The following is a 55785-nucleotide window of genomic DNA, read 5'->3' as shown; positions in this document are numbered from 1 at the left end:
CTGGTCCCACGACTGACGGCGGGGACGCCCCCGAGCGGCGCAGCCGGCTGCCGGCGCAGCCGGCTGCCGGCGCAACCGGGTGTCGACGCCGGCCCGGTTGCGCCGGGCGCCGCCGCGGGCGCTGTGGTTGACTGTCGTACCGGGAACGGATGAGGGAGGCCCGAGGTGCAGGTGCCGGCTGTGCTGGGCGAGCCGATCCGATTCGTGCTGAACTGGGGCCGGCGCTACTCGCTCTGGGTCTTCAACTTCGGCCTCGCCTGCTGCGCCATCGAGTTCATCGCCACCAGCATGAGCCGGCACGACTTCATGCGCCTCGGGGTGATCCCGTTCGCGCACGGTCCCCGGCAGGCCGACCTCATGGTGGTGTCGGGCACGGTCACCGACAAGATGGCCCCCGCCATCAAGCGGCTCTACGACCAGATGCCGGAGCCGAAGTATGTGATCTCCTTCGGCGCCTGCTCGAACTGCGGCGGGCCGTACTGGGACTCGTACTCGGTGACCAAGGGTGTTGACCAGCTCATCCCGGTCGACGTGTACGTCCCGGGCTGCCCGCCCCGGCCGGAGGCGCTGCTGCACGGCATCCTGCGGCTGCAGGAGAAGATCGCCGCCGAGGAGGCCGGCGTCGGCGGGGTCCCCCGCCCGGACGCCCTCGCCGCACCGGCCGACGCCCCCGCCCCCCGCTCCGCCGAGTCGCTGACCGCCCCGCCGGTCCGCCCGCCCGACCCGTCCTGAGCCCGTTCCGAGCCGTCCTCCCGCTCCCTGCTGACCCGCTCCCTGCTGGGGCGTCCCCAGTTCAGGCGGTGAGGTCCAGGACCACCTTGATCTTCCCTGCGCCGACCTCGTACGCGGCGGCGAAGTCGGACATCGGTATCCGGTGGGTGATCAGGGAGTCCAGCCACGAGTGGTCGGCCTGGGCCAGCGTCGCCGCGGCCTGTTTCCAGTGCCGGCGGTTGGCGTTGACCGACCCGATGACCACGTTGTTCTCCAACACGAGCGTGCGGTTCAACGCCCCGGCGTCGAAGTCGATGGTCCGACCACCGCTGGACACACCGGTCAGGCAGACGATGCCGGTCGGGCCGACCTTGCACATCGAGTCCAGTACCACCGTCGGGTTGCCGGTGCACTCCACCAGCACATCCGGCTGGAGGTCCACCTCGTTGACCGACCCGGTGTGGTAGTTGGCGCCGAGCGCCCGGACCAGGTCCGGCTTCGGCCCTGTCGTGTTTCGGTCCAGTACGTGCACGCTCAGTCCACGTTGGGTGGCGAACAGCGCGGCGAGCAGGCCGATCGGCCCGGCTCCGGTGACCAGGACGTTCCGTGGGTCCCACCGGGCACGGTGGCCGACCCGCTCGATCTGCTCCCACGCCTTGGCGACCACGCTGGCTGGTTCCAGCAGCACCCCCACCTGGGCGAGGGCGGCATCGAGCGGCACGGCGAAGCGCGGCTGCACCCGCCACCGGTCCCGCGCGAAGCCGGGAAGCCCTTTGATGCCGTGCTCGGTGTATAACCCGTTGCGGCACATGTCCCACTCGTCCACGGCGCAGTTCCGGCAGGGCACCGGGTCGGGATGCCGTACGACCGCGGCCACCAGGTCCCCGCGGCGCAGGGTGCCGGTCGGGTCCGCCAGCACCCGGCCCAGCGACTCGTGCCCGATAACCAGCCGCTCCTGGTCGGGGGGCGCCTCGCCGTACTGGCCGGCGATGATCTCCTGATCGGTGCCGCAGATCCCCACCGCCAGCGCCTCGACCAGGATCGCGCCCTCCGCGCCGGCCGGCTCGGGCCACTCCTCGACCAGGCGGAGCGAGCCGGGGACCTGGGGAGAGACCGTCACCGCGCGCACGATCCCAATCTTCGCCGAGGGCGGCGGGCGCTGGCGCCGATTGTCACCGCGGACCCCCGGTCGGGCCACACCGGCCGGCGGAGCCCCGGTCGAGCCACCGGCCGCCCGCCCACGCGGTGGAGAATGGCCCCCGCTGGGCAACGCACACCGACCCCAGCGGTCATAGGATCGGCGGCATGACTCTGGACGAGGTAGGCCAGCGGATGGCCGCGTTGCTCGCCCCGGTTGAGGTCACCACCTCGGTCTCCGGCGGTCAGGCGTACGCCCGTGCCACCGTTGACGTGCCCGCGGAGAGCTGGACCGACGCGCTGCGCGCGGCCCGGGACGACGCTGAACTGGCCTGTGACTTCTTCGACTGGCTCTCCGCGGTGGACGAGTTGGCCGCCGGGTTCGACGTGGTGGTGCACCTCTGGTCCAGTACGCGTCGGCATGGGCTGCTGCTGCGTACCCGGCTGCCCCGCACGGCGCCAGAGGTCGCCTCGGTGGTCGACATCTACCCGGGTGCGGCCTGGCACGAGCGCGAGACACACGAGATGTTCGGCATCGATTTCGTCAACCACGTCGACCTCAAGCCGCTGCTGCTGCCCCCGGAGTTCGAGGGGCATCCGCTGCGTAAGGAGTTCGTCCTCGCCTCCCGGGTGGCCAAACCCTGGCCGGGGGCGAAGGAGCCGGGCGAGTCCAAGGCCGGGGGCGGTCGCCGGCCGATGCGCCCGCCGGGCGTGCCGGCGCCGGGGGAGTGGGGCCCGGCGCCGACTCCCCCCGAGAACGGGGGGACGGTCTGATGCCGCTCTGGGTGGAGTTGCTGCTTCGGGTCGGCGCGGTGCTGGTCGCCTTCCTCACCCTGCCGCTGCTGGTGGGCCAGGCTGAGCACAAGATCATGGCGCACATGCAGGGCCGGCTGGGCCCGATGTACGCCGGCGCCTTCCACGGCTGGGCGCAACTGATCGCGGACGGCGTGAAGTTCGTCCAGAAGGAAGAGATCACCCCCAACGGGGCGGACCGCCCGGTGTTCCGGCTCGCCCCGGTGGTGGCCCTGGTGCCTTACCTGCTGGTGCTGCTGGTGATCCCACTCGGGCCGGGTGACCTGGTCGGGCAACCGCTGGACATCGGGCTCTTCTTCGTACTCGCCGTGGTCGGGGTCGGTGTGGTCGCCGTGCTGATGTCGGCGTGGGCCTCCGCCAACAAGTACAGCCTCCTCGGCGGTCTGCGCGCCGCGGCTCAGCTGCTCGGCTACGAGTTGCCGTTCGTGCTCGCCGCCGCGTCGGTGGCGATGGCGGCCGGCACCCTGAGCCTGCCGGGCATCGTCGAGGCGTGGCAGCCCTGGTGGCTGATCTGGCAGGCCCCCGCGATGATCGTCTTCTTCGTGGCGGGGCTCGCCGAGATCCGGCGGCCGCCGTTCGACATGCCGATCGCCGACTCGGAGCTGGTGTTCGGCTACCTGACCGAGTACACCGGCCTGCGCTTCGCGTTCTTCCTGCTCGCCGAGTACGTGGGGGTCGTGGTGATCGCCGCGCTCACCACCGTGCTGTTCCTCGGCGGCTGGCAGGGGCCGTTCGCCGACGCGCAGCTCGGCTGGCTCTGGACCCTACTCAAGGTCGGCGCGGTCAGCTTCGTGATCATTTGGTTCCGGGTCAGCTACCCACGCCTGCGTGCGGATCAGCTCCAACGGCTCTGTTGGCTGGTGCTGGTCCCCGTGTCGCTGGCCCAGCTCGTCCTGACCGTCACCGTCCGCATCGCCCTGTAGCGCGTGCCGTTCCTTACCGTTACCGACAAGCTCGGCTACCTGTACGGCATCGGCGCGTACGTGCTCTGGGGCTTCTTCCCGCTCTACATGAGACTGCTGCGGCCGGCGGACCCGCTGGAGATCCTGGCCCACCGGATCGTCTGGTCCGTGGTCTTCGTCGCGCTGGTGCTGGCAGCGATGCGCAACCGCAGCTTCCTGCGAGCGCTGCTGCGCAGACCGCGGGCCCTGGCCGCGCTCGGCGTCGCCGCCGCACTGGTCGCCCTCAACTGGGGCACCTACATCTACGGGGTCAACTCCGAGCGGGTGGTGGAGACCTCCCTCGGATACTTCGTCAACCCGCTCGTCGTGGTGCTACTCGGAGTCTTCGTACTGCGGGAGCGGCTGCGCCCCGCGCAGTGGGCGGCACTGGGCGTGGGCGGGGCGGCGGTCGTGGTGCTGACCGTCGACTACGGTCGCCCACCGTACCTGGCGCTGGTCCTCTCGTTCACTTTCGCCGGGTACGGACTGGTCAAGAAGCGCCTCGGCCTACCCGCCGCCGAGGGGCTCTTCGTGGAGTCGGCGGTCCTCGCCCTACCCGCGCTTGCGTACCTGGCGTGGCTGGTTGGCACCGGCGGGGCCGCGTTCGGGGCGGTGTCGGCGGGACACACCGCCCTGTTGGTTTCAGCCGGAGCGGCAACCGCGATTCCCCTGCTGATGTTTGCTGGTGCGGCCAACCGGCTGCCGTTCACCAGCCTCGGGATGCTTCAGTATCTCGCCCCGATTCTCCAATTTGGCTGCGGCGTCATCATCTTCCGCGAGCCCATGCCTCCCGCTCGCCTGGCGGGCTTCGCCCTGGTCTGGCTCGCGCTCGCCGTCTTCACCGTCGATGCCGTCCGCGCCGCCCGTCGCCTCCCCCCACAGCCTGCGGAAGGAGCTTTGCCTGCGGTTCGATCCGGGACGAGTACTGCACCGTCCCTGCGTCGCTAACCCTATCGACGGTCACCATTGAAGCGGCTCCCGTCGGTAGAACAACTGCCCGGTGGGACCGCCGTCTGGCAGCGTCGCCAGCCAAGCGAAGGTGTCGGCAGCCTCGTCCGGAGTCTGCTCTGCCTTCCCGTAGGCCATTCGGGTGGCAACCTTGCCTGGTGAGGCGGCGTTCACCAGGATGTTCGCCGTTCGCAGCTCCGCGGCCAGGATGCAGGTCAAGGCGTTCAGCCCGGTTTTGGAGATTCGGTAGGCCACGCTGCCAGAATTCATCTGCCCAAAGGTGCTCATATGGGTAGTGACGTTTACGATGCGGCCATACCCGAGTTTGCGCATTTCGGGGATGGCGGCTGTGCAGCAACGCCAGGCTCCCATCAGGTTGGCATCAATGGTTGCGCGAACCTTCTCCATGTCTGCCGCACTTGCTTGCTGGCCTCGGTCGATGGCTATGGCGGCATTGTTTACCAGCACGTCCAGCCGACCATAAGTGACTCCAGTATCTGCCATCACCCGGACGACGCTCGCCGGGTCGGTCACGTCGAGTTGGTGCGACGAAACCGACAGCCCGTCCTCACGAAGCTTCGCCGCAGCCTGTTCGGCAGCCTGTTCACTTCGGGCCGTCAGCACCGCATGTAAGCCCTGCTTGGCCAGTCGCCGCGCGATCGCGTAGCCGAGTCCTCGGTTGGCTCCCGTAACGACCGCTACGCGCTTCCCACCGTTGTTCATCCGACTATGTGATCAAACCGTGGAGCTGATCGTCCAGAGCTCCCACGGCCGGGTGTCGATACTTCTTGATCTTAGTGTGGATGCCAGCAAGGCGCTTCCGGTTGCGGACAGACCGGGCGCCGGCGACGTCAGGGGCTGCCCGACTCACTAGCTCACAGGCGTGTTCCACGTCGCCTAGCCCAAGCGCGCTGTCCGCTCGCCAGATGAGGTATGTCGCTCGGTCGCGGCGACATTCTATTGACTGCACAGCAAGCGACTGGGCTAGCCAGTCGTCCGCTGCCTTGTGCTGTTCTAATGCCAGATAACTTCCGGCGACCTGGGCGCAGTACTCTGCCCGGTCAAAGTAACTCGCCCATCCGGGGGTTACCTCATCGTCGGCCCTGCCCATGTTCCGCTCAGCCACGCTAAGTAACCGTTCGCAGTCTCGAACCTCGTCGCGAACGGCATGGGTGCGTGCCTGCCGGACAGCCAGCATGGCCAAAACGCGGGCCGGTGCGGACTTTGCTCCTTCGCGCGCCGCTTGCGCGAGAGACAGCGCCTCGTCGGCGCGATCGTTGTCCATCCGTTGCAGGCTCATGCATTTGAGAATGTTGGCACCAGCTGCTCGATCGTTCGCAGTGTGAGCAGCACGTAGTGCGGCTATCCAATACCTCTCGGCCGCTGCATGATAGCCACTGTCAAAGCTGGTCCACCCTGCGATGCGACCTAGCTCCGCGGCGACTGAAAAGACGCGCTGGCCTAGGTGCTCCGTGTACGCGCCTTTTGTCAGCAAATCGGTCACCAGCCGTAGCTCCGCGTCTACAAGGTTGCGAATGTGCCCTCCGCCAAGCACAGCGTCCATCTGGCGAAGGGCGGGCAGGCGCTGTTCCAGGCAGGTCACAAGCTCCGCGTCAATGTGCCCGCCGCGGAGGACAGAAGCCAACTGGGGCGGGTCGATGCTGAGCCACTGATCGGCTAGGACGGCGGCACCCCCGACGCCGAGTACCAGAAACCCGCGTCGATCTAGCACGGCACTACCCGCCGTCTCGTCCATAGCTTGGACGCAATTTTCAGCCGACCATGGAGCATCTATTTTGACCCTTTCGCCGATAGGGAGCCAGTGTGGCCAGCCCAGGGTGTGCACTGCTTCGACCGAGACCCCAAGCTCCGCGGCCAAGGCGAGCTGTGAAGCCGAATCAGGTACCACCCCCCAGTGTTCCCACCGCCACGCCTTCTCTCTTCGAGCGGCACTGTTGCCCACGCGGGTGGCGATGACATGAGCCAGGTCTTGATAGGTCCATCCATGCTCCTGCCGAACGTAGCTTAGGGGGTGAATGAGCGGCGAGCGTTGGCCGCCGGGTTGACGTGCTGCCATCTCGGCCTCCCTCGACTTCAGAGCGCGGTAGTGCTGGCGCTTCTGTATATCGACCCCGCCACGGAGTTTGCTCTGGTTGTTGCTGTGAGACAACAGCAGGACTACGGGACACCGCTAGACCCGCATAATTCCACGGGGTTTGCTGGGCTCAAACCCGTTCCCGTGGCGCTGGCGTAACTCCCCGTGCAACGTTAGGGCCGTGTCGCCAGAATGCGTCGCACACCGCACAGCACCGCTCAGCTGGGCGCTGGGGAGGTACTTCGCTCCAGGTCCGGGAGGCTTCAGCGTGGCGGAGCTGCCCAACTAGCCGAAGAGGAGACTGCCATGCGTGTCCGTTGGTTCCGCTGCAAAGAGCCGGATCCGCCTGCCTTGCCGCAACGAGTCCGGAGCACGACCCCGCCGGCGTGGATGACGCAGCCGACCTGCTTCTACCCCCGGCCGGGTAGCGTCGGCCGGCTGACTCCCGCCCAGCAGTGGCGAGCCAACGGAGGCCGGTGGTGAACCTTCATCAGCTTCCGCAGCCGAGGCTCGGTCCGTATCCGGAGCACCCTCGGCACTGCATCGGGAACCGACCACCCCACACACCGCTACGGCCCACGTGGGCGTGTCGCGCCTGCTGCCAGCCATGGCCCTGCGCCGAGGCCCAGCTCCTCCTCAGAGTCGAATTCGAAGGTCGAAGATCAGGTCTGTTGATCTACCTTGCCGGCCTGCTCTACGAGGCGATGCACGACCTCTGCCACCTCAGCCCGGATGATCAGGTCGAGCCCCACGAGTTGTTCGACCGGTTCGTGTCGTGGGCGTAGTCGCCGGAGCTTCGATGATGCGGCCAAGAGCTCCGCCGGCCCACCTCTGCCAGATGACCCCATCGTTCGGTAAAGCAGGAGATCGGAGACAGCATGATGGTTAGCGAGAGTGAACGTTTTGCAACGGGGCGCACCGTAGCCGCAATGAGTGACAGCCTTCCGTCCGAGCGGGGCGTACGCCCTTTCGGGCTGAGATTCGCACAGCCGCTGGACAGCGCCGAGCACGGTGCCCATCCCGAATGGCGGTGGTGCGACGACCACCAGATCGGCGTCACCCCCAACGGTGACCCTTGGCACCGGACTGTCCAGGCCGGAACCATGAAGACGACCGGGCCGTCGCCCGACGGAGGCCCCAACACCGGGGGCGAGGAGTGGACTCCGGACTTCATGCCGGACCAGCCGAGCTGACCCATGACCGTCCTGGTGCTTGCCGCGGACGTCGACCCGACGGTGGACGCGGTGGTGGAGGTGCTGACCCGGCGGCGGGTTCCCGTATTTCGCTGCGACACCTCGTGGTTTCCCAGCCGTCTCAGTTTGGATGCTGAGATGACCGAGGCGGGTTGGCGCGGCGTTCTTCGTACTGAGCGCCGGACGGTGGCGTTGGCGGGGTTGCGGTCCGTGTGGTACCGCAACCCCACCACGTTTGCTGTCTCGGACGGCATGTCTCCGGCCGAACGGTGGCACGCCACCCACGAAGCGAAATTCGGGCTCGGTGGGGTTTTGTGGTCTTTGCCGGTGCGCTGGGTCAACCACCCGGGCCGGCAGGCAGACATGTACAAGCCGACGCAGCTTGCGGTGGCCCAACGGTGTGGCATCTCGGTCCCAGCGACTCTGGTCACCAATCAGGCTGACGCGGTGCGCTGTTTCGCCGATCACCACCCCGGCGGCATAGTCATGAAACCTCTCGGCTTCGGTTCCATCCTCGAAGGGGGGTGTCGGAAGGCGCTGAACACCTACCTGCTGTCTCGCGCGGACTTGGCCGACATGCGCGGGGTCGAGACAACAGCCCACCAGTTCCAACCCTTTATTGGCAAGGCCTGCGAGGTGCGGCTAACGGTGGTGGGTGAGCGGATGTTCGCGGCAGCCATCACCGCACACAGCAGGAAGGCGCGTATCGACTTTCGAGCCGACTACGACGCCCTCACCTATCAGATCGTGGACGTTCCCGGCCGGGTAGCCGATGGGGTGAGAGCATTCATGTCCCACTTCGGGATAGTGTTCGGTGCCTTCGATTTCGTGGTCGACCCAAACGGCAAATGGTGGATGTTGGAGTGCAATCCAGCCGGACAGTACGGTTGGATTGAAGGCGCAACCGGGCTGCCAATAGCCTCCGCGTTGGCTGACTTACTGTAGAAAGGGTGATGATTTGACTGACTGGCAGCCGTGGGCGGCTACGTTGGCGGACAAGCTTGCCGCTGCATCCGCGATAGCCGATGACCAGTGGCGGGCGGCGTTCGAGGGCACCCCGCGACACGTGTTCGTACCTCGATATTGGGAACTTGACGAGTACAATCGCCCCAGCCGGCTGGTGGACGGCGCCTTTTCCGCCCACCGTCCGGAGTGGCTGGAAGCCGCGTACACGGACCGTTTTCTGGTTACCCAGTGGGTGGCGGACGAGGACCGGAGGGTCGTCACCAGCTCAGCGTCCCTGCCGTCACTGGTAGCCAGGATGCTGCACATCCTTGACGTCGCAGACGGTCACCGGGTCCTGGAGATCGGTACCGGTACCGGCTACAACACCGCCCTACTGTGCCACCGGGTGGGCGCAGTCAACGTCACCAGCGTGGACATCGACGCCGCCCTGGTGGCTGAAGCTGCCGGCCGCTTGGACGCCGTGGGTTACGCGCCCGCGGTGGTTGCCGGAGACGGTGCGCTGGGCGTCAAGGATCACGGCCCGTATGACCGCATCCTGTCGACCTGCGCCACCCGAGGGGTGCCACCAGCATGGATCGATCAGCTCGCCGACGGCGGACGGATCGTCACCCCGTTAACCATGGGCGGAGCGCTCGCGGTGCTGACCAAATCTGGCACCGACGAGGTGTCCGGCCATTTCGACGTGGAACAGGCATGGTTCATGGCGATGCGTCCTGCCATCCGGGCGACGCCGGCCGGCTTGCTAGCCGACCAGCCCCAACCCGTCCCTGATGATCTCGCGGGCCTCGGCGTCAGTGCCCTTGATCCCGAGGCGCTGGCCGACCCCGACTTCCGGCTCTGGCTCCTGCTCCACCAGCCGACGCTGCATTTTGTCGAGCACTTTGACGACGAGTTGGTGCGTGCGGGGCTCACCATCCACGACGGAGCTGATCTCGCCACCGCTTTACGGCGTGCTGATGGGCCGCTGCACGTCCGGCAGTCGTCCCCCAGGCGGCTGTGGGACACCGTCGAGTCGGCGTGGCGGTCGTGGGTTGACCACGACAAGCCGCGGCGCGATCGGCTCGGGATCACCGCCACCACTGGTGGCGTCCAGTACGCATGGCTCGATCACCCGGCTCGCCGCCAGGGCGGAGATGGGGGCGACGTCTTCCGCTGGCCATTGCCCACCCTGAGCTAGCCAACGTCCAAACGCCCCCGCCGTCCGTGGTCCGTCAGTGCGGTGGGTGTTTGCGGGGGTGAGTTGTAGTCGACTCGCGGCGAACGCTCTGGGCACCCTTGGGTCACCAGAGTTCTGGCTCTAATTTGGATGGCGCTCACCGATGCGATGGGCGCCATTCCGCTTTCTATGCCCTGCCGCAGCAATTCCGGCATGACGGTGGACGGTCAGCCCTTTACGCTGAGCCGGCGTGCCAGCGATGCGGGTGTTGGCCTCGGGCTGGAAGTGGCCAACCAAAACTGAGAGGACACCGAAGCACTTCGGGCTCAGCCCACCGACTCGCCACGATTGGCGCGGGCCATGCGAATCGCCTGAATGTTGCCGACTGCGAGCCCGAACGCGGCCCCCGATAAGAATGCGGCACCTGCTACGTCCACGTCGATGATCCAGGAGAGGTTCAAGCCGAGGAGCCCGAGTGCCAAGGAAAGCAGGCTGAACCGAGTCGGGATCGCCTCGCCTCTGAGCGAATAACGGATCGCAGAGATTATCAGGCCCGCGCCGGACGCCGCCGCGACGACGAACGGGACTACTACGAGCACGACCTCGGCATCTGATAGCGCGAAATAGACCGCCACGGCCAATGCTCCCACGGCCACCCCGGCCGACACCGGAATCGCGTTGGACGGCCAGGCACGGTCATCTCGCATTCCTGGTTTGACTCCACCATCCGCCACGGCGGGTGAGTGTAGTCAATCGGCCTCCCTAGCGCGACTCACGCCTGCTTGGTCCGCGCATGCGGTCTCCGCCACCACCGGTCAAGATCTGGCCAGCGGCCGTCGTGGGCGCGTCACCCTTCAGCTTGTGGCTAACCAAAACTGGTCCGACCCACGCCGAGGCGGTGCGGGCTCGCTGGTGTGGTGATGCCGGCGGCAGCAACAAGGACGGTGCCGCGTCGCCAGCCGCGGTACCTCAGCGCAGTGGGGTGTGTGCGGGGTCAACCCGCTCGGCCGGTGGGGGCGGCGGCGGGGCGGTACCGTCGCCGAAGGGGCGACCACCCAGCTCCCCCCGATCATGCGGTGTCAGCCAGTTCGCCAGATCCGGGCCGAGCGGGACGATCGCGGTCGGGTTGACGTCCCCGTGCACCGCGTAGTAGTGCCGCTTGATGTGATCGAAGTCGATGGTGTCGCCGAAGCCGGGGGTCTGGAACAGGTCCCGGGCGTACGCCCAGAGCACCGGCATCTCGGTCAACTTGCTGCGGTTGCACTTGAAGTGGCCGTGGTAGACCGGGTCGAAGCGGACCAGCGTGGTGAACAGCCGTACGTCCGCCTCGGTGATTGTCTCCCCGACCAGGTAACGGCGTCCGGCGAGCCGGTCGCTCAGCCAGTCCAGCCGGTCGAACAGCCGCTGGTACGCCCGGTCGTACGCCGACTGACTGCCGGCGAAGCCACACCGGTAGACCCCGTTGTTGACATCGGCGAAGACCACCGCGTTCACCTCGTCGATCTCGTCCCGGAGCCGCTGCGGATAGAGCTCCGGTGCCCCGTCGCGGTGGTACGCGGTCCACTCGGTTGACAGGTCGAGACTCATCTGCGCGAAGTCGTTGGTCACCACCTGCCCGGTCGGTACGTCGACGATCGCCGGTACCGTGATCCCACGGTCGTAGCCGGGGAAGCGCGCGAAGTAGGCGTCCGCCAGCCGTTCGATGCCGAGCACCGGATCCCGCCCGCCGGGGTCGAGGTCGAAGCTCCAGCTTCGCCGGTCGTGGGTCGGGCCGGCGACCGCCATCGAGAGGACGCCCTCCAGCCCGAGTAGCCGTCGGACGATGACCAGCCGGTTCGCCCACGGGCAGGCACGACTCACCGCCAGCCGGTACCGCCCCGGCTCCACCGGCCAGCCGTCCCCGCCGTCGGCGGTGATCCGGGTGGCGATGTAGCGCTGATCCCGGGTGAACTCGCCGCCCGGCTCGACGTACCTCCCGCCGGTGCGGCGCAGCGCCGCCTCGCCGCTGCTCGCCGTCGCGCCCTCGGTCACGCCGCCCCCTCTGGTCGTCGCGATGCGCCTACCACCCATCATCGCCGGATCAGGCGGCGCGCGAAGCGTCGCGCCGTAACCCAGCCGCGCTTCCCCCGGCCGGTGGCCGCAGCCCGCACCCGGGTGGTGGTCGCGCCCGCCGGGGGGCACAGGGCAGGATGGTCGGCATGACCGACCCCAGTGAGCGCAGCGACCCGGCCGACGGTGAGCGCAGCCTGCCCGGCGTGGGCCTGGTCAAGGGGCTCGCGGTCACGTTGAAGACGATGACTCGCCGCTCGGCCACCCAGCAGTACCCGGATGTCGCCCCGGCGTTGCCGCCGCGCTCGCGCGGCGTGATCGCGCTCCTCGCGGAGAACTGTACGGTCTGCATGCTCTGCGCCCGTGAGTGTCCGGACTGGTGCATCTACATCGACTCGCACAAGGAGGAGGTGGTGGTGCCCGGGGCGGCCCGCGCCCGGCAACGCAACGTGCTGGACCGGTTCGACATCGACTTCTCGCTCTGCATGTACTGCGGGATCTGCATCGAGGTCTGCCCGTTCGACGCGCTCTACTGGTCCCCGGAGTTCGAGTACGCCGAGTACGACATCAAGGACCTCCTGCACGACAAGGACCACCTCGGCGAGTGGATGGGCACCGTCCCGCCACCGCCGGCGCACGACCCGAACGGCGAGCCGGCCAAAGAAGAGACCGCCGCTGCGCGGAAAGCCGCGATCCCGGCCAACCCCGCCGAACGTCCGGCTGTCACCCCGCCCCGCTCCACCGAACGCCCGGCGGCCGCCCCGGCCCGCTCCACCGAACGCCCGGCGGCCGCCCCGGCCCGCCCCGCCGAACAGCCCCCGCCCCGCCCCGGGCCCAGACCAGCCGGGGACACCGCAACGGGGGAAGGCCCGACCCCGTGACCGGCACCGACGCGCTGCTGCTCGCCCTGGGCGCGCTGGCGGTCGGCTCCGGCGCCCTGGCGGTGGCCACCCGGCACCTGGTCCGGGCCGGCCTCTACCTGGTGCTCTGCCTCGCCGCGGTGGCCGGGATGTACCTGGTCCTCACCGCCGAACTGGTTGCCTGGGTGCAGGTACTGATCTACGTGGGGGCGGTGGTGGTGCTGCTGCTCTTCGCGGTGATGCTCACCCGTGCTCCGATCGGCGCCTCCACCGACCTGGACCGACCGGGTTGGCCGGCCGCCCTGATCGGCGGCGGCACCGGGCTCGGGCTGGCCGCGCTGTTGGTGGACGCGTACCGGTGGTCGTCGGTGCCGCTGCCCACGGCCGGCAGCGCCGAACGGATCGGGGAGCAGATCTTCGGCAGTTGGGTGCTGCCCTTCGAGGTGCTCTCGGTGCTGCTGCTCGCCGCCCTGGTGGGGGCGATCATCCTGTCCCGTCCGGACATCGGACGGTCGCCGGTGGACCTGGCCGGCGACAGCAGGGCGGACGAGACCCCCGCCGAGACCTCCATCGAGGCCTCCGCCGAGGGCAGGCGGTCCCGGTGAGGCCGGTCATCCCCTACGTCACCGCCGCCCTGCTGTTCGGGCTCGGCACGTACGGGGTGCTGCGCCGGCGCAACGCCATCCTGGTGCTGATCGCGGTCGAGCTGATGCTGAACGCGGTGAACCTGATCCTGGTCACCGCCGACACCACGGTTCGGTCCCAGCTGCCGCACGGCGGCCAGGTCTTCGCGCTGTTCGTGATCGTGCTGGCCGCCGCCGAGGTGGGCGTCGGGCTGGCCATCGTGCTGCAGCTCTACCGGATGCGGGCCAGCGTGGCGGTGGACGAGGTGCCGCTGGCCGAGCCCCCGCCGCCGAACGCCCCGGCCGAGCCGTCAGCGCCCCCGCCCGCCACGGCGGCCACCCCCGGGGAGGCAGACCGGTGAGCACGCCCGTCCTGCTCGGCACGCTGCTGCCGGCCGTACCCCTGGTGACTGGCCTGATCGGGCTCCTGCTGCCGCCGGCGTCCCCGGAAGCCGGTGCGGCCCGGCGGCGGGCCCGTCGGGCGGCGATCACCCTTGGGACGACCGGCGCGGCCCTGTCGCTACTCCTCGCCGTCGCCCTGCTGGCCACCCTCGACGCACCGGCCGAGGCCACCCGGACCTGGATCGACTTCGGCGGCCTGACGGTCACCCTCGGCGTCCGGCTGGACTCGACGGTGGCGCTGGTGGCGGTCGCCGTCGCCGCGGTGGCCCTCGCCGTGCAGGTCTACTCGATCGGCTACCTCCGGAACGGCCCGCACGACGAGGTGGACGTCGACCACCGCTACCCGCCGTACGCGGCCCAGATCAGCCTCTTCACCGCCGCGATGCTGCTGGTGGTGGTCGCCGGAGACCTCATCCTGCTGCTGGTCGGCTGGGAGGTGATGGGCCTCTGCTCGTACCTTCTGATCGCCCATGAGCGACGGCTGCCCGCAGCGCCCGGCGCCGCGATGAAGGCCTTCCTGGTCACCCGGGTGGGTGACGTCGGCTTCCTGCTCGGGATCGCGCTGCTCGGTGTCTCCGCGGGCAGCTTCCGGATCGCCGATGTGCTCGCCCACGACCACGCCACCGGGTTGCTCACCGCTGCCTGCCTGCTGTTGCTCGCCGGGGTGGCCGGCAAGAGCGCCCAGTTCCCGCTGCACACCTGGCTACCCGACGCGATGGCCGGCCCCACCCCGATCTCCGCGCTGATCCACGCGGCGACCATGGTGGCTGCCGGGGTCTACGTCGTCGCCCGGCTCTTCCCCCTCTTCGGGCAGGTGCCGGTCGCCCTGGCGGTGCTCGGCGTGCTGGCCTCGATCACCCTGCTGCTCGGCGCGTTCGCCGCCCTCGCCCAGGACGACCTCAAGCGGGTCCTCGCCTGGTCAACAGTCTCCCAGCTGGGCTACCTGACCGGCGCGCTGGCGGTGGGTGCGCCCGCGGCGGCCCTGTTCCACCTGCTCACCCACGCCGCCTTCAAGGCGCTGCTCTTCCTCGCCGCCGGGGCGGTGATCCATGCGGCGGGTACCGCGCTGATGTCCCAGCTCGGTGGCCTGCACCGGACGATGCCGGTGACCTTCTGGTCCATGCTGATCGGCCTCGGTGCGCTGGCCGGGCTGCCGCCGCTGTCCGGCTTCTTCAGCAAGGACTCCGTGCTGTACGCCGCTGAGGAAGCCGCCCGGCACGGCGGCCCGGCGCCCGCCTGGGTGGGCTGGGCGGTGTGGCTGGCTGGGCTGGTCGGGGTCGCCCTCACCGCCGGGTACGCCACCCGGCTGTTGCTGCGCACCTTCTTCGGCGCGCCCCGCAGCCCGCTGCGTCAGCCGCACGACCCGCCCGCGGTGCTGCGCTGGCCGGTGCTGCTGCTGACCGCCCCGGCGGCGCTGCTCGGTTTGGCCGGATTCTCCGGAACCTTCGCCCGCTGGCTCGAACCGTACGGGTCGGCCACCCGGGAGCGCTCCGCGGAGCTGCTGCCCGCCGATCCGTTGGTGCACGTCGGCCCGACCGTGCTGCTGCCGCTCGTCCTGCTGGCGCTCGGGGCGGGGCTCGCCTGGGCCCGCTGGCGGCGAGATCCGGGCGGTGACCCGGCCGTGCTACTGGGTCCGCTGCGCCCGCTCTCCGCCCGCGCGTTCTGGCTCGACGACCTCCAGCACACCCTGGTGGTACGCCCGATCGGCCGGCTCGCCGCTGGCGCGCGTACCGCCGACGAGGTGGTGGTGGACGGTGCGGTCACCGGCAGCGGTCGGGTCGCCTGGTGGCTCGGGGGCGGGCTGGCGGCGTGGCACCGCGCCACGCTGCCGCGGGCCGCCGCCGGTGTGCTGGCCGGCGCGCTGCTGATCGGGCTGGCGGCCATGTTGATCGGAGGCGACGCATGAGCGGGGTCGTGGGGCAGGCACTGCTGGTGGCGGTGCTGGCGGTCCCGGCGGTCGGCGCGGTGGTCGTCGCCGCGCTCCGACACGACCGGGCCGCCCGCCTGGTCGGTACGGTGGCCGCCGGGCTGACCCTGCTCGCCGCGCTGCCGCTGGTAGCGGGCGGCGACAACGGCGGGGCGGGCCCCGACCCGAGCCCCGCGGTCCGCCCCTGGCATCAGGTGGACCTGCCGTGGGTGCCCGGCCTGGACCTCCGCCTCCACCTCGGGGTGGACGGCATCTCCTGGCCGCTGGTCGTGCTGACCGCGCTGCTGACCGTGCTCTGCTGCGGCTACACCCTGTGGAAGGTCCCCAGTGGGGGCAGCGGTCGGGCCCTGGTGGCGTTGCTGCTGGTGGTCGAGGTGGGCATCCTCGGCACCTTCCTCGCCCTCGACCTGGTGCTCTTCTTCGTCTTCTTCGAGGTCGTCCTCCTGCCGATGTACGCGATCATCGTCGGCTGGGGTGGGCCCGACCGGCACCGGGCGGCCCGCAAGTTCGCCCTCTACACCCTCTTCGGTTCGGTGCTGCTGCTGGTGGGCGTCCTGGTGGTGGTTACCGCCGCCGGCACCGCGGACATTGTGGCGCTGACCGGCGGCACCGGGCTCGCCCGTGGGCCGCAGCTCGCCGCGTTCACCCTGCTGGCGCTCGCCTTCGCGGTGAAGAGCCCGCTGTGGCCACTGCACTCCTGGCTGCCCGACGCGCACACCCAGGCGCCCACCGTCGGCAGTGTGATCCTCGCCGGGGTGCTGCTCAAGATGGGCACCTACGGGCTGATCCGGGTCGCGGTCGGCGTCGCCCCCGAAGGCGCCGAGTGGGCCGCGCCGGTACTCGGCGTACTCGCGGTCGCGGCGATCCTGGTCGGCTCCCTGGTCTGCCTGGCGCAGACCGAGCTGAAGCGGCTGATCGCGTACTCCAGCGTGGGGCACATGGGCTTCGTGCTCCTCGGTGTCGCCACGCTCACCGGTACCGGCCTGCGGGCAGCCCTGATCGGCAACATCGCGCACGGGATCATCACCGGCCTGCTGTTCTTCCTCGCCGGCGCCATCAAGGACCGAGCCCACACCGGTGACCTGGCTGAGCTCTCCGGGTTGCGGGAGACCGCGCCCCGGCTGGCCGGGCTGCTCGGCTTCGCCGCCGTCGCCTCGCTGGGCCTGCCCGGCCTGGCCGGCTTCTGGGGAGAGGCGTTCGCCGTGGTCGCCGCGGTCCGGGTCGGTGGTCCCCTCTGGCTGACCCTCGCCGTCCTGGCGGCGCTCGGTGGTGCGCTCACCGCCGCGTACCTCCTGCGGCTGCTCCGCCAGGTCACCCACGGCCGGGCCAGCTCGCCAGTGGCGCGGCTCGGGCCGGGTGTGGCGCGGGCGGAACTGCTGACCTGGGCACCGCTGGTCCTACTCACGCTCGCCGTGGGATTGGCCCCGATCCTGGTCCTGGGCGTGGCCCAGGCGCCGGTGGACGCCCTGCTGCCGGGGCGCCCGTGAGCTGGGTGGAGGTACGGGCATGAGCATGGTGCAGACCGTCGACAACGTGGCGCTGCTGCCGGCGTACCTGGCTGCCGGAACGGCGGTGCTGGTGCTCCTCGCCGACCTGCTGGTCGCGCGGGCGCGGGTCACCGTCTCCGCCGCCGCGCTCGGTGCGCTCGCCACGGCCGCCGGCGCGATCCTCGTCGGGGGAGGCGGCGAACGCCGTACGTTCTGCGTCGGCGCCGACTGCTCGTACGTCTTCGGTGGCCGGGCCGCCCTGGTCGCCGTACTCGTCGCGCTGCTCACCCTGGGCGTGCTGGGGCTCTCCGGGCCGCTGCTGCGGGCCGGGGCGACGCCGGTGGGCGAGTACTGCTTCCTGCTCGCCGCGTCGATGACCGGCGGGGTGGCGCTCGGTGCGGCCGGTGACCTGATCACCCTGATCGTGGCGCTGGAGACCCTAACCCTTCCGCTGTACGTCCTGGTGGGCCTGCGCCGAGGCAGCCTGGCCAGCATCGAGGCGGCAATGACCTTCTTCGTGGTCAGCGTGGTCGCCACGACGCTGACCCTGCTCGGGGCGGCCCTGCTCTACGCGTCCACCGGCGCGCTGCACCTCGGCCGGCTCGGGGTGCTCTTCGCCGAGCAGCCGGAGCTGCTCGACGTCCCGCTGACCACGGTCGCCGTGGCGCTGGTCGTGGTGGGGCTGACGGTCAAGGTCGCGGCGGTGCCCTTCCACGCCTGGGCGCCCACCACCTACGACGGCGCGCCGCTGCCGGTGGCCGCGTACCTCTCCACGGTCTCGAAGCTCGGCGGGGTGGTGGCCCTGCTCGCGGTGGTGCAGCACGCCCTGCCGGCCCGGACCACCGGCCCGGTGCTCGCGCTGCTCGCGGTGTTGACCATGACCGTCGGCAACCTGGTGGCGCTGCGCCAGCGCCGCACCGTACGGCTGCTCGCCTGGTCCTCGGTGGCCCAGGCGGGCTACATCCTCGCGCCGCTCGGCGCGCTGGCCCTCGCCGCGGGCCGCACCGGCGACGCCCGCGCCGCCGCGTACGCGGCAGCGGTGGCGTACACGGTCTTCTTCGTGGTCCTGGAGCTGGCGGCGTTCGCGGCCGTGGTCGCGCTGCGACCAGCGGGCGCGGACGGCGGCACCCTTGAGGAACTGCGGGGCGCGGCCCGGCGCCGGCCGTGGGCGGCGGTGGGGCTGGCGCTGGCCCTGGTCGGCCTCGCCGGTCTGCCGCCCGGCCTTGCCGGGCTCTTCGCGAAGGTCACCGTGGTCCGGTCGCTGCTCGACGGAGGTGCCGGCTGGCTGGCCCTGGTGGTGGCGGTCAACGCGGTGCTCGGCCTGGCCTACTACCTGCGGGTCGTGGCCGCGCTCTGGTCCACCGGCCAACCGGCAGCGGTGCCGACCGATCCAACCCCGGCGGTGGCGCCGACTGACCCGGCAGCGGCGGCGACGGGTCCGGTGGCGACGGGTCCGGCGGTGGCGCCGACCGAACCGGCAGCGGTGCTGGTCCGGGCCAAGCCAGTCGCGGCGGTCCTGGCGGCGGCGACGGTCGTGGCGCTGGTGGTCGGTTTCGCCCCACAGCTCGTGCTCGACCTCGCCGCCCGCTGACCCAGCGGGCCTACCCCCCTCGTTACCAGGCATTTCACAGCCATATGACGGATGGTTGACGGGTACCGGTGGTGTTGAACCGGTCAGCGGACCAACGCGGTCCGCGCACCGAAGGAGTGACCGTGCACCATAACCGTCTGAAGACCGCCGCGCTGCTCGGCCTGCTCACCGCCCTGATCTTGGCGGTGGGCTACTGGTTCGGCGGCAGCGGCGGACTGGTGATCGCCGTCCTCATCTCGCTGGGGATGAACGGCGTCAGCTACTTCTACTCCGACAAGCTCGCGCTGCGCGCGATGCGGGCGGAACCGGTCAGCGAGGCACAGTTCCCCGAGCTTTACCAGATGGTGCGGGAACTGGCCAGCAAGGCCCGGCAGCCGATGCCCCGGCTCTACGTGAGCCCGACCAGACAGCCCAACGCGTTCGCGACCGGTCGGAACCCGCAGAACGCGGCCGTCTGTGTCACCCAGGGGATCGTCGAGATCCTCGACTACCGCGAGCTGCGTGGGGTCATCGGGCACGAGCTGTCGCACGTCTACAACCGGGACATTCTCATCTCCAGCGTGGCCGCCGGCCTGGCCGGCATCATCACCGCCCTGGCCAACCTGGCGTTCTTCATCCGGCTCGGGGGCGACGACGAGGAGGGGCGCAACCCGGTGGTGCTGCTGCTGACCATCATCCTGGGCCCGATCGCCGCCACGCTGATCCAGCTTGCGATCGGCCGTAGCCGCGAATTCCAGGCGGACGCCTCCGGCGCCCAGCTCACCCGGGACCCGTTGGCGTTGGCCAGCGCCCTCCAGAAGATTCACAAGGGCACCCAGGCGCGCCCGTTGCCGCCGCAGGGGCAGCTCACCAGCGCCGCCCACCTGATGATCGACAACCCGTTCAAGGGCGGCGGCGTGGCGGCGCTCTTCTCGACCCACCCCCGGATGGAGGAGCGGGTCGCCCGGCTGGAGCAGATGGCCGGCAGCACCGGCCCCATCCAGTACCGCTGAACCGGCTGGGTTCAGGCACCCTCCTCCCGGGTCGGTGCCTGAACCCCCTCATCGGTGGGTACCACGACCTCCGTGTTCGTCTTCTTCTCCAACCGACTTGGCTGCCTCGGCTCGGTGCTGATCAGCGCGATCCTCACGGTGATCCTGCTGCTCATCTTCGCCCGGTGAGCGCGACGGCAGCCGGCGGCGGGACCGGCTGACGGCGGTCGCGGTGGCCAGGACCGCGGCCACCAGCGCCGCGGCCAGCGCTGGCGCCCAGAGCGGCGCGACCCGCAGTACCGCCGCGCCGAGCACCGCGCCGCCGAGGAGCCCCAGTAGCCGGGTCACGCCGGCCGCACCCGCCGCGAACCGGTGCGGATCGAAGACCACCCCCCGCACGATGGAGGTGAGCGATCCGGTGAGGTAGGTCGTGGTGGCGTGCGGTATCCCGGAGCTGATCGTCACCACGCTCTGTATTCCGCTGGCCGTCGCGGCGGCGAAGAGCAGGGTCAGGGAGGCGACGAATCCGGGGCGCCCCCCGGTGGCCCACCAGCCACCCGCCACTCCGACCAGCAGCAGCACCTGAACCACCATGACCAGATGGGTACGGGAACGCCAGCCCAACTCGGCGTGGCGTAGCGGCAGGGTGCCGCCGGCCACGCCGATCGCGTATCCGCCGACCGCTACCGACCCGCCGCTGAGCAGGCGGGAATCCATGGCGACAATATTGTGGCCGAGCTGGACCAGGTTGCCGGTGATCACGCTGGCGAAGAACCCGCCGAGCTGGGTCACACAGAACACGTCGAGGCAGCCGGAGGCGGTGGTGAGCACGACGAGTAGCCGGGTGACGGCCCGGTGAGACAGGTCCGGGCGGACGAACTCCGCATCCTGCGTCCTCGCCCCCCGCATCCGGCTGCCTTTCCGGCCTGTTGCTCCTCGTTGGCCGTCGCCCTTCTCGACCGTCGCCCTGCCTGCTGTCGCCCTTCTCGGCACCGCCCTGCCCGGCCGTCGCACTGCCCGGCCCTCGCCTTTCCGGCCCTCGCCTTTCCGGCCCTCGCCTTTCCGGCCCTCGCCGGGATCGCTTCTTCCCGCGCCGCCGACTTTCATGCTCCAGGCCGGGCACCGAAGGCCTGATGTGGTATTGCCGGTGACCCCACTTTGACATCACGTCAGCTTCAACTGTTTTGATCTCGCAATGAATCTGGACGGACTACGGGTTGCTATCACCGGTGCCGGACGCGGCTCCGGACGCCTCCTGGCGACCGCCTTCGCCGAGCACGGCGCGCAGGTGTTTGTCTCCGCCCGCGACGAGGTGGCAGCGAGGCGCACCACGGAAAAGATCCGACAGCGGGGGCGGGGGAGCGGCGAGGCCTTCGGCTGTGACCTGACCAGCCCCGACTCGGTACGCGGGTTCGCGGCGGCGCTGGCCGAGCGCACCGAACACCTCGACGTCCTGGTCAACAACGGTGCGGGCTACCTGCCCGGTGCGGACCTCGGCGATGTCGAGGACGACCACATCATCGCCACGATCGGCGGCGCCGCGACCGGCACGGTCCTGCTCACCAAACACCTGCTGGCGCTGCTGCGAGCGTCAACGCGGCCGGACATCGTCAACATGGTCTCCGCCTGTGGCGAGGTCGGCCACCGCCGTTCGGCGGCCCATCCCGCGTTCTACGCCGCCAAGCACGCCCAGGCCGGCTTCGCCGAGATCATGTCCCATCGACTACGGGCCGAAGGAATTCGCGTCATCTCCCTCTTCCCGCCGGACTTCGTGCAACACGGTCCACGGGCGGCATCCGACGACCTGACCGCACAGTCTGTTGTGGACTGCGTGCTCTTCGCGGTCAGCCAACCGCGGGACTGCTTTATCCGCGAGTTCCGCTTCGAGCAGGTCGTGGGCCCGGAGCGCTGACCGTGGTGGGCCCAGCGGACGGTCAGGCCGCCGTCAGCACCGTCCGACGACGACCCGAGCGCCCGGCGACGAAATCGCCAAGAACGCCGGGAGGCTGACGTTCGCAACTCGGTGAGTCGCATGGGAGGAGGCCGGGCTGGCCGGGAGTAACTATCGACGACCATTCGTGACCATGTCTACCCAAGGCGCGCCGGCCTGGTAACCAGGCCGGCGCGCCTTCTCACCTGTAGTTGGTGAACTGGAGTGCCACGCCGAAGTCCTCGCCCTTCAGCATGGCGATGATGGCCTGCAGGTCGTCCTTCTTCTTGCCGGTCACGCGGAGCTGGTCACCCTGGATCTGCGCCTGGACGCCCTTCGGGCCCTCGTCGCGGATCTTCTTACTGATCGCCTTGGCCTTGTCCGTCTCGATGCCCTGGATCACCTTGCAATCGACCTTGAACTCCTTACCCGACCCGCGTGGATCCCCGGCGTCCAGCGACTTCAGCGAGATGTTCCGCTTGACCAGCTTCTCCTTGAAGACATCGAGCGCGGCTCGGACCCGCTCCTCCGTCTCCGCCCGAAGGCTGATCGCCTCCTCGCCCGACCAGGAGATCTCGGCGCCGGTGCCCCGGAAGTCGAACCGCGTCGAGAGCTCCCGCTCCGTCTGGCGGAGGGCGTTGTCAACCTCCTGACGGTCGACCTTGCTCACGATGTCGAACGACGGGTTGGCTGCCATGCTGATACTCCTGTTGTCCTGGCGGTCTGTCCTGTTACGTGCACTACGGGCCAGCCGTGCGCCCCCTGACGGTACCCGGTTGCGGCCACGCCGGGGCGAGCCGCTATCCTTGCTCTCGCCGCCGCGTCGCGACGCGGCGGGTGCCCTGGCGGGTTGCCCGAGCGGCCAATGGGAGCGGACTGTAAATCCGTCGCGAAAGCTTCGAAGGTTCGAATCCTTCACCCGCCACCAGGTGCAGAAAGAGGCCCCTGACCAGCGCAGACGCCGGTCAGGGGCCTCTTTCGTGAGTCTCACTCAGTCCCGCTCTTACCCGCTTAATCTCGCTGGCTGTGTCGTATGCGTGTCGCGGAGATCATCGGTGATGGAAGCCGCCAGGCGGGTTCCGTCCGGCGGCTTTGTCGGCCGATGGTGCGGTGGGTTCGTCAGCGGCCGGCGGGGTTGCGTCAGCAGCCGGCGGCAGGCCGAGTGCCGCCTCTACGCGACGGCGGGCTGCTTTCTCCTAGCCGTAGGCGCACTTCGCGTAGGCCCGCACTGTTCGGGGCAGGGTGGTGTCGACCGGCGGATGATCCTCGTACCGTCGGGAGAGGTCACGATATCGAAGCGGCGACGTAGTTGCGATCAGTGATCGTCACCGAGAGTGTGTGGTGCATCACAGGCCGCATCCGCCTAGTGGTATTGATTTATTGATTTAAGATCACTAAATTTTGCTCGATGGTCGATGTCGGTACGCCGCGGCTGGCACCGACTCCTGAAATATGCGCGACTCGCAGCGTGGGTTGTTAAGTCGAAACGCAACGATGCTGATGCGAATGACGGACAAGAAATGTTTGACTTGGCCCAATTGCCACTCATCGGCCGCACCTCGGAGCTAGCTGACATCGTAACTGCCCTGACCCGAAACGGGACCGGCGTAATAATCGCGGGGCAGGGTGGGGTGGGAAAGAGTCGCCTGGCGCAGGAGGCGCTGGCAGCAGCCAGGCGTGCAGGTCGGCACACCTACCGACTCGCCGCGACCAGCGACTCTGCGAAGATCCCCTTCGCTGTCCTGGCGCACCTGATCCCGGCTGCCCCCCGTGACGAGACCGAGCACCTCTGGGTGCTGCGCGCGGTAATGCAGCGCATCTCCGGTACGGATGTCGCTAGACCGGTCGTGCTCGGTATTGATGATATCCATCACCTGGACACCGCGTCCGCCGCGTTGATCTATCAGATGGCCACCCGTCGGAGGGTCACCCTTGTGGCCACCATGCAGGTGGGCGTGCAGGTGTGCGAGTCGGTCGCCGCCTTGTGGAAGGACGGCTTGGCCCAGTTACTGAACCTTGATCCGCTGCCGCCGGAGGTGGTCGACGAGATCGTCAGGGCGGCGCTGGGGCCGCGCGTCTATCGCACCACACTCGAGGAGATCAGGAGGCTGTCGGCGGGCAATCCTCTCCTGCTGCGTTATCTGCTCATTGACGGTGTGGAGGGTGGCAACCTCATTGAACGCAACGGCATGTGGGGATGGGAAGGTGAGGCCAGGTCGGGGCCGCGGCTCGCCGATCTGGTCCGAGCGCATTTGAACCGCCTTGGTGATCCCGAGCGGGTAGTGGTCGAGCTCACCGCGCAGGTGGAGTCACTTCCGTTGGCGGTGCTTGAACAGTTGTGCGACCGCGGGGCGATCGCCTCCGCTGAACACGCAGGGCTTCTCATCCCCGCGCGTTCGGGGGAGTGGCCGCCGGCGATGCGGTTGCAGTACCCCCTCCACGCCACGGTTATCCGGGAGACGACGCCGGTGAGTCGGACCCGGCAACTGCGAGCGAGTCTGGCCCGCGCCTACGCCGACCAGCCGTCGCAGGGTGTCGAAAATGTTGATGTCATGGCAACCCTGCGACTCGACAGCGATACCGATACTGACAGCGACCTTCAGTTGCGCGGCGCGTGCACCGCCTTCGGAAAGGGCGCCCTTATCGATGCCGAACGACTGGTTCGCTCCGCGATCCGCGGTGGTGCCGGGGCGCCAGCCTCACGGCTGTTGGCAACAATCCTGTGTTGGCGGGGAGATCGTGGCGATGCCACCTCGCAGCTACGGGCACAACCTGCTTCCCACGAGCCGTCCCGCACCGACGATGGCTCGCCCGTGTGGGACCGGGGACGCCTCACCGTCAACAAACTCGAGGGCATCCCTGTCGCAGGCACCTTTTTCGCGCCTTTCAGCAGGGAAATCGACAATGTTGAGCGTTCTGAAAGAGATGCCGCCTGGCGGGCCTGGATGCTGTATGCGGAAGGTCAATGTGGTGCTGCCCTCGATGTCGTGGCGCGAGTGTTCGGCACATCGCGCATCCAAGCTACGACCGGCGGGTGGGAATGTGTGGTGGCCGCTGCCGCGAGTGTCGAGTTGGGACGACTTTCGGAAGCTTTCGGGTTCCTCAAGCAGGGACGGGCGCAGCGACACCTCTGGCCTCCGTGTCGCTGGGTGGAAGCGGCCCTGGGCTTGGTGCATTGCAGGGCGCTGCTGTTGAGCGGTCGACTGGTAGAGGCCCGCCGGCTCGCAGATGACGCCTTCGTCGAGGCGGCAAGGCTGGGCAGTGCCGAGCTGTCGGGTATGTGGGCCGGTGCGGTCGGGCTCGTGGCCAAGTTCCAGGGCCAGATGCTCACCGCTCGGTCGATTCTCCAGGAAGCGGTGTCGTTAACCGGTGCTGGGAGCGCCTGGGGATTGCGCTTCTATCACGAGGCGCTGCTGGCGGAGTCTGTCGCCTTGTCATACAAGGCTCATGGATCCGGACGACCGCCCCAGGCCGCTGCCACCGACGTTCGGCATCCCATCAGGTCCGTCGAGATCTCCATGGGTCTGAGTCATGCCTGGGTCGTACAGGCGGGTGGCGAAGCCACGCGGGCGGTGCGACTGGCGCGCCGTGCGGCCGCAGCGGCGGCGGCGAACAACCTGCCCACGCTTGAGGCGTTCGCGCTCTACGACATCGCCCGGCTCGGTGCCGGCCACGACGTGGTGTCTCGGCTCGAATCGCTCACCTCGTGCCTTGAGGGGGACCTGTTCGCCGGCTTGGCTAGTGCCGCCGCCGCCCTGACCTCCGGGGATGGTTGCCATCTCGATGCGGCCACCGAGGAACTCGCGCGTTGTGGGCTGTCTCTGCACGCCGCCGAACTCGCCGGCGCGGCGTTGCGGGCGCACCGAGCCACGGGCAGGCTGACATCAGCGCGCCGTTCTTTCGAGCGCCGGTCGGCGTTGTCGTCTGCGTGTGAGGACGCCAGAACGCCCTTGCTGGAGCCCGGCATCGTGCTGACCACTCTGACCCAGCGGGAGCGGGAGGTGGCGGGGCTCGCCGCGGCCGGTCGATCCAGCCGCGAGATCGCCGAGTTGCTCACCGTCTCCGTGCGCACGGTGGACAACCACCTCAGCCGGACCTACTCCAAGTTCGGCATCACCGGGCGATCACAACTGGCCAACGTGATGGGCCATCCGGCCAGAGCCCCGGCAAAGTCGTGAGAGTGTCCGGCTTGATGGCGCCTTGTTGATCGTCCGAAGTGAGCCGTAGCCGCGCTGCCATCATCGCCGATCTCGTCTGTGTCCACTGCACCGGCTGTCACGGTGTCCGAAACCGCTGCTGGGCTGCCCGCAGATCCCAAATCCCGCAAACCGGCATCACGCCCGCGACAGCACTCGCCCACTGGCACTACTCGACATCACCTGACGACTTTGCCGGGACCCTGGCCGTCCGGCCGCCACCGCGGTTGAGTACTGAACTACTCACGACGTGGTAGTGGCAGCTGGGAATACTGATTCGCGAATACCACGAGCATGTATCAGGCCCATTCGAGGACGGGAGGACGATTATTAGCCGACGGTGGGGGGTGCCAGATGTTCGCGCTGGGTGGCGCCTGACTACGGCAGCGGTGATCGACACCCTCGGAGCAGGGGTATTCCTGCCAATCTCTTTTTTGTTTTTGGTGCAGGCCTCTGGTGTCAGTCTGGCTGGTGTGGGTGTCGCAATCACTGTGGCGACCCTGAGTTCGCTTGTGGTTGTCCCGGCTGTCGGCGGCATGGTGGATCGTCTTGGTGCACGTCGTATGGTTGTGCTGAGCAACGTGCTGGCCTCGGTTGGAACCTTGCTCTACATGTTCGCGCGGAGCCCGCTCACTATCTTCGCCGCAGTTTTCGTCGTGATGGTGGCAGATCGGCTCTACTGGTCGGCTTGGCCAACCTACATCAGTGTAGTCGCCCGTCCTTCAGAACTGGATAGTTGGTTCTCCCTTATACACGCGCTCAAGAGTGGTTCGTTCGGCCTTGGTGGGCTCCTGGCGACACTGGCGTTGCTGTCGGATAGCAACACCGCCTTCTTCGTGCTTCTGTTAATCAGAGTTGTGATGTCACTTGCCGGTGCGGCACTACTCTGGATGCCCAGTCAGCGCGAACGTGAACGCACACACGAGCGCGAAAATGACCAACCTACGGCACACGACGGAGAAGGTGCGGGGCCATGGCGCGTGGTACTGCGGGATCGCACCTACCTTGGCCTCGTCGGGGCGCAAGCCCTGGTCTCACTTGCCTGGGTAATCCCCACGGCAGTGATACCAATCTACGCCGTGCGCCTACTGGAGCTCGACGCCTGGCTCCCGGCAGCACTGTTCACGCTTAATAGCTTGATGATTTTCGGCACCCAGACCCGCGTCACTGAGATGGTCCAGGATGTGGCCCGGTCCACGGTTTTGATCGCGGGAGCAGCCCTGGTAGCAGTGTCGATAGTGATGATGGCCTCCGCGGCCTGGCTCGCTTCGCCGGGACGCCTGACGATGATCGTCCTTGGCATGGCTGTCTTCACCGTGGGCGAGATGTTGTGCCTGCCCACCGCCAACGCCTTGGCCGCGGCTATGGCACCAGCCCCGGTACGGGGGCGCTATCTGGCGTTGTTTCAGATGACCTGGGCAATGACGTGGGGCCTGGGCCCCGGGCTGGTCGGCCTCCTGTTGGAGCGGCACACCGTCATTCTTTGGGTGATGCTGGGTGGTTGCGTCGCGTTGGGAGCCTTGCTGCAACGCAGACTCACACCCCGGCTCGCGGTGCGCGGTCTCCGCGCCGCGCCGCCTCCGACACAACCAGCCGAGCAGACCGGGCACGTCGCGGCCCCGGACCAATCTCGCCGCCTGTGATGAGTGCACGACGAGAGGATGACAGAGAATGCAGCGGCTTCTGCCCACTTCTTCGTTGTTGCTGGCCAAAGCCGTCGCGGACGGCATAGTCGTCGCGGTCGACGACGCCGCGCGTCACGCGAGCCAGGTCTTCTGGGAATGGTCGCGTCCGTGGGTGGGCCCGGTCGTCGCCGCCGCCGTGGCCGTGGAGGATGACGACGTGCGTGGCGCGGCACAGGCGCTGCTGGAAGACAACCGGAGCCGAACTCGGCACGAAAGGCTACGACAGACGCTGATAGCGTGCGCCGGGAAGCGTCCAGGAGTACTCGACGAGTTGTTCGACCTGGCCTGGCTGGCCGAAACCAACATCCGCCTGGGATACCACGTCGGTGACGACTATCCGGCTGCTAGCCCACCTGTCACATGGCAGGAGCTGGAGGCCGGCAGTGTCGAAGTAGCGCAGTCCAATAAGGCACCGGTACTGATCGTGATTCCGTTCCGTGACGACGGCGAGGATGGCTCCCGTGTCCGTAATATGCTCGCCTGCCTGACGGCGCTCCGTGACCAGAGCTTCGACCGGGAAAGCTACCGGGTGACCGTGGTAGAGTCCGACATCTCGCCCCGCTGGGAAGAACCCATTCGTCAGCTATGTGAGCACTACGTGTTCGCCCCGAAAGGCGATTCTTTCAACAAGGCATGGGCGGTAAATGTCGGAGTGTTCAACACCCCCGGTGCCGTTGAGTTGGTATGTGTCCTCGACGCCGACATCCTCACTGATCGCGATTTCGTTTCCCGTAACGTGCAGCGGTTCCTGGCATCGGGTGGCGTTGGCGCTGTCATCCCGTACCGCGACGCCCTCTCACTCGGTGCCGAGTCGAGCGCGACGGCCATACATGATCGGGTGTTCGCTGCCTCGGCGGCGGCCCGGCCAAGCAGGCTGCGTGGGTTCACACTGCGCCGCCCGCCCGGAGGCTGTGTTTGGGCACGGGCAAGCGCTTTTCGGCGTGTTGGTGGGATGGACGAGCGCTATGAGGGGTGGGGCGGGGAAGACAACGACTTTCTCTACCGGATGGAGTTCGATACTCCACTTGACCGCTATGACGATCCCTTAGTGCACCTACACCACTCACCCACCCCACCGTCGCCGGCCAACGCAGGGATCCCGCCGTTGAGCTGGAAGCCGAACGGCCTGGCCGGCGATGTCAATCGGTTCGGCTCCTCCTGACAATCAGACGGATCACGGGGGTGCCCGGCACTCCCGTCAGAATCGGTGTTCCAGAATCATCCCGTGTGACCGCGATACCGGTGAAATCGGGGACGACCGCGACCACGTTGGGGTCCTTCGAGGGCTGACGGACCGCGACGCAGGCGCAACCGGCCGCGCTGGCGGCGCGAATGCCACTGTCAGAGTCCTCGAAGACGAGCATGCGCTGTGGCGGCACGCCTAGTCTGCTCGCCGCGGTGAGATAGGGCTCTGGATGCGGTTTGCCGTTGACGGTGTCATCACGGCTGACCACGGTATGGAACGCGTCGGCAGCGCCGATGAGGTCCAGGATGGCAGCGACCCGGCCGGGCAGGTTGCTGGTCACCAGGGTCACGGCGATCCCCGAGTCTGCCAGGGCCCGGAGGAGGGGCAGCACACCGGGCATGGGCTGGTAGGGCATCTGTTCCTCGATGCGCGCCGCGTGCCGCCAGACTTCCTGACGCTGCATTGGGGTGTGTCCGGGAAAGAGCGCCCGCAGCGTGCTTGTCGCGGGTTGTCCATGTACGTGGGTGCGCAGGTCTGCATCGGAAACATGTACGCCGTACATGCTCGCGGCGCTGCGCCACGCCCGCTCGATGGCCCCGTTCGTATCCACCAGCACGCCGTCCATGTCGAACGCGACGGCGTGTACTGAAAGCTCTGGCAGCCGGCCGGGATCAGAGGCTTGCAACTGCTCGCCTAAACTGTGCGGCGATGTGCGTGATCTGCTTCGGTGTGCTGGAAACCGAGATACCGAACCCGGCACCTAGGTAGCTGTCGGTGACGCCGACGGACAACGCGATGGAGCGCTGCAGGATGTCGTCGGTCTGCGGCAGCGCGCCGGGATCGTAGCGGTTGCTGACCGGCTCCGGCTTTCGGAACGGGCACACCCGTTCGCCACGTCCCAGCGCCTGCAGCTGGGCCATGTTGGCGTAGTGGTGCTTGCCCGAGTCGTCCATGGTCTTCGTGCCCAAAGCTTTGGCAACGGCCTGTGCGTCGGCGCGCTCGTTGAAGATGTAGGCCAGGATGGTGCCACATTCACCGTCGGGGTCGTGCAGTACCCGGCGTGTGAACCGCGGATGAGTGGATATCTGTTCTGCCAGCGTGCGCTTCGCTGCTCGAGTGGTGGCCAGCACCCGGTCAAGTTTCGATAGCTGGGCGAGGGCCACACCGGCGGCTAGATCGGCGAGCCGGAAATTGAGCCCGAAAATTAGGTCGCCGGAGCCGCGGTCAGTGTTTCGTTGCCCCTCAAGTGGGAACCATCCCTGGTCGTGGAAAGAGTAGGCCCGCTGATACGTGCGCGGGCTGTTGGTGAGCAAAAAGCCACCCTCACGGCACGTGATTACCTTGAAGGTGTTTAGTGAAAAAGTTCCCGCATCACCGATCGTACCGAGGTGTCGCCCATGGAGGCTGGCACCGCATGCCTGTGCGACGTCTTCCAGGATCAGTAGCCCGTGTCGCTGCGCGATGGCGGTGAGCGCATCCATGTCCGAGGGTGCGCCGAGCATGTGGACCGGCATAATCGCCTTGGTGCGTTCGGTGATGCGTGATTCGACATCGGCGGGGTCCAGCGTAAAGGATTCATCGATCTCTGCAATAATCGGAGTAGCGCCGGAATAGATGATAGCACCGATCGAGGCCAGGAACGTGTAGCCGGGCACGATTACCTCGTCGCCGGGACCGATATCAAGTGCCGCGAGAGCTGTCACCAGCGCGGCGGTTCCGCTGGATACGGCAACGCAGTGGTTGGCCCCGAAGTGATCTAGTGCGCTGCGTTCGAAGCGGCGTACAACCGGAATTTCGGGGACTTTGTCGTAGGCCGTACGGGTAGCCTCCCAATCACTCATAGCCCCCTTGACGTTTTCCCACTCCTCAGTTCCGAAGAATGCGTATCCAGGTCCGGGCATGACCCCTCCGATCAAAATCTGTCTGGTAGCCAGGGTCGTGTGGCGACCAGTGAGTCCATAGTGGCTAGAGTGTGGGCGTCGCCTGTTGTGATCAGGCCAGCGCGTGCGAGCCGCGACGCACTCCAGCAACCGCTAAACCATGCGGCGGCACCGCGCTCGGTGAGCATCACCTGCCGGCCGCTGCCGTGACCGAGACGGGCTTTGCCATCCTCGATCATGAGGTCTAACTCGGTCCCGGCCATCGGTCCGTCGACCATGCGCAGGGAGATGTTCGCCCGGACCCCGACGGGCCACCCGCGCGTTGTCAACGCGGATTCAATATCGATGATTCTCAGCATCCATGGATGCCAGGGATGTTCGTGCCAGTCGTACTGCGGCAACCACAGGGATAGTTCCGGGGGGCTCGGCAGGACACCAGGGGCGAACCTGATGTGCGGGGTAAAACTGGAGTGTTTGGAAAGAAAGGTGCAAAGTGCGGAAAAGGCTCCGCCGTCGCGTGCCCACAAGTCTTCCACCACCATGGATTGGCCCCACTCCGGCAACGGCTGGGTGGAGTAGGCGACATAGCCGTCGAGCCGGTCATCGTTGGCAACCCCATAGTGGTGGCGCTCCTTCGCCGCAGCCGAGGCCTTCCAACCCCACCACCAGCCTGGACGGTGAAGCGCACCATCCCAATGACCGGCGAGTTCCGCATGCAGGGCGAAAACGGAGCCGGGATCGGGATCGGCTACCACACGTGAGTGCCGCCTCGGCATGGTGCGCAGCGAGGTGACCGGAACCGTGTACGCGGAGGCGCCGCCTGCCACCTCCCAGCCCCACCGGCGGTAGATCCCCGGCGATGGCGTCCACAGCGCGACGAGCGCCACGCCACGCTCCCGAAGGTGATCGACCAGCGAATCGACCACCATTCGCGCTACACCGTCGCCGCGGGCGGACGGATTCACGCATACCAGCGACAACCCGGCCGAGGAGAGTGGACGGCCCCCAAAATACTGGGTGAATGGCAGAGCGATAGCCCCACCGATCACTCCCTCGGCATCGGCGGCCAGGCGCACCAACCCGTTGCTACGCAGCAAAGGCGCATCGGGCAGCGGTACGCCGAAAGAACGCTCGGCGATCGAGACGTACTGCTCCCACTGGTCATCGGTGGGCTCGTCGAGGACGTCAGGAAGGCGCATCGCGTCGTCCGACAAGCTGGGCCGCTCGCTCGGCGACGACGATCACCGGAGCCTGTGTATTTCCGGTCGTGACAGCGGGAATCACTGAGGCATCGGCGATCCGTAGCCCCTCAACGCCTCGGACTCTGAGTTCGGGATCCACAACGGCCTGCTCATCTGTGCCGAACCGGCACGTGCCCACTGGGTGAAACTGGGTTTCGGCGCGGGCACGGATGAAGGCCGCGATGTCCTGGCGGCTGCCCAACCCGTCGTAGCCCCTGGCCAGTGGCGGCTGGGCCGCGATCTCCAGCGCCGTTTGCACGCCGTCGATCAGCGTTTCCAGGTCGGACGGGTCGCTGAGGTACCGGGGATCGATCCGGGGTGCAGTGGTGGGGTCGGCGTCGGTTAGCGTCAACTCACCCCGGCTCATGGGGCGGGTGACCGCGGGGCCGATGGTGAACCCAGAGCCCTGACCGTGACCACTGTTGAGGCTGAGCATAGGCGCGAACGACAGCTGGATGTCGGGTGCTGGCAGGCCGGAACGGGTGTGCACGAAGCCGCCGGCCTCACCGAGGTTTGAGGCCGGGTCCACGGCGTGGCCGGTGGCTGTGGCAGTGGGGAAGGGCACTGAGACCTGGATGTGGTCGTGTAGGTTCCGCCCAACCCCGGGAAGGGCGACATGCACCCGAATGCCGTGCCTCCGGAGAGTGTCCGCCGGGCCGATGCCGGAGCGCAGCAGCAACGCCGGGCTGTCGATGGCACCACCGCACATCACGACCTCACGCTCAGCCCGGACAAATTCCTCAGCGCCGCCGTGCCGTACGTTGACACCGGTGACTCGCCCGCCCTGGATCTCCAGCCGAGTTGCACCGGAATTAGTACGCACGACCAGGTTTGGTCGGGCTAACGCGGGACGTAGATAGGCTTCCGCGGTGTGCACCCGGCGGTCCCCCCGCGAGGTGGTGCGGTAGTAGCCAGCGCCAGCCTGCTCGCCCCGGTTGAAGTCTGGGTTGAAGGGCAGTCCATACGCCTCCGCCGCTCGGACGAAGGCGAGACTCAGCGGGTGCGGATTCGTCCGCTCCGAGACAGTGAGCATGCCGGTTACCGGATGCTCGACGCGATCGAACTCCGCCAGCACATGCGTGGCATCCCATCGGCTGCCGCCGAACGCCGCCCAGGTGTCGAAGTCGCTGCGGTGGCCCCGGACGTAGACCATCGCGTTGATTGCCCCGGACCCGCCCACGACCCGGCCTCTCGGCCAGGACAGGGTCCGGCTGTTGAGGTGCGGCTGTGGCTCGGTGCGGTAGCCCCAGTCGTACTCGCTACCGATCAGCTCGGGCCAGGTGGCGGGGGCGGCCAGTCGTGGATCGTCGCCCGGGGGCCCTGCCTCGAGCAGAAGCACGGTCGCCGAGGGGTCATCGCAGAGACGCCGGGCCAGCACGCACCCGGCAACCCCAGCGCCAACGACAATGTAGTCGAAGGTTTCACTGGCCATCATGCGTCTCCAGCAGCTGGCGAAGGCTGTCGACAAACCGCAGGCCGGCGTCATGCTCGCGCTGCCAGACATTGCGTCCTATGATCACGCCGGTCCAGCCGGCCTCCAGGCCCAATCGCGCGCGCTCGAGCACGGCCTTGTCCTCGGCCTTGTCACCGCCGGACATGACGACGAGAGAACGGCCCGCGGACCTGGTGATCGCGGCAAGTGCCTCCTCGATCGCGAACGGTCGGTCGTACTCCCTGCGTACGCCAGTACGGCTTTCTGGGTCCGGATAGGTCACCTTGATGACGTCCGCGCCCAGCTCGGCTGCGACGCGAGCGGCATAGTCGACCGCGTAGAAGGAGGTCTTCCCGCCAGCGCGGGCGACCGCTGAACCGCGCGGGTAGGTCCACACCACCACCGGTACACCGAACCGCTCAGCGTCGCGACGTACCTGGCGGAACTGTGCGAAGTCGTCGGTCTGACGCGGCGAGCCGACATACAGTGTGTAGCCAACCGCGTCGGCACCGAGTCGTACGGCGTCCTCCACGGTGGCATTGAGCGGGGAAAGCGGCTCGTCGTCGGGAGGGATCTCGGTCTTGCCATTGAGCTTGAGGATGAGCGGAACCTCGCCGGCGAACTCCCAGTAGAATTTTTCAGCAACGCCAATCTGTATTGCTATACCGTTGAATCCACCCTCCACCGCGAGCTTGAGGATATAGCGGGGATCGGCCGCAGCCGGGTTGGCGAAGAAATCTCTCGGCCCGTGTTCCAGCCCTTGGTCGTAGGGCAAGAATAGGGCAGTGCCGTTGCGCGGACCATGCTGATGAAGGATCCGGTGCAGCCGAGACCTCTTTCCGCTCGCCAGCCCCAGGTCGGAGATCGCGGGACGACGCGTCATCATCTACTCCCTATCCGCCGGCCATTTGAGTGAACAGCATTACCCCATCTCCACCGGATATGTCGGGTCGTTCGGAGCGGGGTGCGACATCGTCATTCACGGCTACGAGAAAGCCTGTTTTGATCAACCCGTTCGGTGTCAGAACGTGATCAGCGAGCTGCGGATAGTCGATGCGCATCCGGTGCACCAGCTCCTCCCAGCTGTTGGCATCGACAGTCACGGTACGGTTGATCTTTGCATCAGTCTTCTGTTCCGTGTAGGGAAGCAGTGAAAACAGCGACGCAGAAAGAGTCAGCTTCAGCATGCCGCGATCAGTCCTCCGGATCTGTAGCGCGTGAATCCGCTAGTCGAAATCCTAGGTCCATCGCCCAGGTGTGGGCTGGGTCGTGCATCCGGTAACGGGTTCGACACATTTCCGGCAATGCCAAGAACCCGCCACCCCGGTTGACTTTGTGAGTGTGTCCCTCGGTTATTTCGCCATAAACGGGATTTCGTTGTGGTGTCCGTCTGTATGAGTCGGTGTGAAATGAGTCCTGGCACCATTCCCAAGCGTTCCCATGCATGTCGTAGAGGCCCAACGAATTCGGCTCGCGCGTCTGTGTCGGCCACAAAACGCTGCCTGAGTTCTCGCTGAACCAGGCGTACTCGACGAGCTGCTCCTGTGGGCAGCACCATTGCTCGGCCGAACCCAGACCGCACGCGTACTCCCACTCCGCCTCGGTTGGCAGCCGGCATCCCACCCATGCGGCGAAGACCCAGGCGTCGAACCAGCTCACGTTCACCACCGGGTGGTGCAACTCGCGCGGATCAAGATCCTTGGTGCGGGTCGGATCGAGGAGCCCGAACAGTTCGTTGGTAACCGCCGTGCTGGCCATTCGATAGGCCGCCAAGTCCACCGAATGCAGGGGTACCTCGCCGCTGAAGTGGCGGGCGTCCTCGGCGGCCGTCCCCATTGAGAATGTGGTGGCCTCGATTTTCCTCAATAGGGGCTCGATGTGCTCGGCGGCTCGATTCCCCGCGTCTATGAGGAAGGCGTTCGCGATCTCGGAAAGATCCGCATCGCTGGCCTGTTCGATCAGTGTCATCACCGCATATATTTCTTTGTTGTCGCGGCATTCCGGCAGCCCGGAAGAATTGATCATCAAGGCATTTTTGGCACGCTGGATCAGGCGATCGCGCGTCCGAACGTTCACCGCACCCGAACCCCCATCTCGCCCACGCCTGATGGCGACACCGCGAACGCCCGCACCTGTGGGAAGCGCGGATTGCGCAGCGATATAATTAGGTGCCATAATGCCTTGAAGCGGCTTATATGTAGGTCGTAATCGATGTCGGAGAAGTTCCCGGGGTGTCTGCGATGAGTGTGGAACACCGCGATCTCGGTAAGTCCTGATTGTAGTAGGTGGCGGTGTACCCGCAGTGACTCCTCAGGGGTGGCGACGAATCCGGCATCGTCATGATCTACAAAGTAGCGACCTCGAGACACAAACTCGTGCCGCCAGGCGTCATCGTTACGAACGTTGTCTTCGAACAGGAGGAAATCGGTTGCCCGCCGCATCTCGCCGTTGGGGGACGCCAGGTAGCCAAAAGATTTTGTTGGGTATCGTGCCAGCACGGTTTCGACGAGGCGCTCATAAAGGTCCACAGTGAGTTCAACGTCGTCGACTGCATAGTCCCCCATGCAAGTCCTCCTCAGACCAAATCCGGATTGGAGGCGATCCATGGCGGAACATTACCGGGCGTGCGGAGGCGCGCCCTGAGTAGTCAATTACTCAACTTCAGCCACCGGAAAGTCAACATATAGAGTGAACTGGAGGTAATGCCCTTTTGCGCCACCGGGGCGGGGCTGTACGCACGTGAATTCGGGGTTGATGATCACACCGGGCATCCCGAGTGTGGGTTGTTGTGGCACCAGGGTCGGCCGACGGGGCTCTATCGTTTCTGCGGGTAGCCGGGGTCGCGCTTCGAGGAGGTTGACTCAACGATCCGCTCGGATCGATATTTGGGCTGGTTGTGACTCGGAATGTGCCCGCATCCATTCGGCCTTCCGGGGCTTTTGGTGTGTGGTTGGACTGGCGTCGGTTTGGTCGGTGGACACTGGACGTGGCTATGAAAGGGCTTGATGTAGCTGGGTCTGCCTAGATTGGGAATGCCGATCTTGGCTGCGGGCCCGACAGTGACTTGTCTGTTCTTGCTGTCGAGCTGCCCCGTCGATGGGCTGCGCGAAGGGCCGGGTTTCGGGGATTCGGGGATGGGTCGCGGGGCTGTGCGGCGGCGGGCGCGTGTGGTGTCTGCGCCGGTGGCTCCCCGACACCCTGCGCCAGTAGCCGCCCGACCCGACCGCCTTCTCAGCCGGGCAGGACCGCGGCGGCCTCGGTGAGGGCGGCGAGAGCCTCCCGGAGGCGCCAGGCGTCGCGGTCGCGCGGTCCGACCGGGTTGGAGATGGTGCGGAGCTCGACGAAGGGTAGGCCGGCGTGCGCGGCGGCAACGGCCACCCCGTACCCCTCCATGGCCTCGGCCACCGTGTCGGGGTGCCGACGCAGAAGCGCCTCGGTCCCGGCGACCGTTCCGGTGACCGTGCTGACGGTCAGTACCGGACCGACCGCGGCGGCCGGAAGCGCGGCCCGGAGGGTGGCGACCAGGTTCGGGTCCGCGGTGATGGCGGGGCCGGCACCCAGCAACTCGGCTGGCATCCCGAGCTGGTCCACGGGGATGAAGCCCGTCGGGGAGTCGGCACCCAGGTCGGCCGCGATCGCACTGGTACCGACGACCGTTCCGCCGACCTCGACCCGGTTCGGGAAGCCGCCCGCCACGCCCGCGCTGACGACCAGGCGGTACGGGCGGCCAGCGGCCTCCGCCAGGGCCAGTAGCCGGGCGGTGCCGGCCCCGGCCGCCGCCGGGCCTACCCCGACCGGCGCTACGGTGACCGTCGGCCCCCGCCCCGCACGGACCGCCTCGGCCTCGGCGGGAACCGCGGTGACGACCAGAACCCCGGTCACGGGATCGGCCCCCGGCGGCTCTCCTCATCGCTGCTGCCTGGCCCGCCCACCGCCGACGACGGACGGTAGAGGTGGAAACCCGGTGGTGCCGGGTCATCGTCGTCCCCGGTGCCGGGTCTCGGGGCGGGCGAGGTGGGGATTGGGTCGTCGGCGGCGGAATCGCCCAGGGGCGACTCGTCCTGGGCGACGTCGTCATCCGCCAACGGCCGGCCAGCCAGCCGCTCTGCCCGCAGCCGGCCCGCGACCAGGATGCCGCGGGCCGTGGCGAGCGTCGCGACCCCGGCGGAGACGGCGATGCCGAGCCGGCCGTCGAAGGGGACGAGCCCCAACCCGCCGCCGGCGACGAAGGCGAGCATGAGCGCTGTCTCCGAGTGGGCGAACGAGCTGGCCCGCAGCCGTTCGGGGATGCGCTCCTGGATCGAGGCGTCCACCGCGAGCTTGGCGATGCCGCTGGTCAGTGCGGTGACCAGGCAGAGTAGGGCGACCATCAGCAGCGAGAACTTGAGCGTGGCGAGGACAGCCACCCCAGCGATGATCACCATGCCGCTGGACTGCAGCGCCGCCGGGCGATGGATCCGCAGCCGGGTGCCGACCGCGGTGGCCAGGAAGCTGCCGATCGCCAGCGCCCCGCCGACCAACCCGAGGGCGGCCTCGTCGCCCAGGTCCCGGCCGAAGACGACGGTGGTCAGGTCGCCGGCCTTGATCGCGAAGGCCAGGAAGAGCAGCAGGAAGCCGTAGACCGCGCGCAGCGTGGCGGCGCCGATCAGGGTGGCGATGACCAGCCGGCCGTGCGGACCACCCCGGCCCAGGGGGCGATCGCTGGAACTTCGCCGGAGCGCCCGCAGCGGGCGCGGTACCCGTTCGGGCGGCTCCGAGTCCGCCTTCGGTGGCAGTCGCAGGGCGACGACCATGCCGACCAGGAAGATCACCGAGGCGACTCGGAGTGGCCACTGCGGACCGAACCAGAAGGCGGCCAGGCCGATCGGCGCGAGCAGAGCGCCGGCTATCGTGCCGTACACGCTGGCTCTGGCCCCGATCTGGGAGAGCCCGAGCCCTTCCGGGAGGAGCCGGGGTACGGCAGCCGACCGGGCCACGCCGTACGCGCGGGAGAGCGCCAACACTCCGAAGGCCGCCGGGTACAGGCCGAAGCCGTGGATGTAGTCAGAGATCAGCCACGCCAGGAACGCCCGTCCGAGCATGCTGGTGGCCAGGGCGTACCGCCGGCCGTGCCGGAAGTGATCAAGTAGCGGGCCGACCACCGGGGCGAGTAGGGCGAACGGGACCATGGTCACCAGTAGGTAGAGCGCGACCTTGCTGCGGGCCTCTCCGAGCGGCACGTTGAAGAAGATCGTCCCAGCCAGGCCGATCGCGATCAGGGTGTCCCCGGCGCAGGAGAGCGCATGTAGGTCGAAGAGGCGAATCATGCCGGTTTCCCGGCCGGCGCCCCGGGCGCGGGCCCGCCCCACCGACTGGGTCATCCAGCGGCCGCTGTTGACCGAACCGCGCAGCAGCAGGCGGACGGCCTTGAGGCCGGTGCCGACAGTCCACCCGAGGAAGGAGCGCTCGGGGCGGAGGGAGGACGGCATGTGCACCAGTCTCACTCATCGGCCCGGCCCGCGCGCCACCACTGCCGTGTTTGGTTCGGGGAGTCCCTGTCAGGTGGTCCCACGCATGGGGAACAATGGTCGGGTGACCAGGTCCGCCTCCGCTCGTGCCCCCCGTCTCGACCAGGTCTGTGCCGCCGCCGTCGAGGTGGCTCGCGACGCCATCACCGAGGTTGACCCGGCGGAGGTCGGCGATCATCTCCAGACCCTTGCCGAAGGTGATCGTCTCGTCACGCACTACTTCGAGTGTCGGCTCGCGGGCTATCGTGGCTGGCGCTGGGCTGTCACCGTCACCCGGGTGCCCCGCAGTCGCACGGTCACCGTGTGTGAGGCCGTGCTGCTGCCCGGCCCGGATGCGTTGCTCGCCCCGGGCTGGCTGCCCTGGCAGGAGCGGCTGCAGCCCGGTGATCTCGGCCCGGGTGACCTGCTGCCCAGCCCGCCCGACGACGACCGGCTCCAGCCCGGTTACCTGCTCTCCGACGACCCGGCGGTCGAGGAGGCCGCCTGGGAGTTGGGTCTCGGCCGGGCACGGGTGATGTCCCGGGAGGGGCGCGGCGAAGCCGCCCAACGGTGGTACGACGGCGACCACGGGCCAACCGCACCGATCGCCACCGCGGCTCCGGTGGCAGCCCGCTGCGGGACCTGCGGCTTCTATCTGCCGCTCGCCGGCGCGCTGTGCCAGTCCTTCGGTGCCTGTGGCAACCTCTTTGCTCCGGATGACGGGCGCGTGGTCAGCGCCGACCATGGCTGCGGTGCGCACTCGGAGATTCTGGCTGAGCCCCCCGAGAGTCCCGCCGAGGAGCTATCAACCGTCTACGACGACAGCGCGGTGGAGACCGTGTCGGTGCGCGAGGCCGACACGTCGGCCGAGGTGGCGGAGGTCGCCGAGGTGGCGGAGTCGAATGGCCAGCCGTGAGGTGAGCGCCGGCGTGGATCAGTGACCGGCGCGGCGGCGACGTCGGTGCGAGTCGTGCCGCATCATCACGGCGAGACCGGGCAGACCCCACAGGACTCCAGCCAGGCAGGTCCAGAGCCAGCCCTCGCGACCGGCTTCCACCAGCTGGTCGCGGAAGAACAACAGCACGACTCCGGCGATCGCCCAGGCGGCCATCCCGGCGAGGGCGAACGGCACCATCGGCGGGTCGAGCGGCTCGGTCCGCCGTTGCGGCTGCTTCAGCACGGAGCAAGCGTACGGGATCAGTTTTCCTATCGGGCCGATGATCAGCGACGATGCGGCCGACTAGACGAGAGAGCACCTGCGAGGACCCGATGGCAGTAGCCCCGCCCGACGGCGCCATGCCGCCCGCGACACCGCGGAACCGTTTCGACCGCTACTTCGAGATCTCCGCCCGCGGTTCGACGCTGGGCCGTGAGGTGCGCGGTGGGCTGGCGACCTTCTTCACGATGGCCTACATCGTGGTGCTCAACCCGCTGATCCTCGGCTCCGCCGTTGATGGCGCCGGGGAACGGCTGCCGATCCCGGCGCTCGCCGCGGCGACCGCGCTGATCGCCGGTCTGGCGACGATCCTGATGGGCGTGGTGGGCCGGTTCCCGCTGGCGGTCGCCGCCGGTCTCGGCGTCAACGCGCTGGTCGCGTACGAGATCGCCCCGGAGATGACCTGGGCGGACGCGATGGGTCTGGTGGTGATCGAAGGTTTGATCATCGCGGTGCTGGTGTTGACCGGGCTGCGTACCGCGGTGTTCCGCTCGGTGCCCACCCAGATGAAGGCGGCGATCGGGGTCGGCATCGGGCTGTTCCTGACCATCATCGGTCTGGTTGACGCGGGCTTCGTCCGGCGGCTCCCGGACGCGGCCAACACCACCGTCCCGGTCGGCCTGGGCATCGGCGGCAAGCTGGTCAGCTGGCCGATGTTGGTCTTCGTGGTGGGTCTGCTGCTGACTCTGGTGCTGGTGGTACGCCGGGTAAAGGGCGCGATCCTGATCGGCATCCTCGCCTCGACCGGGCTGGCGCTCGTCATCGAGGCGCTGGGCAACATCGGCCCGTCGGTGGTCAACGGGGTGTCGAACCCCAAGGGCTGGTCGCTGACCGTGCCCGAGTTGCCGAGTCGAATCCTGGACGTGCCGGATCTGTCGCTGCTCGGCCGGTTCAACGTGCTCGACTCGTGGAGCCGGGCCGGCTGGCTGGTCGTGCTGATGTTCATCTTCACGCTGATCATCACCGACTTCTTCGACACGATGGGCACGATGGTGGCGGTCGGCCAGGAGGGTGGGATGCTCGACGAGCAGGGCACCCCGCCCCGGGCGAAGGAGATCCTGCTGGTCGACTCGATCGCCGCGGCCGGCGGCGGCGCCGCGAGCGTGTCCAGTAACACGGCGTACATCGAGAGTGCGGCCGGTGTCGCGGAGGGTGCCCGGACGGGTGCGGCCAACCTGGTCACCGGGGTGCTCTTCCTGCTGGCGATGTTCCTCACGCCGCTGGTGTTGGTGGTGCCCTTCGAGGCCGCGTCAACCGCGCTCGTGGTGGTCGGGTTCCTGATGATGACCGCGGTGCGGACCATCGACTGGACCGACTTCGAGATCGCGATCCCGGCGTTCCTCACGATCGTGTTGATGCCGTTCACCTACTCGATCTCCAACGGCATCGGTGCCGGCGTGATCGTGTACGTGTTGATGAAGGTCGCTCGGGGTAAGGCGCGGGAGGTCCACCCGCTGCTGTACGGCGTGGCGGCGCTCTTCGTGCTGTACTTCCTGCGCGGACCGATCGAGTCTGTACTGCTGTGACGCGGAACGCGGGGCCGGGCGGCGAACCGGCCCCGCGCCCCGCGTGCGTACTCCGCGTGAGCCTGGTCATATCGCATGTCGTTAGCTAGGCTCATTAGTTAGGCTAACTACAGTGACGGAGCAGACGGTGACGGCGAAGAGCGTGCCACCGGTGCAGCTGGCGGTCCAGCTGCGGGATGCGATTACCCGGCTCAACCGGCGGGTCCGCCAGGCCAGACCGGTTGGTGACCTGACGGTCACCCAGCTCTCCGCGCTCACCAGCCTCCGGCTGGCGGGCGCGCTGACGCCCCGGGAGCTTGCTGACGTCGAACGGGTTCAGCCGCCGACGATGACCAAGATCGTCGCGAAACTGGAGGAGCGCGGCCTCGTGCAGCGCACCCCCCACCCGACCGACGGCCGGCAGGTGATCCTCGCCGCGACGGAGGGGGGCGGAGCAGTGCTGGACCAGTTTGAGCGCGTTCGGGACCAATGGTTGGCCCACCGGCTGGCCGAACTGAGTGCGGAGGAACGGGAGACGCTGCGCCAGGCAGCAGAGATTCTGCAACAGCTCACCCGTACCTGAAGCTCCCGCCCCGCCTGTGCCGTCACGACGATGACGCGTACGCGAGGGAGGCGCACCAAGAGTGCAGAAGAAGCTGAGCACGATATTCCAGTCCCTACAGGTCCGCAATTACCGGCTATTCGCCTCCGGACAGCTGATCAAGCTGATCGGCGTCTGGATGATGTTCATCGCCCAGGACTGGCTCGTCCTCGAGCTCAGCGACAATTCCGCCACCGCGCTCGGTATCGTCACCGCCCTCCAGTTCGCTCCCGTTCTGCTGCTCACGCTGATCTCCGGGCGCCTCGCCGACCGGTACGACAAGCGCGTCCTGCTCTTCGCCGCCAACCTGTTCTGGACGCTCCTCTCCCTGGCCATGAGCCTGTTGGTGATCACCGGCCGGGTGCAGCTCTGGCACGTCTTCGCCTTCGCCGCCCTGCTCGGCGTCGCCAACGCGGTGGAAACCCCGGTCCGGCAGGCCTTCGTCTCCGAACTGGTCGGCACCCCGCTGCTGCCGAACGCCCTCTCCCTCAACGCGGCCACCTTCAACTCCGCGCGGATCGTCGGCCCCGCCCTCGCCGGCCTGGCCATCGCCGTCGTTGACGTGGGGCCGGTATTCCTGGTCACCGCCCTCAGCTCGATCGCGCCGTTGGTGAACGTGATCCGGATGCGCCCGGCCGAGCTGCACCGCGAGGCGCTACCGCCGCGCGAGGAGCGGGCCTCGGCCCGGGTCGTGGACGGGCTGCGCTACGTCTGGGGTCGGCCGGACCTGCTGCTGCCGATGGTCCTGATCTCGGTCATCGCCACCTCACTCTTCAATTTCCAGCTCACCCTCGCCGCATTGGCCAAGACCGTCTTCGACACCGGAGCCGCCTCGTTCGGTCTGTTCAGCAGCGCCCTCGCGGTGGGCGCCCTGGCCGGGGCCCTGGCCGGCACCGGGCGCCGCAGTCGCCCCTCGGTGTGGCTGGTGCTCTCCGCGGCCGTCGTCTGCGCCACCTTCGGCACCCTGGTCGGGCTGGCTCCCACGTACTGGCTGGTGGTGGTGCTGCTCCTGCCGACCGGCTTCTCCACGGTCTTCTTCGCCCAGGCCTGCAACCAGCGCATCCAACTGGGCACCGACGCCGCCTTCCGGGGCCGGGTCATGGCGCTGTGGGTACTGGTCTTCCTGGGCACCAACCCGGTGGGTGCCCCGGTCATCGGGTGGCTCGCCGAGACGTACGGCGCCGGGGCCAGCATCTGGATGGGCGGGTTGGTCTCCCTCACCGCCGCACTGCTCGCCCTGGCCTGGCAGCTGCGCCGCTCGGGAGCCCGGCTGCGGTTCCGGGTACTGCCGATGCCCCGCTTCTACCTCACCGAGCGGGTGTGAGGTCCGCGCGGCGGAACTTGACAAACGGCTCATTGTGGCAAATCGGTGGCAGGGCGATCACCGCCGGCTTAGCGTCGGGGCGTGGAGCTGGGACGTGCGTTGCTGGTGCCCCTGATGGTGGCTGCCGTGGTGTGCCTGCCCGTGGTGATCACCCTGCTCATCTGCGCCGACGAACTCGTTGACCGACTCGCCGGTCGATGGGCGCGGTGGCGGAGCCGACAACGGGAACGGCGGATAATCGCTCGCCTGGACCGGGCGGTCGAGGCCGACGCGCTCACCCGGAACATTGATCTGAGCCGGATGGACCGGCCGGATCGGCAGCCGCTGGAACAGCTCGCCACGGAGCTACGCCGGCTCCGGGGCCATCAGGTCGGCGGCTCCGGGCGGGCCAGGGTCTGGCACGAGGCGACGCTCGCCAGCTACGACAACCGGCTTCGGCTGGCCTGCGCGGCCCTCGGAATCGGGCAGCACCTGGACGAGCTGACCGGGGTGGACCGGGAGCTTGAGCGGGTACGAGTCGAAGGGCTGCTGCACCGCGCGGGTCTGATCTTGCCTGGTGCCCGGCCCGAGCACCGACAGCGCCACCGTTGAGTGGTAACCGGGGAAGCCACCGGCGGCCGGGTTGAGACTCTTCGTCGCCGTATACCCGCCGCCGGCGGCGGTGGAGCACCTCCGTGCGCGGATCACCGAGCTGCAGATCGGTCGGGCCGCCGCCGGCGTCCGCCTCGTCGACCCGACCCAGGCGCACGTCACGCTCGCCTTCCTCGCAACGGTGGCAGCGGACCGGTTGGGGGCCGTGGAGCACTCGCTCGACGAGGCGGCGCGGCGCTCCCGCGACTCGTGGCCAGCCCCGCCGCGGCTACGCCTGGCCGGCGGCGGAACGTTCGGGCAGGGCCGCTCCATCGTCATGTGGGTGGACCTGCGGGGTGAGGTGGCGGAGCTGCACCGGCTGGGCCGACTCGTCCGGTCCCGGTTGCGAGCCAACGACCTGCGCCACGACGAGAAGCCGTTGCGCCCGCACCTGACCGTGGCCCGGCCCGGCGACCGACTGACATCGGCCGAGGTCGCGGCCGATGTCGCGGCGCTACAGGGCTACGTGGGGCCCCGGTGGCCGGCGCGGGAACTGGTGCTGACGCGAAGCCAACCGGGGTCGTCCCCCAGCTATCACCGCCTGGCCGGCTGGCAGCTGTGAGTCAGGAGGACTCGCGGGCGGCCGGGGCGCTGCCGAAGAGCACATCGTCCCAGCTCGGTAGCCGCTTGCGCGGTTTGCTGCTGCTCTCGCCCGACTCGGTGCCGCCCGCCGTGGCGGGACCCGTGCGGCGCGGCCGGAGCACGGCCAGCGACGGAACAGCCGGTACCTCCTTCGGCGCGTCCGAGTCGTCGTCGAAGGCCGAACCCGGGCCGCCGCCGAGCAACGCCGCCGCGCCGCCAGCGACTGTCCGTGGCCGCGGCGCCTCCGGACTGGCCGGGCTGGCCGGGCTCCGGGGCTCGAGGCCACGGCCGGACGTGCCACCGAGCGGGCGGTCCAGGGTGGCGAGCAGCGCGTCCCGACCGGCGCGGATCGGATCGCGGCTTGGCCGCTTGGGCTCGGCCGGGCCCGGCAGGCCGTGCCCACCGCGGCCGGGCTCGGTCCGCGCCGGGCCGGGTAGCCCGTGGCCGCCACGCTCGGCGGTCGGTTCCTGCCCGAGGATCGGCATGGGACGCTCGGCGCAGAGGTACTGCGCCATGTCGTCGTGTGGCGTGACCGACTGTCGGGACTTCTCCAGCTCCCACACGGCCTGCGCGGTGGCCTTGCCGGAGGGCCAGGTGGCGACGATCCGCCAGGTCCCGTCGTCGCGACGCCACGCGTCCCACGAGATCTTCTCAGTGTCGATGCCGTGCTGGGACAGTCGACCGTTGACCACCTCGGCGAGCGGGGTCGGCTTCTCGGCTCCTCGCAGCCGGGTGCGTCGGGCGTGCTGGGCGAGCATGGCCCGCTCCTGGAGGACCGGGCCGGCGTAGCGCAGTACCCGGTCAACGGGGACGCCCGCGATCCGGGCGACATCCTCGGCGGACTCACCGGCCCGGATCCGTGCCTGGATGTCCCGTGGGGCCAGAGTGGGGGCCGGGTCGGCGCCCGGCGTTGCGGCCACCGCCAGGGGCGCGGCCCCGGGCTCGGTGTGCAGGGCGGTGGAGACGCGCTCGTCAAGGGGGAGCGCGAGAAGTCGCCCGACCTCGTCGGTGAGGACCAGTGCCTGGCCATCCTCGGAGAGGGCGACGAAGCGTACAGGGCGCATTGTCTGCCTCCGTCCCGCCTTGCTGGCCCCGCGCCACAGGCGAGCCACCCGGGCGTTCGTTACCACCGTACGCGCATCTGCCCGCAGGTGGGGGAACCGACACCCCGTGTTCCCGACTGGGCTGCGATGCTGATCACGGTGGGTGGCTGCCGGAAAGCGGCAGGTCACCCACCGTGACGGTAGCTCAGAGTCGTTCGACCACGTGGTCGATGGCGGCGGTCAAAGCCTCCACATCGGCTGGTTCGATTGCTGGGAAGAGGGCGATCCGTAGCTGGTTGCGACCGAGCTTGCGGTACGGCTCGGTGTCCACGATCCCGTTCGCGCGCAACGCCTTGGCGACGGCGGTGGCGTCCACCTCGGCCACGAAGTCGACGGTGGCGACCACGTTGGAGCGCAGCGCCGGGTCGGTGACGAACGGCGTCGTCGCCGGAGAACGCTCCGCCCAGCCGTAGATGATGCCGGCGCTCTCCGCGGTGCGCTTGGCCGCCCAGGACAGGCCCCCCTGCGCGTTCATCCAGTCGGTCTGCTCCGCGGCGAGGAAGATGGTGGCCAGGGCCGGGGTGTTGTACGTCTGCTCCAGCCGCGAATTGTCGATCGCCGTGCCCAGGTCGAGGAAGGCCGGGATGTAACGGCCGGCGGCCTTGATCTCGGCCGCGCGTGCCAACGCCGCCGGGGACATCAGGGCCAGCCACAGGCCGCCGTCGGAGCCGAAGCACTTCTGCGGGGCGAAGTAGTAGACGTCGGTCTCGCCGACGTTGACCTCCAAACCGCCGGCGCCGGAGGTGCCGTCCACCAACAGCAGCGCGCCGTCGTCCGCGCCGGGCACCCGGCGGATCGGGACCGCGACCCCGGTGGAGGTCTCGTTGTGCGGGGTGGCGTAGACGTCCACGCCGGCCTCCGCCACCAGGCTCGGTGCGCTACCGGCCGGCGACTGGTGAATGGTTGGCGTGCCGAGGAACGGTGCGTCCTGCACCGACTTGGCGAACTTGGCGCCGAACTCGCCGAAGCTGGCGAACTGGGCCCGGTCCCGGATCAGGCCGAACGCGGCGACCTCCCAGAAGGCGGTGGTGCCGCCGTTACCGAGGACGACCTCGTACCCCTCGGGCAGGGTGAAGAACTCAGCGATCCCGCGGCGAAGCCGGGCGACCTGGTCGCGGACCGCGCTCTTGCGGTGCGAGGTGCCGAGGTAGTCGCTCGCCGCCTCCGCGAGGGCGGAGACCGCCGCCGGACGAACCTTGGACGGGCCGCAGCCGAACCGGCCGTCGGCGGGTTTGAGGTCGTCGGGAATTCGGATAGTCGATGCGTCAGCCACGGTCTTGGGTTCCTTCCGCAGGGGCGAGGGAGGGGCCGGGCGGATCGATGGCGCGCGGCGCGCACGGCCGATCCTCCGACCGGCGGCGCTGCCAGTCCTCATCCTTTCACCCATCGTCGCCCCGATAGCCGCCGGTCTCACCGGCGGGGCTGAGGCGTACGCCACAACCCCCGCCGGTGCGGTCGGTTCGGTTCGGTTCGGAGGCCGGGCTGGGACCTGGTCCCAGCCCGGGCGACGGTCGTCAGACGCCGTGCGGGACCTGGTCCCAGCCCTCGACCTCGTGCGGCCGGCGGGGGCCCGGCCCGACGTAGCGGGCGGAGGGGCGGACGAGCCGTTGGAGCTTCTTCTGCTCCAGAATGTGGGCGCTCCAGCCACCCATCCGGGCGCAGGTGAACATCGAGGTGAACATGTGGGCGGGCACCTCGGCGAAGTCCAGCACGACCGCGGACCAGAACTCGACGTTGGTGGCGAGGATCCGGTCCGGCTTGCGACTGTGCAGCTCTGCCAGGGCGGCCTTCTCCAGGGCCTCGGCGACCTCGAAGCGGGGCGCCCCCAACTCCTTGGCAGTGCGGCGGAGCACCCGGGCTCGCGGGTCCTCGGCCCGGTAGACCCGGTGACCGAAGCCCATCAGCCGCTCACCGCGATCGAGTACGCCCCGGACGTACCCCTCGGCGTCGCCACTGCGCTCCACCGCCTCGAGCATGTTCAGCACCCGGGAGGGCGCCCCGCCGTGCAGTGGCCCGGAGAGCGCACCGATGCCGGAGGAGATGCAGGCGGCGGCGTCGGCGCCGGTGGAGCCGACGATGCGGGCGGTGAAGGTGGAGGCGTTCAGGCCGTGCTCGGCGGCCGAGATGAAGTACGCGTCCACGGCCTTGACGTGCCGCGGGTCCGGCTCGCCCCGCCAACGCTTCATGAAGCGTTCGACGATGGTGGAGGCCTTGTCGATCTCCTTCTGCGGCACGGCCGGCAGGCCCAGGCCCCGCGCGGACTGGGCGACGAAGGAGAGCGCGGTCACCGACACCCGGGCCAGGTCCTCGCGGGCCTGCTCGTCGGAGATGTCGAGCAACTGGTGCAGACCCCAGTACGGGGCGAGCATCGCCACCGCGGACTGCACGTCCACCCGGATGTCACCGGAGTGCACCGGGACCGGGAACGGCTCGGCCGGCGGTAGACCCGGGCCGAACCGTCCATCCACCAACAGAGCCCAGACGTTGCCGAACGAGATCTGACCGATGAGATCCTCGATGTCCACGCCGCGATAGCGCAGCGAGCCACCCTCCCGGTCCGGTTCGGCGATCTCGGTCTCGAAGGCGATGACGCCCTCCAGCCCCGGTTTGAAGTCGGCCATGTCGTCTCCTGGATCTGGCTCGGTGCGCCCGGGACGGGCCCTCGTTGGGCCCAGTGCCTTAGGCGACCCTCAGGGATGTGTTCGTGACATCTTGCCTGCTGACCACGGGACTTTCGACCCATGGCCGCTGTGCCTCACCCGACATCCCCGGCCGGAACGGCCGTCGAGGGGTCGGTGACACTGGGTGTACGGGCAGGCTGTCAGCGACACGACGGGTCGGTCCGCCATCTGGGAGGGGAGTAGATGTGACAGGCGACACAGTGCCGCCGGCGAACCTACGTAACGAGTACGCCGCGGACCTGGGCCTGACCGAGACGAGCCTGGCTGGTGACTGGTACACCCAGTTCGACCGCTGGTTCACCGAAGCGGTGGCCGCCGGTTTGCCCGAGCCGAACGCGATGGTGCTCGGTACCGCCGACGCGGCTGGCCGGCCGAGCGCCCGTACGGTGCTGTTGAAGGGGTATGGGCCGGACGGCTTCGTCCTGTTCACCAACTACGGGTCGCGCAAGGGCACCGAGTTGGCCGCCAGCCCGTACGCGAGCCTGGTCTTTCCCTGGCTCGTGCTGGGGCGCCAGGTGGTGGTGACCGGTCGGGTGGAGCGGCTCGACCGGGCCGAGACCGAGGCGTACTTCGCCAGCCGGCCGCGCGGCTCCCAGCTCGGGGCGTGGGCGAGCGAGCAGTCCCGGGTGCTCCCGGACCGGGCCGCGTTGGACGCCGCCTACCAGGCGGCGGCGGAGCGCTTCGTCGCCGGGGCGCCGATCCCGGCGCCGCCGCACTGGGGTGGCTTTCGGATCCGCCCCGACGAGGTGGAGTTCTGGCAGGGCCAGGCGAGCCGGCTGCACGACCGGCTGCGGTTCCGCGCCACCGACGGGGGCGGCTGGGTCGTCGAGCGGCTGGCGCCGTGACCGAGGTGCGGGCGGCCCGGCGGCGAAGCAGCCGGTGGGCGATCGACCTGCGTCCGCTGGCGGTGCCGGCGTTCCGCCGCATCTGGCTCGGCAACGCCATGGCGATGTTCGGCTTCCAACTCACCTCGGTCGCCGTCCCGGTGGAGATGTACGCACTGACCGGGGAGTCCTACTGGGTCGGCCTGCTCGGCCTCGCCGGCTTCGCGCCCCTGCTGCTCTTTGGGCTCTGGGGCGGAGCGGTGGCCGACGCGCGGGACCGGCGCCGGGTGCTGCTCGCCGGTTCGGCGCTGCTCTGGACCACGATGCTTGGCCTGCTGGCGCAGGCCTCGCTCGGCGTGGGCAGCCCGGTGTTGCTGCTGGCGCTGGTGGCCGTCCACTCGGCCGGCTTCGCGATCAGCGCGCCGGCGCGGACCGCGGCCCTGCCCCGACTGCTGCCACCGGGGCTGGTCCCGGCGGCGGCCACCCTGAACTTCACCACCTTCACCGCGGCCTCGGTGGTCGGCCCACTCGCCGCTGGTCTGATCTTCGCGGCGGCCGGCACCGAGGGTGGACTGCCGATCGCGTACGCCGCGGACGCGCTCCTGTTCACCGGGTTGGTGGTGGCCGCGCTGCGGCTGCCGCCGATGCCGCCGGAGCCGCTCGGCGACGGCGAGGTGCGGCGCGGTGGGTTGGCGGGGATCAGGGACGGACTCCGGTACCTGACCACCACGCCGGTGCTGCTGCTGTCGTTCGCCATCGACCTGATCGCGATGGTGCTGGCGCTGCCGCGGGCGTTGTTTCCGGAGATCGCCGAGGAGCGGTTCGGTGGCGGGGCGGCGGTCGGCTGGCTCTTCAGTGCCATCGCGATGGGCGCCATGCTGGCCGGCCTCACCTCCGGCTGGATCAGCCGGCTGCACCGACAGGGGCTTGGGCTGGTCGTGGTGGTGGTCGGCTGGGGCCTGGCGGTTGCGGCGGCGGGGTTGGCCCAGCAGCTCTGGCTGATGGTCCTGTTGCTCGCGGTGGCGGGCGCGGCCGACCTGGTCAGCGCGGTGCTACGCCAGTCGATGCTGTTGGTCTACGCGCCGGACCGGATGCGGGGCCGGCTGCAGGGGGTGAACACGGTCGTTGTGGCCGGGGGGCCGCGCCTCGGTGACCTGCGGGCCGGTGCGATGGCGGGTGGCTTCGGCAGCGGTGTCGCCTGGGTTGGTGGAGGTCTGCTCTCGGCCGTGTTCGCGCTCGGGCTGGCGGTGGCCTTCCCGGCTCTGATCCGCTACCGGAGGGCGGTCGTCGCCGGTGAGCAGCGGGTCTGACCGGTGCTGTCGCCAGCGAGCAGCCGGCCTGACCGGTTAGGGTCCGGGGATGGACTTCCCCGGGCAGTGGGCCCCCTCGGGGGCACAGTGGACCATCGCGGCCGCTGGCCACGAGGCGGTGATCGTCGAGGTCGGTGGCGGAATTCGGACCTACCGATCCGACGGGGTGGAGCACCTGGACGGGTACACCTCAGCCGAGTTGTGCCCGGACTCCGCCGGCCAGGTGCTCGCCCCCTGGCCGAACCGGCTCCGGGACGGTAGCTACCACTTCGCGGGCCGCGACCTCCAGCTGGCGATCAGCGATCCGGAGCACGACGCGGCCTTCCACGGGCTGGTCAACTGGGTGCCCTGGCAGTTGCTGGAGCGTTCGGCCGACGCGGTGACGCTCGGCTATGAGTTGGCCGCCACCCCCGGCTACCCCTGGTCGCTGCGGCTGCAGAGTCGGTGGGCTGTCGGCCCGGACGGGCTGCGCGCCGAGCACGAGGTGACCAACAGCGGCGGCGAGGCGGCGCCCTTCGGCTTCGCGGTGCACCCGTACCTGCGGGTGCCGGGCGGCTCGGTTGACGATGTCCTGCTGCGGTTGCCAGCGCGGAGCCGGCTGCAGGTGGACGGGCGGCTACTACCGATCGCCCAGTCCTCGGTCGTCGGCACCGAGTACGACTGGAACGCGCCGCGTCGAATCGGCCGGGCGGTGCTTGACGACACCTTCGGCGACGTGGTCCGGGACGGCGACGGTGGTTCGGTGGTCGAGCTGGCCGCCTCGGATGGCGGGGCCCGGGTTCGGGTCTGGGCGGACCGGCGGTTTGGCTGGTGGCAGGTCTTCACCGGGGACACCCGCTCCGGGTCGCGGCGTCGACGTTCGGTGGCGCTGGAGCCGATGACCTGCCCACCGGATGCGTTCCGCTCCGGCCGGGATCTGATCACGTTGCGGCCGGGCGACACCTGGCAGGGCGCCTGGGGCATCCGGCCGGCGTAGTCGAGGAGGCGCGATGGAGTTCGTCGAGGTGGTCCGGCGGCGTCGGATGGTCCGCAACTACGATCCGGATCGGCCGGTCCCGCCGGAGGTGGTGGACCGGCTGCTGGCGCACGCGATCCGGGCGCCGTCGGCGGGCTTCTCCCAGGGGTGGGGTTTCCTGGTGCTGGAGGCCGCCGAGGATCGGGATCGGTTCTGGGCGGCGACCACGCCGGGCACCGGCGGCCGGGAACGCTGGCTGGCCGGGATGCGGCAGGCCCCGTTGATCATCGTGCCGCACGCCAACCGGTCGGTGTACCTGGACCGGTACGCGGAGCCGGACAAGGGGTGGGCGGACCGGTCAGCGGAGCGCTGGTCGATGCCCTACTGGTACATCGACACCGGCTTCGCCGCGTTGTTGATGCTGCTCACCGCCGTTGATGAGGGGCTGGGGGCGTGCTTTTTCGGTATTCCGCCGCAGCGGCTGGCGGACTATCGGGCGGCTTTCGGGGTGCCGTTGGAGTATGAGCCGGTTGGCGCGGTCACCGTCGGCTACCGTGCGGTGGATCAACGATCGTCGTCGCTGCGCCGCGGGCGCCGCCCGGTGGAGGAGGTGGTCCGACGTGGTCGGTGGAGTTAGTCCGAAAAACGCCATTTGCCCGGTTGGTAAAGCGATCTGTCAGGGCGAAACTGCCATAAAGCGTTCGAACGCGGCGTGACTTGGCCGGTTAGGCTGACACGGTCATTGACGCCGCTGCTCGCGGCGTCGCATGCAGCGGTGCCGGGTCGGGGGCGGCCGATCGCGGGGAGGGGAGCTAACCGTCGTGATCTTCAGAGCGGTCCGGGATGGGCGTCCATACCCCGAGCACAGCCTGACGCTCAAGCAGTGGGCCGAGATCCCTCCGCGTCCGCTGCGTCTGGATCAATTGATCACTACGAAGCGTGAGTTGGCGCTGGACAAACTCCTCGCCGAGGATTCGACCTTCTACGGCGACCTGTTTCCGCACGTGGTGCAGTGGGACGGCGGGCTCTATCTGGAGGACGGGCTGCACCGGGCACTGCGAGCCGCGTTGCAGCAGCGCAACCAGATCCATGCCCGGGTGTTCGTCTTTCCCGCCGCGGTCGACTGAAGCGGCGCGGGCTGACCCTTCGTTAAGGTGTCTCCATGAGCCCTCTCGACTTGCTGGATGTCGATTCGTCGCTGAGCGCCGAGGAGCGGCAGATTCGCGCCGTCGTCCGCCAGCTGGTGGACGATCAGGTGCGGCCGTACGTCGCCGGCTGGTATGAGGAGGGCCGCGTGCCCGCCCGAGAGCTGGCCCGGGAGTTCGGCAAGCTGGGCCTGCTCGGCATGCACCTGACCGGGTATGGCTGCGCCGGCTCCTCGGCCGTCGCCTACGGTCTGGCCTGCCTGGAGCTGGAGGCGGGTGACTCGGGCATCCGTTCCCTGGTCTCGGTGCAGGGGGCGCTGGCGATGTACGCCATCTGGCGCTACGGCAGCGCGGAGCAGAAGCAGCGTTGGCTGCCCACGATGGCTGCCGGGGAGACGATCGGCTGCTTCGCGCTGACCGAGCCGGACCACGGATCCGACCCGGCGTCGATGGCCACCCGGGCCCGCCGCGACGGCGACGACTGGGTGCTGCACGGCACCAAGATGTGGATCACCAATGCGACGATCGCGGATGTCGCGGTGATCTGGGCCCGTACCGACGAGGGGATCCGCGGCTTCGCCGTGCCGACCGGGACACCCGGGGTGACGGTGCGCGAGATTCGGCGCAAGATGTCGCTGCGGGCATCGGTGACCGGGGAGATCTCCCTGGACGACGTGCGGCTGCCGGCGTCGGCCCGCCTGCCCGAGGCCGTCGGGCTGAAGGCGCCGCTGGGTTGCCTCACCGAAGCGCGGCACGGGATCGTCTGGGGAGCCCTGGGCGCCGCCCGGGACTGCCTGGAGACGGCGCTGGAGTACGCGGGCAGCCGTACCCAGTTCGGCCGCCCTCTCGCCTCGTTCCAGCTCACCCAGGCGAAGCTCGCCGACATGGCGGTGGAGTGGAGCAAGGGCTACCTGTTGGCGTTGCAGCTCGGTCGGCTCGCCGACGCCGACCGGCTCCGCCCCGACCAGGTCAGCGTGGGCAAGCTCAACAACGTTCGGGAGGCGTTGGCGATCGCCCGGCAGTGCCGCACGATCCTGGGGGCCAACGGCGTCTCCGGCGCGTACCCGGTGCTGCGGCACGCCAACAACCTGGAGAGCGTGCTCACCTATGAGGGCACCTCGGAGATCCATCAGCTTGTGATCGGGCAGCGGCTGACCGGCCTGTCCGCGTTCGCCTGATTGCGCCCGGCGCGGGTCCGGCCCCCGGTGCGGGCTGTGCCAACGCGTGGATGTCGGCGCCGGGGCGGGTAGGCTGGCCGGCCGACCCGACAGCTCCGGGTACCCGGGCAGGCCCGCCGTGCCGGCGGTCACCCCGGGCCGGTGAACCGCGCGGTGGGTAGGACGGCGAGGAAGTGCAGCCATGATCAGCATATTCGATCTCTTCAGTGTCGGTATCGGGCCGTCCAGCTCGCACACCGTCGGGCCGATGCGTGCCGCCCGGACGTTCGTCGCCGGCCTCAAGGCGGACGGGCTGCTCAGTGAGACGGTACGGATCCGCGCCGAGTTGTTCGGTTCGTTGGGGGCGACCGGCCGCGGTCACGGCAGTGATCGGGCGATCCTGCTCGGGCTCGCTGGTGCGGAGCCGGAGACGGTCGACACCGACGCCGTCGAGGGCTGGATCGACCGGATCCGCGCCGAGCAGCGGATCTCGCTGCACGCCGTACACGAGATCGACTTTGATTCGGCTCGGGACCTGGTGCTGCACCGCCGCCGGTCGCTGCCGTACCACCCGAACGGGATGACCTTCGCCGCCTACGACCGGACCGGAGCCGAGCTCCGGGCCCGTACCTACTACTCGGTCGGGGGTGGGTTCGTCGTGGACGAGGCGGCGGCGGGGGCGGACCGGATCACCTCGGACACCACCCCGGTGCGCCACCCCTTCTCGACCGGTGCGCAGCTGCTGGCCGTGACCCGGGAGACCGGGCTGTCGATCAGCGAGGTGATGCTCGCCAACGAGCTGTCCTGGCGCAGCGAGCGGGAGGTGCGCGCCGGCCTGCTGGAGATCTGGCGGGTGATGCGGGAGTGCGTGGCACGCGGCTGCGAACGCGACGGTGTTCTCCCCGGCCGGTTGCGGGTCCGGCGGCGGGCCGCCGAGCTCTATCGCGGCCTGATGATGGACGCGGACCCGATGCGGTCAACAGCGGGTCAGGGGGCGGTGGACCCGCTGCGCACGATGGACTGGGTGACCCTCTTCGCCCTCGCGGTCAACGAGGAGAATGCCGGCGGTGGTCGGGTGGTGACCGCACCGACCAACGGCGCGGCCGGCATCATTCCGGCGGTCCTGCACTACTACGACCGGTTCGGCCCGGGTGCCACCGCGGAAGGTGTGGTGCGGTTCCTGCTCGCGGCCGGCGCCATCGGCGTGCTGTTCAAGGAGAACGCCTCCATCTCCGGCGCCGAGGTGGGTTGCCAGGGCGAGGTCGGTTCGGCCTGCTCGATGGCGGCGGCCGGGCTGGCCGAGGCGCTGGGGGGCAGCCCGGAGCAGGTGGAGAACGCCGCCGAGATCGGCATGGAGCACAACCTGGGGCTGACCTGTGATCCGGTCGGCGGCCTCGTGCAGATCCCCTGCATCGAACGGAACGCGGTGGCTAGCATCAAGGCGATCACGGCTGCCCGGCTCGCGTTGCGGGGTGACGGCGTGCACCACGTCTCGCTCGACAAGGTGATCAAGACGATGCGGGAGACCGGGGCGGACATGAAGGTCAAATACAAGGAGACGGCACGGGGCGGCCTCGCCGTCAATGTGATCGAGTGCTGAGTGCCACCGGCCCGCCGGGCGGGGGTATGGCGCGGACCGGGCAGGAGGCGACGCGGTGGCCGCTGGCGTCGGGACGCTCTGGTCGAATCGGGGCGCGCTGCGGATCCTCGTTCGGCGGGACCTCGCGGTCAAGTACCAGCAGTCCGCGTTGGGCTATCTCTGGTCTCTGATCGAACCGTTGGGCTTCGGCGCTATCTACTGGTTCGTCTTCGGTGTGCTGTACGAGCGGGACACCGGTCGGTACCT

56 protein-coding genes and 1 tRNA gene (2 of these 57 running past the window's edge) are annotated in these 55785 nt (G+C 68.9%); 36 read left to right on the top strand and 21 right to left on the bottom strand.

Going from position 1 to position 55785, the window contains the following annotated elements:
* Window positions 1-16: the final stretch of a pyridoxal phosphate-dependent decarboxylase family protein gene (locus tag SALPAC3_RS0112095; protein ID WP_018221496.1), read on the top strand. 1487 nt of this gene lie to the left of the window's left edge; only the last 16 of its 1503 coding nucleotides appear in the window; the start codon falls outside the window, past its left edge; the stop codon is at window positions 14-16.
* Window positions 17-165: 149 nt separating this feature from the next.
* The gene (locus SALPAC3_RS0112090; RefSeq protein ID WP_018221495.1) at window positions 166-732 is read left to right on the top strand and encodes an NADH-quinone oxidoreductase subunit B; all 567 of its coding nucleotides are present in this window, start codon (window positions 166-168) and stop codon (window positions 730-732) included.
* Between the two features lie 61 nt (window positions 733-793).
* On the opposite strand, the gene SALPAC3_RS0112085 is transcribed toward SALPAC3_RS0112090, so the two are convergent.
* Complete coding sequence (locus SALPAC3_RS0112085; protein WP_018812860.1) at window positions 794-1840, bottom strand: glucose 1-dehydrogenase; 1047 nt, start codon at window positions 1838-1840, stop codon at window positions 794-796.
* Between the two features lie 176 nt (window positions 1841-2016).
* Here SALPAC3_RS0112085 and SALPAC3_RS0112080 point away from each other — a divergent pair, with 176 nt between their 5' ends.
* The 3 genes from SALPAC3_RS0112080 to rarD are packed head-to-tail and all read left to right on the top strand — an operon-like array spanning window position 2017 to window position 4550.
* Window positions 2017-2622, top strand: a complete 606-nt coding sequence (locus SALPAC3_RS0112080; RefSeq protein WP_018221493.1) for an NADH-quinone oxidoreductase subunit C — start codon at window positions 2017-2019, stop codon at window positions 2620-2622.
* A complete protein-coding gene (locus SALPAC3_RS0112075) occupies window positions 2622-3584 on the top strand; it encodes a complex I subunit 1/NuoH family protein (protein WP_026185488.1) in 963 nt (320 codons plus the stop codon). The genes SALPAC3_RS0112080 and SALPAC3_RS0112075 overlap by 1 nt, the downstream gene beginning before the upstream one ends.
* Before the next feature lie 3 nt (window positions 3585-3587).
* Window positions 3588-4550, top strand: coding sequence for an EamA family transporter RarD (rarD, locus tag SALPAC3_RS0112070; protein ID WP_018221491.1), 963 nt, complete (start codon window positions 3588-3590; stop codon window positions 4548-4550).
* A 12-nt stretch (window positions 4551-4562) separates the two neighbouring features.
* Here rarD and SALPAC3_RS0112065 read toward each other — a convergent pair whose 3' ends face one another.
* Together SALPAC3_RS0112065 and SALPAC3_RS27070 are read right to left on the bottom strand one after the other, a co-directional pair.
* On the bottom strand, window positions 4563-5273 hold the full coding sequence (locus SALPAC3_RS0112065) for an SDR family NAD(P)-dependent oxidoreductase (RefSeq protein WP_018221490.1): 711 nt from the start codon (window positions 5271-5273) through the stop codon (window positions 4563-4565).
* Between the two features lie 4 nt (window positions 5274-5277).
* A complete protein-coding gene (locus tag SALPAC3_RS27070) occupies window positions 5278-6306 on the bottom strand; it encodes an NsdA family TPR-like regulatory protein (RefSeq protein ID WP_080635169.1) in 1029 nt (342 codons plus the stop codon).
* A gap of 818 nt (window positions 6307-7124) precedes the next feature.
* Here SALPAC3_RS27070 and SALPAC3_RS25750 point away from each other — a divergent pair.
* The 5 genes from SALPAC3_RS25750 to SALPAC3_RS27975 all read left to right on the top strand — a co-directional run bounded on the left by SALPAC3_RS25750 (window position 7125) and on the right by SALPAC3_RS27975 (window position 10263).
* The gene (locus SALPAC3_RS25750) at window positions 7125-7430 is read left to right on the top strand and encodes a hypothetical protein (RefSeq protein ID WP_033669789.1); all 306 of its coding nucleotides are present in this window, start codon (window positions 7125-7127) and stop codon (window positions 7428-7430) included.
* A gap of 144 nt (window positions 7431-7574) precedes the next feature.
* Window positions 7575-7838 (top strand): putative ATP-grasp-modified RiPP, encoded by a 264-nt coding sequence (gene tgmA / locus SALPAC3_RS0112055; protein ID WP_018221487.1) that lies wholly within the window; start codon window positions 7575-7577, stop codon window positions 7836-7838.
* A 3-nt stretch (window positions 7839-7841) separates the two neighbouring features.
* Window positions 7842-8783, top strand: a complete 942-nt coding sequence (gene tgmB, locus SALPAC3_RS0112050) for an ATP-grasp ribosomal peptide maturase (protein ID WP_018221486.1) — start codon at window positions 7842-7844, stop codon at window positions 8781-8783.
* Between the two features lie 13 nt (window positions 8784-8796).
* Window positions 8797-9981: a methyltransferase domain-containing protein gene (locus SALPAC3_RS0112045; protein ID WP_332308168.1), complete on the top strand. Its 1185-nt coding sequence runs from the start codon at window positions 8797-8799 to the stop codon at window positions 9979-9981.
* A 129-nt stretch (window positions 9982-10110) separates the two neighbouring features.
* The gene (locus SALPAC3_RS27975) at window positions 10111-10263 is read left to right on the top strand and encodes a hypothetical protein (RefSeq protein ID WP_155249798.1); all 153 of its coding nucleotides are present in this window, start codon (window positions 10111-10113) and stop codon (window positions 10261-10263) included.
* A gap of 23 nt (window positions 10264-10286) precedes the next feature.
* Here SALPAC3_RS27975 and SALPAC3_RS0112040 read toward each other — a convergent pair whose 3' ends face one another.
* Both SALPAC3_RS0112040 and SALPAC3_RS0112035 read right to left on the bottom strand, forming a co-directional pair.
* Window positions 10287-10694 carry a hypothetical protein gene (locus SALPAC3_RS0112040; RefSeq protein WP_232430500.1) on the bottom strand — a complete coding sequence of 136 codons (408 nt, stop codon included), beginning with the start codon at window positions 10692-10694 and terminating at the stop codon, window positions 10287-10289.
* 235 nt (window positions 10695-10929) lie between these two features.
* The gene (locus SALPAC3_RS0112035; protein WP_018221483.1) at window positions 10930-11991 is read right to left on the bottom strand and encodes a glutathione S-transferase family protein; all 1062 of its coding nucleotides are present in this window, start codon (window positions 11989-11991) and stop codon (window positions 10930-10932) included.
* Between the two features lie 167 nt (window positions 11992-12158).
* Between SALPAC3_RS0112035 and SALPAC3_RS0112030 the strand changes: the two genes are divergently transcribed.
* The 7 genes from SALPAC3_RS0112030 to htpX all read left to right on the top strand — a co-directional run bounded on the left by SALPAC3_RS0112030 (window position 12159) and on the right by htpX (window position 19891).
* Window positions 12159-12890, top strand: coding sequence for a NuoI/complex I 23 kDa subunit family protein (locus SALPAC3_RS0112030; RefSeq protein ID WP_018221482.1), 732 nt, complete (start codon window positions 12159-12161; stop codon window positions 12888-12890).
* A complete protein-coding gene (locus tag SALPAC3_RS0112025) occupies window positions 12887-13474 on the top strand; it encodes an NADH-quinone oxidoreductase subunit J family protein (RefSeq protein WP_018221481.1) in 588 nt (195 codons plus the stop codon). Before SALPAC3_RS0112030 ends, SALPAC3_RS0112025 begins: the two co-directional genes overlap by 4 nt.
* Window positions 13471-13854 (top strand): NADH-quinone oxidoreductase subunit NuoK, encoded by a 384-nt coding sequence (nuoK, locus tag SALPAC3_RS0112020; RefSeq protein WP_018221480.1) that lies wholly within the window; start codon window positions 13471-13473, stop codon window positions 13852-13854. The genes SALPAC3_RS0112025 and nuoK overlap by 4 nt, the downstream gene beginning before the upstream one ends.
* A complete protein-coding gene (locus tag SALPAC3_RS0112015; RefSeq protein WP_018221479.1) occupies window positions 13851-15800 on the top strand; it encodes an NADH-quinone oxidoreductase subunit 5 family protein in 1950 nt (649 codons plus the stop codon). Before nuoK ends, SALPAC3_RS0112015 begins: the two co-directional genes overlap by 4 nt.
* Window positions 15797-17308: a complex I subunit 4 family protein gene (locus tag SALPAC3_RS0112010; protein WP_018221478.1), complete on the top strand. Its 1512-nt coding sequence runs from the start codon at window positions 15797-15799 to the stop codon at window positions 17306-17308. The genes SALPAC3_RS0112015 and SALPAC3_RS0112010 overlap by 4 nt, the downstream gene beginning before the upstream one ends.
* A 19-nt stretch (window positions 17309-17327) precedes the next feature.
* The gene (locus tag SALPAC3_RS0112005; protein ID WP_018221477.1) at window positions 17328-18899 is read left to right on the top strand and encodes an NADH-quinone oxidoreductase subunit N; all 1572 of its coding nucleotides are present in this window, start codon (window positions 17328-17330) and stop codon (window positions 18897-18899) included.
* A gap of 122 nt (window positions 18900-19021) precedes the next feature.
* Window positions 19022-19891, top strand: a complete 870-nt coding sequence (gene htpX / locus SALPAC3_RS0112000) for a zinc metalloprotease HtpX (protein WP_026185486.1) — start codon at window positions 19022-19024, stop codon at window positions 19889-19891.
* 48 nt (window positions 19892-19939) lie between these two features.
* On the opposite strand, the gene SALPAC3_RS0111995 is transcribed toward htpX, so the two are convergent.
* The gene (locus SALPAC3_RS0111995; RefSeq protein ID WP_018221475.1) at window positions 19940-20779 is read right to left on the bottom strand and encodes a YoaK family protein; all 840 of its coding nucleotides are present in this window, start codon (window positions 20777-20779) and stop codon (window positions 19940-19942) included.
* A 286-nt stretch (window positions 20780-21065) separates the two neighbouring features.
* Here SALPAC3_RS0111995 and SALPAC3_RS0111990 point away from each other — a divergent pair, with 286 nt between their 5' ends.
* Window positions 21066-21782: an SDR family oxidoreductase gene (locus SALPAC3_RS0111990; RefSeq protein ID WP_018221474.1), complete on the top strand. Its 717-nt coding sequence runs from the start codon at window positions 21066-21068 to the stop codon at window positions 21780-21782.
* Between the two features lie 220 nt (window positions 21783-22002).
* On the opposite strand, the gene SALPAC3_RS0111985 is transcribed toward SALPAC3_RS0111990, so the two are convergent.
* Window positions 22003-22497 (bottom strand): YajQ family cyclic di-GMP-binding protein, encoded by a 495-nt coding sequence (locus tag SALPAC3_RS0111985; protein WP_018218214.1) that lies wholly within the window; start codon window positions 22495-22497, stop codon window positions 22003-22005.
* A gap of 147 nt (window positions 22498-22644) precedes the next feature.
* Between SALPAC3_RS0111985 and SALPAC3_RS0111980 the strand changes: the two genes are divergently transcribed.
* The 4 genes from SALPAC3_RS0111980 (at window position 22645) to SALPAC3_RS0111965 (ending at window position 28843) form a co-directional block, all read left to right on the top strand.
* A tRNA-Tyr gene (locus tag SALPAC3_RS0111980) sits at window positions 22645-22728 on the top strand.
* Between the two features lie 592 nt (window positions 22729-23320).
* A complete protein-coding gene (locus SALPAC3_RS0111975) occupies window positions 23321-25978 on the top strand; it encodes a helix-turn-helix transcriptional regulator (RefSeq protein ID WP_018221473.1) in 2658 nt (885 codons plus the stop codon).
* 407 nt (window positions 25979-26385) lie between these two features.
* Window positions 26386-27639 carry an MFS transporter gene (locus SALPAC3_RS27060; protein ID WP_232430499.1) on the top strand — a complete coding sequence of 418 codons (1254 nt, stop codon included), beginning with the start codon at window positions 26386-26388 and terminating at the stop codon, window positions 27637-27639.
* 28 nt (window positions 27640-27667) lie between these two features.
* Window positions 27668-28843 (top strand): glycosyltransferase family 2 protein, encoded by a 1176-nt coding sequence (locus tag SALPAC3_RS0111965; RefSeq protein WP_018221471.1) that lies wholly within the window; start codon window positions 27668-27670, stop codon window positions 28841-28843.
* On the opposite strand, the gene SALPAC3_RS0111960 is transcribed toward SALPAC3_RS0111965, so the two are convergent.
* The 10 genes from SALPAC3_RS0111960 to SALPAC3_RS0111920 form a co-directional block, all read right to left on the bottom strand.
* Window positions 28821-29552 carry an HAD family hydrolase gene (locus tag SALPAC3_RS0111960; RefSeq protein ID WP_232430498.1) on the bottom strand — a complete coding sequence of 244 codons (732 nt, stop codon included), beginning with the start codon at window positions 29550-29552 and terminating at the stop codon, window positions 28821-28823. The genes SALPAC3_RS0111965 and SALPAC3_RS0111960 overlap by 23 nt on opposite strands.
* Window positions 29539-30768, bottom strand: coding sequence for a DegT/DnrJ/EryC1/StrS family aminotransferase (locus SALPAC3_RS0111955; protein WP_026185485.1), 1230 nt, complete (start codon window positions 30766-30768; stop codon window positions 29539-29541). Before SALPAC3_RS0111955 ends, SALPAC3_RS0111960 begins: the two co-directional genes overlap by 14 nt.
* 11 nt (window positions 30769-30779) lie before the next feature.
* A complete protein-coding gene (locus SALPAC3_RS0111950) occupies window positions 30780-31961 on the bottom strand; it encodes a GNAT family N-acetyltransferase (protein WP_232430497.1) in 1182 nt (393 codons plus the stop codon).
* Window positions 31933-33420 (bottom strand): GMC family oxidoreductase, encoded by a 1488-nt coding sequence (locus SALPAC3_RS0111945; protein WP_018221467.1) that lies wholly within the window; start codon window positions 33418-33420, stop codon window positions 31933-31935. The genes SALPAC3_RS0111950 and SALPAC3_RS0111945 overlap by 29 nt, the downstream gene beginning before the upstream one ends.
* Entirely contained in the window at window positions 33410-34303 is an 894-nt protein-coding gene (locus tag SALPAC3_RS0111940) for a class I fructose-bisphosphate aldolase (protein ID WP_033660492.1), read from the bottom strand. The genes SALPAC3_RS0111945 and SALPAC3_RS0111940 overlap by 11 nt, the downstream gene beginning before the upstream one ends.
* A 10-nt stretch (window positions 34304-34313) precedes the next feature.
* Entirely contained in the window at window positions 34314-34607 is a 294-nt protein-coding gene (locus SALPAC3_RS0111935) for a MoaD/ThiS family protein (RefSeq protein WP_018221465.1), read from the bottom strand.
* A gap of 7 nt (window positions 34608-34614) precedes the next feature.
* Window positions 34615-35496: a formylglycine-generating enzyme family protein gene (locus SALPAC3_RS0111930; protein ID WP_232430496.1), complete on the bottom strand. Its 882-nt coding sequence runs from the start codon at window positions 35494-35496 to the stop codon at window positions 34615-34617.
* Entirely contained in the window at window positions 35493-35984 is a 492-nt protein-coding gene (locus SALPAC3_RS27970) for a M67 family metallopeptidase (protein ID WP_157632325.1), read from the bottom strand. The genes SALPAC3_RS0111930 and SALPAC3_RS27970 overlap by 4 nt, the downstream gene beginning before the upstream one ends.
* Before the next feature lie 667 nt (window positions 35985-36651).
* On the bottom strand, window positions 36652-37302 hold the full coding sequence (locus SALPAC3_RS0111925; RefSeq protein WP_018221463.1) for a futalosine hydrolase: 651 nt from the start codon (window positions 37300-37302) through the stop codon (window positions 36652-36654).
* The gene (locus SALPAC3_RS0111920) at window positions 37299-38888 is read right to left on the bottom strand and encodes an MFS transporter (protein ID WP_018221462.1); all 1590 of its coding nucleotides are present in this window, start codon (window positions 38886-38888) and stop codon (window positions 37299-37301) included. Before SALPAC3_RS0111920 ends, SALPAC3_RS0111925 begins: the two co-directional genes overlap by 4 nt.
* An 85-nt stretch (window positions 38889-38973) precedes the next feature.
* On the opposite strand from SALPAC3_RS0111920, the gene SALPAC3_RS0111915 reads away from it, so the two are divergent.
* On the top strand, window positions 38974-39822 hold the full coding sequence (locus SALPAC3_RS0111915; protein ID WP_018221461.1) for a DUF3027 domain-containing protein: 849 nt from the start codon (window positions 38974-38976) through the stop codon (window positions 39820-39822).
* Window positions 39823-39840: 18 nt separating this feature from the next.
* Here the strand turns inward: SALPAC3_RS0111915 and SALPAC3_RS0111910 are convergent, their stop codons facing one another.
* Window positions 39841-40086: a DUF2530 domain-containing protein gene (locus SALPAC3_RS0111910; protein WP_018221460.1), complete on the bottom strand. Its 246-nt coding sequence runs from the start codon at window positions 40084-40086 to the stop codon at window positions 39841-39843.
* A gap of 50 nt (window positions 40087-40136) precedes the next feature.
* Here SALPAC3_RS0111910 and SALPAC3_RS0111905 point away from each other — a divergent pair, with 50 nt between their 5' ends.
* The 5 genes from SALPAC3_RS0111905 to thpR all read left to right on the top strand — a co-directional run bounded on the left by SALPAC3_RS0111905 (window position 40137) and on the right by thpR (window position 44744).
* Entirely contained in the window at window positions 40137-41648 is a 1512-nt protein-coding gene (locus SALPAC3_RS0111905; protein WP_033660482.1) for an NCS2 family permease, read from the top strand.
* Window positions 41649-41760: 112 nt separating this feature from the next.
* Window positions 41761-42210 carry a MarR family winged helix-turn-helix transcriptional regulator gene (locus SALPAC3_RS0111900; RefSeq protein ID WP_018736822.1) on the top strand — a complete coding sequence of 150 codons (450 nt, stop codon included), beginning with the start codon at window positions 41761-41763 and terminating at the stop codon, window positions 42208-42210.
* Between the two features lie 61 nt (window positions 42211-42271).
* Window positions 42272-43552, top strand: a complete 1281-nt coding sequence (locus SALPAC3_RS0111895; protein ID WP_018221458.1) for an MFS transporter — start codon at window positions 42272-42274, stop codon at window positions 43550-43552.
* An 81-nt stretch (window positions 43553-43633) separates the two neighbouring features.
* Window positions 43634-44143, top strand: a complete 510-nt coding sequence (locus SALPAC3_RS0111890; protein WP_018221457.1) for a hypothetical protein — start codon at window positions 43634-43636, stop codon at window positions 44141-44143.
* Window positions 44144-44174: 31 nt separating this feature from the next.
* Window positions 44175-44744, top strand: a complete 570-nt coding sequence (gene thpR, locus SALPAC3_RS0111885; RefSeq protein ID WP_018221456.1) for an RNA 2',3'-cyclic phosphodiesterase — start codon at window positions 44175-44177, stop codon at window positions 44742-44744.
* A 1-nt stretch (window position 44745) separates the two neighbouring features.
* Here thpR and sepH read toward each other — a convergent pair whose 3' ends face one another.
* The 3 genes from sepH to SALPAC3_RS0111870 form a co-directional block, all read right to left on the bottom strand.
* Window positions 44746-45828, bottom strand: a complete 1083-nt coding sequence (sepH, locus tag SALPAC3_RS0111880) for a septation protein SepH (protein ID WP_018221455.1) — start codon at window positions 45826-45828, stop codon at window positions 44746-44748.
* Between the two features lie 184 nt (window positions 45829-46012).
* Entirely contained in the window at window positions 46013-47140 is a 1128-nt protein-coding gene (serC, locus tag SALPAC3_RS0111875; protein ID WP_018221454.1) for a phosphoserine transaminase, read from the bottom strand.
* Window positions 47141-47381: 241 nt separating this feature from the next.
* Entirely contained in the window at window positions 47382-48488 is a 1107-nt protein-coding gene (locus tag SALPAC3_RS0111870) for a citrate synthase 2 (RefSeq protein WP_018221453.1), read from the bottom strand.
* Between the two features lie 245 nt (window positions 48489-48733).
* Between SALPAC3_RS0111870 and pdxH the strand changes: the two genes are divergently transcribed.
* From pdxH to SALPAC3_RS0111830, 8 genes are all read left to right on the top strand, one after another.
* Entirely contained in the window at window positions 48734-49393 is a 660-nt protein-coding gene (gene pdxH / locus SALPAC3_RS0111865; protein WP_026185483.1) for a pyridoxamine 5'-phosphate oxidase, read from the top strand.
* Window positions 49390-50682 (top strand): MFS transporter, encoded by a 1293-nt coding sequence (locus tag SALPAC3_RS0111860; RefSeq protein ID WP_018221451.1) that lies wholly within the window; start codon window positions 49390-49392, stop codon window positions 50680-50682. Before pdxH ends, SALPAC3_RS0111860 begins: the two co-directional genes overlap by 4 nt.
* Before the next feature lie 49 nt (window positions 50683-50731).
* Window positions 50732-51658: an aldose 1-epimerase family protein gene (locus SALPAC3_RS0111855; RefSeq protein WP_018221450.1), complete on the top strand. Its 927-nt coding sequence runs from the start codon at window positions 50732-50734 to the stop codon at window positions 51656-51658.
* A 13-nt stretch (window positions 51659-51671) separates the two neighbouring features.
* The gene (locus tag SALPAC3_RS0111850; protein WP_018221449.1) at window positions 51672-52274 is read left to right on the top strand and encodes a nitroreductase family protein; all 603 of its coding nucleotides are present in this window, start codon (window positions 51672-51674) and stop codon (window positions 52272-52274) included.
* A 184-nt stretch (window positions 52275-52458) separates the two neighbouring features.
* Window positions 52459-52764, top strand: coding sequence for a type II toxin-antitoxin system VapB family antitoxin (locus tag SALPAC3_RS0111845; protein WP_018221448.1), 306 nt, complete (start codon window positions 52459-52461; stop codon window positions 52762-52764).
* 35 nt (window positions 52765-52799) lie between these two features.
* Window positions 52800-53960 (top strand): acyl-CoA dehydrogenase family protein, encoded by a 1161-nt coding sequence (locus SALPAC3_RS0111840; RefSeq protein ID WP_018221447.1) that lies wholly within the window; start codon window positions 52800-52802, stop codon window positions 53958-53960.
* Between the two features lie 181 nt (window positions 53961-54141).
* Window positions 54142-55539 (top strand): L-serine ammonia-lyase, encoded by a 1398-nt coding sequence (locus SALPAC3_RS0111835; RefSeq protein WP_018221446.1) that lies wholly within the window; start codon window positions 54142-54144, stop codon window positions 55537-55539.
* A gap of 55 nt (window positions 55540-55594) precedes the next feature.
* Window positions 55595-55785 carry the 5' end (the start) of an ABC transporter permease gene (locus SALPAC3_RS0111830; protein ID WP_018221445.1) on the top strand. The gene runs 637 nt beyond the window's last position, so only the first 191 of its 828 coding nucleotides appear in the window; its start codon is at window positions 55595-55597; the stop codon falls past the right edge of the window.

The sequence above is a fragment of the Salinispora pacifica DSM 45544 genome (assembly GCF_000378845.1).
GTDB lineage: Bacteria > Actinomycetota > Actinomycetes > Mycobacteriales > Micromonosporaceae > Micromonospora > Micromonospora pacifica.
Note: the sequence above shows the minus strand (reverse complement) of the source record. Positions and strands in the feature narration are given on the sequence as shown.

What these genes read in the sequence shown, in the direction of transcription:
- SALPAC3_RS0112080 (WP_018221493.1), top strand. Translation starts at nt 2,017, where the DNA reads ATGACTCTGGACGAGGTAGGCCAGCGGATGGCCGCGTTGCTCGCCCCG.
- SALPAC3_RS0112075 (WP_026185488.1), top strand. Translation starts at nt 2,622, where the DNA reads ATGCCGCTCTGGGTGGAGTTGCTGCTTCGGGTCGGCGCGGTGCTGGTC.
- SALPAC3_RS0112065 (WP_018221490.1), bottom strand. Translation starts at nt 5,273, where the DNA reads ATGAACAACGGTGGGAAGCGCGTAGCGGTCGTTACGGGAGCCAACCGA.
- SALPAC3_RS27070 (WP_080635169.1), bottom strand. Translation starts at nt 6,306, where the DNA reads ATGGACGAGACGGCGGGTAGTGCCGTGCTAGATCGACGCGGGTTTCTG.
- tgmA (WP_018221487.1), top strand. Translation starts at nt 7,575, where the DNA reads ATGAGTGACAGCCTTCCGTCCGAGCGGGGCGTACGCCCTTTCGGGCTG.
- tgmB (WP_018221486.1), top strand. Translation starts at nt 7,842, where the DNA reads ATGACCGTCCTGGTGCTTGCCGCGGACGTCGACCCGACGGTGGACGCG.
- SALPAC3_RS27975 (WP_155249798.1), top strand. Translation starts at nt 10,111, where the DNA reads ATGGCGCTCACCGATGCGATGGGCGCCATTCCGCTTTCTATGCCCTGC.
- SALPAC3_RS0112030 (WP_018221482.1), top strand. Translation starts at nt 12,159, where the DNA reads ATGACCGACCCCAGTGAGCGCAGCGACCCGGCCGACGGTGAGCGCAGC.
- SALPAC3_RS0112010 (WP_018221478.1), top strand. Translation starts at nt 15,797, where the DNA reads ATGAGCGGGGTCGTGGGGCAGGCACTGCTGGTGGCGGTGCTGGCGGTC.
- SALPAC3_RS0112005 (WP_018221477.1), top strand. Translation starts at nt 17,328, where the DNA reads ATGAGCATGGTGCAGACCGTCGACAACGTGGCGCTGCTGCCGGCGTAC.
- SALPAC3_RS0111995 (WP_018221475.1), bottom strand. Translation starts at nt 20,779, where the DNA reads ATGCGGGGGGCGAGGACGCAGGATGCGGAGTTCGTCCGCCCGGACCTG.
- SALPAC3_RS0111990 (WP_018221474.1), top strand. Translation starts at nt 21,066, where the DNA reads ATGAATCTGGACGGACTACGGGTTGCTATCACCGGTGCCGGACGCGGC.
- SALPAC3_RS0111985 (WP_018218214.1), bottom strand. Translation starts at nt 22,497, where the DNA reads ATGGCAGCCAACCCGTCGTTCGACATCGTGAGCAAGGTCGACCGTCAG.
- SALPAC3_RS0111975 (WP_018221473.1), top strand. Translation starts at nt 23,321, where the DNA reads ATGTTTGACTTGGCCCAATTGCCACTCATCGGCCGCACCTCGGAGCTA.
- SALPAC3_RS0111965 (WP_018221471.1), top strand. Translation starts at nt 27,668, where the DNA reads ATGCAGCGGCTTCTGCCCACTTCTTCGTTGTTGCTGGCCAAAGCCGTC.
- SALPAC3_RS0111955 (WP_026185485.1), bottom strand. Translation starts at nt 30,768, where the DNA reads ATGCCCGGACCTGGATACGCATTCTTCGGAACTGAGGAGTGGGAAAAC.
- SALPAC3_RS0111945 (WP_018221467.1), bottom strand. Translation starts at nt 33,420, where the DNA reads ATGGCCAGTGAAACCTTCGACTACATTGTCGTTGGCGCTGGGGTTGCC.
- SALPAC3_RS0111940 (WP_033660492.1), bottom strand. Translation starts at nt 34,303, where the DNA reads ATGACGCGTCGTCCCGCGATCTCCGACCTGGGGCTGGCGAGCGGAAAG.
- SALPAC3_RS0111935 (WP_018221465.1), bottom strand. Translation starts at nt 34,607, where the DNA reads ATGCTGAAGCTGACTCTTTCTGCGTCGCTGTTTTCACTGCTTCCCTAC.
- SALPAC3_RS27970 (WP_157632325.1), bottom strand. Translation starts at nt 35,984, where the DNA reads ATGGGGGACTATGCAGTCGACGACGTTGAACTCACTGTGGACCTTTAT.
- SALPAC3_RS0111920 (WP_018221462.1), bottom strand. Translation starts at nt 38,888, where the DNA reads ATGCCGTCCTCCCTCCGCCCCGAGCGCTCCTTCCTCGGGTGGACTGTC.
- SALPAC3_RS0111915 (WP_018221461.1), top strand. Translation starts at nt 38,974, where the DNA reads ATGGGGAACAATGGTCGGGTGACCAGGTCCGCCTCCGCTCGTGCCCCC.
- SALPAC3_RS0111905 (WP_033660482.1), top strand. Translation starts at nt 40,137, where the DNA reads ATGCGGCCGACTAGACGAGAGAGCACCTGCGAGGACCCGATGGCAGTA.
- sepH (WP_018221455.1), bottom strand. Translation starts at nt 45,828, where the DNA reads ATGCGCCCTGTACGCTTCGTCGCCCTCTCCGAGGATGGCCAGGCACTG.
- SALPAC3_RS0111870 (WP_018221453.1), bottom strand. Translation starts at nt 48,488, where the DNA reads ATGGCCGACTTCAAACCGGGGCTGGAGGGCGTCATCGCCTTCGAGACC.
- SALPAC3_RS0111855 (WP_018221450.1), top strand. Translation starts at nt 50,732, where the DNA reads ATGGACTTCCCCGGGCAGTGGGCCCCCTCGGGGGCACAGTGGACCATC.
- SALPAC3_RS0111850 (WP_018221449.1), top strand. Translation starts at nt 51,672, where the DNA reads ATGGAGTTCGTCGAGGTGGTCCGGCGGCGTCGGATGGTCCGCAACTAC.
- SALPAC3_RS0111840 (WP_018221447.1), top strand. Translation starts at nt 52,800, where the DNA reads ATGAGCCCTCTCGACTTGCTGGATGTCGATTCGTCGCTGAGCGCCGAG.
- SALPAC3_RS0111835 (WP_018221446.1), top strand. Translation starts at nt 54,142, where the DNA reads ATGATCAGCATATTCGATCTCTTCAGTGTCGGTATCGGGCCGTCCAGC.